Origin of the sequence: Mycobacterium sp. (assembly GCF_965229105.1) — a bacterium.
Lineage (GTDB): Bacteria > Actinomycetota > Actinomycetes > Mycobacteriales > Mycobacteriaceae > Mycobacterium.
In genome coordinates, this window is record NZ_OZ245858.1 from 5,480,652 (window position 1) to 5,537,918 (window position 57,267).

Below are 57,267 nucleotides of genomic sequence, written 5' to 3' on the forward strand. Positions count from 1 at the left end.
ACCAGCAGGTCGAACTCCAGCGGGGTCAGCGAAATCTGCTCACCCTGGCGGGTCACCTTGTGCGCGGGCACGTCGATCTCGACATCGGCGATCGACAGCATCTCGGCCGGCTCGTCCTCATTGCGACGCAGCCGGGCCCGGACGCGGGCCACCAGTTCCTTGGGCTTGAACGGCTTCATCACATAGTCATCGGCGCCGGACTCCAACCCGAGGACGACGTCCACGGTGTCGGTCTTGGCGGTCAGCATGACGATCGGCACACCGGAGTCCGCGCGCAGCACGCGGCACACGTCGATACCGTTCATGCCTGGCAACATCAAGTCCAGCAGCACCAGATCGGGCCGCAATTCACGAACAGCGGTGAGCGCTTGGGTGCCGTCACCGACAACCGCGGTGTCGAATCCCTCGCCGCGCAGCACGATGGTCAGCATCTCGGCCAGCGACGCATCATCGTCAATGACCAGAATCCTTTGCCTCATGGTGTCCATGGTGTCACCAGAACGCGACAAAACTCCGGTAGCACACGCGCGTTTCCTCGCAAAACCCACCCCCGATCGCCTCGGAGGGCTCAAACAGGGCCAAAACGGCGGAAATCGAGTCCTAGAAGCCGCTCCAGGGACGCGATCACGTCGCCGGCAGTGGCGGTCACGCCCGCGCGTATCCACGGTCCGCCCCAGTGGGCGTCGGCCAATCCGGAATACACCGCAGCGGTCCGCTGCTGCAGCCCGCCATCGCGTTCGTAGGCGTCGCGCGCCCGGTCCGCGTCCTGCTCTTCGCGGACACGGGCCCGCTCCCCCGCCAACTCAACCGAAACGTCAAGCAACAGTTGAAAATCCGGGCTGGGGAGCCGCAGCCGCTGATATTCGAGCCGATACACCCAATCCACCACGTCACCGTCGGCGGCCTGGCTGAGCCGCGCGGCACTGTAGGCGGCATTCGACGCCACATACCGATCGAGTAGCACGACGTCATAGTTGCACCGCAGGTCGACGAGCTGCTCGGCGGCACCGGCGCGGTCAAGGGCGAACAGCAGCGCCATCGCGTACACCGACTCGGCCAGGTCACCGTGGTCACCGTGCAACGCCTCGGCTGCCACGTCGGCGGGCACCGACTGCCCGTAGCGCGGGAAGGCCAGTGACGCGACCGTCTTCCCGTCAGCTTCGAACGCGTCCTGTAGGGCCGTGGACAACGTGCGCTTGCCTGCGCCGTCGACACCTTCTATCGCGATGAGCACGCGGCCAGCCTAGAACTTCACGCAGAACGCCGGGTACGACAGTGCGTCGGACCCGGCGTCCTACGTCGGAAAAATCAGTAGCGGTAGTGCTCAGGCTTGTACGGGCCGTCGACGTCGACGCCGATGTACTCCGCCTGCTCCTTGCTGAGGCGCGTCAACGAACCGCCGAGTGCCTCGACGTGAATCTTCGCGACCTTCTCGTCGAGGTGCTTGGCCAGGCGGTAGACCTCGTTGTCGTACTCGTCGTTCTTGGTCCACAGCTCGATCTGGGCGATGACCTGGTTGGAGAAGCTGTTGCTCATCACGAACGACGGATGGCCCGTGGCGTTGCCCAGGTTCAGTAGCCGGCCCTCGGACAGCACGATAATCGAATGGCCGTCCTCGAAGACGAACTCGTCGACCTGCGGCTTGATGTTGATCCGCCGGATCTTCGGGTCGCGCTCCAGGCGGGCCATCTCGATCTCGTCGTCGAAGTGACCGATGTTGCCGAGGATGGCCTGGTGCTTCATCGCCTTCATGTGCTCGAGGGTGACGATGCCCTGGTTGCCGGTGGCGGTGATGACGATGTCCGCCCAGCCGATGGCTTCTTCGACGGTCTTGACCTCGAAACCGTCCATCAGTGCCTGCAGCGCGTTGATCGGGTCGATCTCGGTGACCGCGACGCGGGCGCCCTGGGCCTTGAGTGCCTCGGCGCAGCCCTTGCCGACGTCGCCGTAGCCGCAGACCAGCGCGGCCTTGCCGCCGATCAGGACGTCGGTGCCACGGTTGATGCCGTCGATCAGCGAGTGCCGGGTGCCGTACTTGTTGTCGAACTTGCTCTTGGTGACCGAGTCGTTGACGTTGATCGCCGGGAACGACAGCTCGCCTGCGGCGGCGAACTGGTAGAGGCGAAGCACACCGGTGGTGGTCTCCTCGGTGACGCCCTTGATGGACTCGGCGATCTTGGTCCACTTGGTCTTATCGGTCTCGAAGCGCGCACGAACCAGCGCCAGGAAGACCTTCCACTCGTCGGAATCGTCGTCCTCGGTGGGGGGCACGACGCCGGCCTTCTCGTACTGCGCGCCGCGCAGCACCAGCATCGTCGCGTCACCGCCGTCGTCGAGGATCATGTTGGCGGGCTCGCCCGGCCAGGTCAGCATCTGCTCGGCAGCCCACCAGTACTCCTCCAGCGTCTCGCCCTTCCAGGCGAAGACCGGGATGCCCTTGGGCTCCTCGGGTGTGCCGTGCGGGCCGACGACCGTCGCCGCGGCCGCGTGGTCCTGGGTGGAGAAGATGTTGCACGACGCCCAGCGCACTTCGGCACCGAGGCTCACCAGCGTCTCGATCAGGACGGCGGTCTGCACGGTCATGTGCAGCGAACCGGACACCCGTGCGCCTTTGAGCGGCAGGACGTCGGCGTACTCGCGACGCAGCGCCATCAGGCCGGGCATCTCGTGTTCGGCGAGCCGGATTTCCTTGCGGCCGAATTCAGCCAGTCCCAGGTCGGCTACCTTGTAATCGATGCCACCCCGGACATCAGCGGTTAATTCTGGTGCAGTCATATAGAGCCCCTTTTATTCGTTCGACTTCTTGTTTGGAAGTGCCTTTGAGCGCACAACGCGCCGACGACACCCTCGGCCTGCGGGCTCGCGGGACAGGCGCTTGAAGCGCACTGACAGCTAAGGGGTATCTACAACACCGTAGCGTTCGGCGAACGGCGTCATCAAACGGGCCAGGTCACGGGCCACGTCATGGTCGGCCTCCGGCGGCATCGACACGTAGCTCATCGCCAGCCGCACAATGGCCCTGGCCAGCACTCCGGAGTCCTCGTCACTGGCCTGTACCCAGCTGCTCATGAATGACGTCGTCAGCCGCGACGACGCCCTGGCGATGATCGGGGCACTGTCGGTGGTGATGATCTGCAGCAGGTCCGGCTTGGCCACACCGGTCAGCAGGGAGATCACCAGCGGATCGGATGCCGATTCGGCGAAGAAGGCGCGAAAACCCTCCAAGAAGGCGGCTTCGATATCGCCGACGTTCGATCCGATCGCGTCCTCGACCGCATCGACGAGGCGATCGGCCAACCGCAGCGCGTATCCCTGCGCCAATCCTTGGCGGGAGCCGAATTCGTTGTAGATGGTCTGTCGGCTGATCCCAGCCACCTTGGCGACATCAGCCAGGGTGATCGACGACCAGTCCTTGGTTACCAGCAGGTCTCGCATGGCGTCGAGGACCAGATCACGCAGCAGCACGCGAGACGCCTCGGCGTAGGGAACCCGTACGGGTTTCCCAAAGCTGTCTGTCCGGTCACTGCGGGGCCTAGCCACACGGGCGACACTGACACCAACCAGCGCGGGCGTCAACACGACGGGCCCGTCACGACCGGGCGACTTCGATCATCTCGAAATCGGATTTTGCTGCGCCGCAGTCCGGGCAACTCCAGTCGTCGGGGATGTCGTCCCAGCGGGTGCCCGCCGCGATGCCATCTTCGGGCCAGCCTTTGGCCTCGTCATATTCGAAGCCGCACTGGAAGCAGCGGAACAGTTTGTAGGCCTCGTCTGACGCGGTCATGCGCTCGCTCCTGTCATCTCGAAATCGATCTTCTCCCGCACCCCGCAGTCGGGGCAGCACCACTCATCGGGGATGTTCTCCCATTGGGTTCCCGGCGGAAACCCCTCCCGCGGTGCACCTTTGGCTTCGTCGTAGATGTAGTCGCAGACCGGACACCGATAGGAGGCCATCAGCTCGCCGCCCCGTAACGAGCGAGGATCTTCTCCCGCCTGCGGGGGTCGATATTGACCCGGGTGATGTCGCCGTCGTAGTGGTCCAGGACGCGGTGGTCCATCACCTTGCGCCACAGCGGCGGGAAGTAGGTCAGGCCGATCATCGATGCATATCCGCTGGGCAGGTTGGGCGCGCCGTCCATGCTGCGCAGCGTCTGGTAGCGCCGCGTCGGGTTGGCGTGGTGGTCACTGTGCCGTTGCAGGTGATAAAGGAACAAGTTGGTGACGATATGGTCGGAGTTCCAGCTGTGCTGGGGTGAGCAGCGTTCGTAGCGGCCGCTTTCCATTTTCTGGCGCAGGAGCCCGTAGTGCTCGAGGTAGTTGACCGTCTCCAGCAGGCAGAACCCGTAGATCGCCGAAATGATCATGAACGGGATGACACCAGCGCCGAAGATGGCGATCAGCACGCCCCAGAAGACTGCCGACATCGCCCATGCGTTGAGCACATCGTTGCTGGGATGCCACACCGATTTGCCCTGCCTGCGCAGCCGCGCCGCCTCCAGCTCCCACGACGATTTCAAGCTGCCAAACACGCTGCGGGGCAGGAATTCCCAGAACGTTTCGCCGAACCGTGCCGATGCCGGGTCCTCCGGGGTGGCGACGCGAACGTGGTGACCCCGGTTGTGCTCGATGTAGAAGTGGCCGTACCAGGTCTGGGCGAGGGTGATCTTGGACAGCCAACGCTCGAGTGAGTCCTTCTTGTGCCCAAGTTCGTGCGCGGTGTTGATACCGATCCCGCCGAGGGTCCCCACCGACAGCGCCAGTCCGATCTTCGCCACCCAGCTCAGCCCGCCGTCATAACCCAGCCAGCTCAGGTCGGATGCGGTGAACAGGTAGGCGCCGACGATCACGCTGGCGTATTGGAACGGGATGTAGATGTAGGTGCACCTGCGGTAGTACTTGTCGTTCTCCAACTGCTCCATCACCTCATCCGGCGGGTTCTGCCCGTCAGGGCCGAACCGCAGATCCAGGGCGGGCAGCAGCAGATAGACCAGGGCCGGTCCGATCCAGAAGAACACCTGCGACACCGCGGTCCAACCGAACTGGTTCAGCGCCCAGACGAAGGGCATCACGATAAACAGCGCCGTCGGGGCGATCAGCCCCATCAGCCATAGCCGCCGCTTCTTATCCCTCCACTGATCAGGGGATACCGGTCCGTTCTTGGCGTCCAACTGCGATGTCACGACAAGCCACCTCCTGAGAAATTCGTCACTGCGATGCGTTTGACTATAGATACTGTTTTGTCCGCTGTCTAGACATTGATGTACTTTTTGTAAAGCCCGCACGACGGCCCTCGCTCTCGGCGTCGGGGTCATACTCCGGTCATGTTTGCGGGGGCGAAAACCGGCAAAACGTGACCGGTACCGCAGGTACCGTCGCGGAGATGGCACGGATAGAGGATGGCTATCCCAAAGACGCGGTCGTCATCGGAGCGAGCATCGCCGGACTCTGTGCCGCGCGGGTGCTCTCCGAGCACTATCGCCACGTCACCGTCTTCGAGCGCGATGATCTGCCCGCCACCCCCGCGCAACGTCCCGCGGTGCCGCAAGGCCGGCACGTCCATCTCCTGATGGCCCGCGGCGCCGCCGAATTCGACGGCCTCTTCCCCGGCCTGCTCGACGATATGGTCGCCGCCGGGGTCCCGATGTTGGAGAACCGACCGGACTGCATCCACTTCGGGGCGGCCGGTCACCCCCTGGGCATAGACCACACGCTGCGCGATGAATTCACCGCCTACGTGCCGAGCCGACCCCATCTGGAATGGCAGATCCGCCGGCGGGTCGCGGCCATCCCCAATGTCGAGATCCGCCACCAAGCCGTGGCCGAACCGTTGTTCTCCCCCGCCGAGGATCGGGTCACCGGCGTTCTCCTGACATCCGGTGACCAAGACAGTGCCGTACTCGCGGATCTGGTGGTCGATGCCACCGGACGTGGTACCCGCCTCCCGGTCTGGTTGCAGCAATGGGGTTTCCCGCGCCCGCCTGAAGTGACGGTCGACGTCGGCATCGGCTATTCCAGCCAGCAGGTGCGCATCCCCCACGGTCTGATCGAGGAGAAGGTGGTGGTGGCGGGTGCGTGCCGCGATCAGCCGCTGGGTCTTGGCATGTTGTACTACGAGGACGGGATCTGGACCGTCACGACGTTCGGCATTGCCAAAGTTGACCCGCCACAGACTTTTTCGGGCATGTGCGCACTGGCCGACGAGATCCTGCCGCGCCACGTCAGTTCCGCACTGCGCGCCGGCGATCCGATCGGCGAGGTGGCGTTTCACAAGTATCCCGTCAGCAGGTGGCGGCGCTACGACAAACTGGACCGCTTCCCCACCGGGATCATCCCGTTCGGCGACGCCGTGGTCAGCTTCAATCCCACCTTCGGTCAGGGCATGACGATGTCATCGATCCAGGCGGGCAACCTGCGCACGGTGCTGCAATCCGGCGATCTGGATATCGCCGGCCGGCTGGCGAAGGCCACCGCCAAGACCACCTATCCCGTCTGGACGATGACGGCGGTCGGTGATCAGGTACTGCACCTGGCACCGGGACCGCGGCCGTGGTGGTACGGCGCGGTGGGCAGCCTGTTCGATCAGTTCCTGGGCGCAGCCGAGACGGATCCCGTTCTGGCCGAATGGTTTCTGCGCCGCTTCAGCCTGCTCGACAGCCTATGGATGGTTCCGTCGCCGGCCCTGGTCGGGCGGACCATCCGGCACAACATGGCGGCGTGGTGGGCCAGTCGCGCAACGCCCAGCCCTAGCCGGTGAGCGCTGTGCGGTCCAAATCCGGTTCCAGATAGATCACCCGCGCGGCCGGGACGGCAGCCCGCACGGCCGCCTCGGCGGCATCGATCGTCGCCGCCACCGTCACCAGGTCGGTCTTGGGCGCCAGCGCGATCTTCGCAGCGACCAATAGTTCTTCGGGCCCCAGGTACTGGGTGCGGATGTGAATCAGTCGGTCGACATGCGCGGTCTGCTCCAGCGCCGCACGGATGGCGTGCTCCTCCGCGCCGGTGGCGCCCTCGCCGATCAACAGACTGTGCATCTCGATCATCAAGATCACCGCGATGATGCCCAGCAGCACGCCGATGGCGGCCGTGCCGATACCGTCCCAGACCGGGTTACCCGTCACCACGGTCAGGCCGACACCCGCCAGCGCCAAGACAAGACCGATCAGTGCGCCGGTGTCCTCCAGCAGCACCACCGGCAGCTCGGGATTGCGCGAGGTGCGAATGAAATGCCACCAGCTGCCTTTGCCCTTCAACGGCCGGGATTCGACCATGGCGGTACGAAAACTGTAGGACTCCAACAGGATTGCCACCACCAGGATCACGACTGCGACCAGCGGCGACGTCAGCTCACTCGGATGGCTGATCTTGTGATAGCCCTCGTAGAGGGCGAACAGCGAACCCAAGCTGAACAGGACCAGTGCCACCACAAACGAGTAGAAGTACCGGCTGCGGCCGTAGCCGAACGGGTGCAGCGAGTCGGCTTCCTTGCGGGCTTGGCGCTGGCCGAACAACAGCAGAGCCTGATTGGACGTATCGGCCACCGAGTGCACGGCTTCGGCCAACATGGACGAGCTGCCGGTGATCAGGTAGCCGACAAACTTCGCCACCGCAATCCCGGCATTGGCCAATAGCGCGGCCAAAATGGCACGGGTGCTCCCGGCAGTCGACATGGATGCGCTCCTCGCTCAGATACCTACGGTGACCCGGAACAGTGTGGTCGGGGTATCCGCGACCAGCCGGATGGGGCCGTCATCGGCGGATACCCACACCGCGGATCCACGTTCGAGCGTCAGTGTGTCAGATTTCGCGCGGACCACGGCCCCGCCCTCCGCGCACACCAGGATCTGTGGGCCGTCGTGCTGAGACGGGGCGTCGACCTCATGGCCGAGATTGGCACCGTCGAGGCGCAGCACCGACACCGCGAATTCCGCCGCGGGGGTGCGGTAGGTCTGTTCGAACCCATCCTGATCGAGCCGTGGGTGCAGCGAATCCGCCGAAGCGGGCGTGAAGTCCAGCACCCGCAGCAGCTCGGGAACGTCAACGTGTTTGGGTGTCAGCCCTCCGCGTAACACGTTGTCGGAGTTGGCCATCACCTCGAAACCCATACCGCGTAGATAGCTGTGCAGATTGCCTGCGGGCATATAGAGCGCTTCGCCGGGAGCGAGCTGCAACCGGTTCAGCAGCAGGGCGGCAAGCACCCCCGCGTCGCCAGGGTAGCGCTCACCGAGTTCCAGTACCGTCCTGGCCACTTCAGCGAATTCGGTTGCACCAGTTCGCAAATAGTTCACTGCGCCGTCGAGCACCGCGGGCACCAGTACGTCCAGATGAGGCTGCGGCGCGGTGATCCAGGTGGTGAACAGCGCCCGCAGGCCCCCTGCACCGGACGGGTCTTCGGACTGTCCGGACAGCAACGCGACGAACGGGTCGAGTTCTTTGACGTCCAGCGCCTGCATCAGTTCGACGGTGCGCGCGACCGGCCGGAATCCCGCCAAGGCCTCGAACGGTTCGATGGCGACCAACAACTCGGGCTTATGGCTGCGGTCCCGGTAGTTGCGGACCGGCGAGGACAGTGGCACGCCCATCCGGTCTTCGTGCTGATATCCCTCGATCGCCTGCTCGGTGCTCGGATGTGCCTGTAGCGACAACGGTTCGTCGGCGGCGAGCACCTTCACCAGAAACGGCAGTACATCACCGAACCGGGCCCGCACAGCCGGACCCAGCTGACCTTCGGGATCAGCGCGAAGCACCTCCAGGAGCGAGCGTTCACCGCCCTCGGTCTCCACCCAGGCCGGATCGGCCGGATGCGCCCCCAGCCACAGTTCCGCTTCCGGATGTGGGGCGGGCGCCGGTCGGCCCGTGAATTCTGCGATGGCCGTGCGTGATCCCCAGGCATAGGTGCGGATTACTCCGCGTAACAACTCCACTAGCGATTCCCCGTCATCCCCGCGCCAGCCGCAGGTACACGGCTGCCATCTCCAGCCGGACCGCGAGCGTCGCCAACTGCTGCTCGGGCCGACCGGCGTCCACCGGAGCCGATGTCAGATCCGGTACATCTTCGACCCCGACCACGTCGATGTCACTGAATCCGGCGAGCCGGGCCGTGACCACCTGGCGCTCCGCGGCCAAGGTCAACGCCAACACCCGCATTCGTTCCGGCATCGGTCCGTCGAGTTCCTCGTCATGAAACAGTGCAGCCATCGCGCTGTCGTCACCCATATCACCGTACCCACCGGAGGTGTCGGACCGGAGCGCGACCAACGCGTCGGCGAGACCTGCGGCACCGACCACCTGACCGGCAATCCGTAACAACACCACGGCACCGTGGCGGGCCAGCGAAAGGGTAGCCGCACAGTCACCGGTCAGCACCACACCGCGACCGGCGATGCGCTCAGCGAGCGCCTTGGCCGCATTGGTGAACAATTCGCGACCAGCGCTGTTACGCAACGCTTCTGCATCCAGCTGGTCGGCCAGTGTCATCAGATCAAGCGGCGGCGCGCTGGCGGCCGAACTGGCCTGAACAGCCGCAACGGTGGCCAGCCCCGCCGCCAGGTAGCGGCACAGGCCGAAATCGTCGGGCACCCACAATCGGGGTGCCAGCACCGCGACCCGACCGGCCGTCACATCGCGTAGCGGTCCTTCATACGGCGCCGCGATGACCACCCTGGCTCCACGCCGGACGCCGGTGGCCGCCGCCGCGACCAGCGCCGGATCAGCGGAGTCATCCCCTGCGATGACGACGACGTCGAGTGGACCGACCCATGGCGGGGCCTCGGCGGCGACCACGATCGGTTCGGCCGCCGAGCCGCCCAGCGAGGCGGCGAGCATGGCACCTGCCGATGCGGCAGGCCCTCGGCCGGACACCCAGATCAACGAACGCGGGCGCTGATCGCTGTGCAGGGAATCGAGTGCACCTTCGGCAACCGCTGTGGCGGTGGCCCTTACCTGCGCGCCCGCAGAGGACGCCGCCCGCAACAGTCCGTCGCGGTCGGCGGCGATCAGACCCTCGGTGTCATCGAGGTCGATCGCGGCGCGCAGGGCGCTCACGGCTCCGCCTGAACCAGGGTGTTCGTCGCGGTGATCTGTGCCGCCACCTGCTCGACGATGGCGTCGACGTCCTCGACGGTGCGGGCCTCGACGTTGAGTCGCAGAAGCGGCTCGGTATTAGACGTCCGCAGGTTGAACCAGCTGCCGTCGCCGAGGTCGACGGTGACACCGTCCAGGTGATCAAGCGAATGAATCCGGTTGCCAAAGGTTTTCAGCACGGCTTCCACGCATGCCGGCGCATCTGACACGGTGTAGTTGATCTCACCGGACGGCTCGTAGCGCTGGTAATCGGCGGTGAGCTCTGACAGCGGCCGATCCTGGGCACCGAGTTCGGCCAGTACATACAACGCCGCCAGCATGCCGGAGTCCGCACCCCAGAAGTCGCGGAAATAGTAGTGCGCCGAGTGCTCGCCGCCGAAGATGGCGCCGGTATCGGCCATCAGGCCCTTGATATAGGAGTGCCCAACGCGCGAACGCACCGGCATCCCGCCGCGCTCGATCACCAATTCGGGCACGGCGCGCGAGGTGATCAGGTTGTGAATGACGGTCGCACCGATCTCACGCTGCAACTCACGGGCGGCCACCAGACCGGTCACCGCCGACGGCGACACCGGGCGGCCACGTTCGTCGACCACGAAACAGCGGTCGGCGTCGCCGTCGAAGGCCAGGCCGATATCGGCGCCCGTTTCGACGACGAACTTCTGCAGGTCGACCAGGTTCGCCGGGTCAAGGGGGTTGGCTTCGTGGTTGGGGAACGAGCCGTCCAATTCGAAGAACAGCGGCAACACTGTCAGTGCGGAGATGGCACCGAGCACCGCAGGCGCGGTGTGACCGGCCATGCCGTTACCCGCATCGACGGCCACCCGCAGGGGCCGGAGTTCGGTGACATCGACCAATGACCGCAGGAACTGGCCGTAATCGTCGAGGACGTCCTGATCGCTGATGGTGCCTGCGGGACCGTCGAATTCGGGCACACCCGCAACGATCTCCTCGCGGATGGTGGACAGGCCGGTATCGGCTCCGACAGGTTTGGCACCGGCCCGGCACAGTTTGATGCCGTTATAGGCGGCCGGATTGTGACTGGCGGTGAACATTGCCCCTGGGCAATCCAGCCGGCCCGACGCAAAGTACAGCTGGTCGGTCGATGCCAGGCCGATGCGGATGACATCGAGACCCTGGCCGGTGACCCCGGCGGCAAACGCCGCCGCGAGGCTCGGCGAGCTCTCTCGCATGTCGTAACCGATGACTACGCGACTGGCACCGTTTCGCTCATCGCGCACCAGCCGGGCGAACGCCGCTCCGACCTCGCAGACGAAAGCCTCGTCTATTTGTTCACCGACCAGGCCGCGCACGTCGTAAGCCTTGATCACACGGGCTACCGCGTCGGCGGACCTGGCGGACGGTGACATCAACAGCACTCCTGACAGACGGACTTCCCGTGTCAGCCTAGCGGTTCGGACCGTCGTGTCTCGCGGCTAACGCACTGGACGTCGGCTTTGGCCGGAACACCGCGACTGTGGCAAAACCGATCGAAGATCAGTCAGTGAGGTCGGGCAGTACCCGCAGATGGCCGCGTCTGCGGCCGGTATCGCCGGACAAGTGGGCCTGCGCTGCCATCACACCCGCGCCGGTAACCGACGCGCGTACCTGCGGGTGCCCGCCCGGATCGGAGAAACCGTTGACCGGTCGCTTGGGCAACCCGTCGCGACCTTCACGCACCGCATCGGCCAACGCCGAGAGGTCATCTTCGTCGGGAGGTGTGGGCAGAGGACCTGCGTGCCGCACCAGTTCCCATCCCCGAGGGGCGGTGATCCGGCCGGCGTGGGTGACACACAGATCCCAGGAGTGCGGTTCGCGGACGGTGGCCAACGGGCCGACGACAGCCGTCGAATCCGAATAGACGAACGTCAGCGTCGCCACGGCGTAATGCGGGCACCCGGGCCTGCAGCAGCGACGGGGAACATTCACGTTCGTGAGGCTATCGTGCGGAAACCCTCGTTGACCGTCGGACACGCGCACCTGTGATCGCGGCGATGTGGAACCGTTACGATCGGCCGGTGGCGGATTCCCCCAGCTCCCGACGCGGTCGCGCGGGCATCCGGTCGGCGTCGCGTCATGGCCGCGAAGTCCGCGGCCCACTGCTGCCCCCGACGGTGCCCGGTTGGCGCAGCCGCGCGGAGCGGTTCGACATGGCGGTGTTGGAATCCTACGAGCCCATCGAACGCCGGTGGCAGGACCGTGTTTCCACACTCGATGTGGCGGTGGACGAAATCCCGCGGATTGCGGCAAGGGATCCGGAGAACGTGCAGTTCCCACCAGAGGTGGTCGCCGACGGGCCGATCGCGCTGGCCAGGCTGATCCCGGCAGGGGTCGATATCAGGGGAAATGCGACGCGGGCGCGAATTGTATTGTTTCGCAAGCCGATTGAGCGGCGCGCCAAAGATTCGATCGAACTGACCGAACTGTTGCATGAAATTCTGGTGGCTCAGGTCGCCACATACCTTGGCGTCGAGCCATCCGTTATCGATCCGACGATCGACAACGACTGAGAGCTCAGGAGTAAGACCGAAGGATCAGATGATGCCGCGCTTGAGGCGACGACGCTCACGCTCGGACAGTCCGCCCCAAATGCCGAACCGCTCATCGTGGGCCAGCGCGTAATCCAGGCACCGGTCCTTCACCTCGCAGCCCAAGCAGATGCGCTTGGCCTCCCGAGTGGAGCCACCCTTTTCCGGGAAGAAGGCCTCGGGATCTGTTTGCGCGCACAATGCGCGGTCCTGCCATTGATTGTCTTCGGATTCCGCTTCCGGCTCAAAGGAATCGGACACCAAGCTCAAATGCGGCCGAGCGCCTAATACCGATGGCTCTGATGACAGCGGGATCAAATTGGCGTGCGGTGTACTCCCCATTGCGGAGCTTCCGATCGCGCCAACAAGGTGCTCATAGGACATGTTCCGCCTCCTCACCTTGGTTTCATCAATGCTGAATGTGCCCCACTATTTATAACTTTGGTCATCTCAATTCGAACATACGATCGAATCTCGGTCTCCGACACCGTAACCGGCAGCCCCAACCGGGAAATGACACTGATGTGATTAGACACGGGTTAGCTGCCGAGGTCAAGGGGAGGAACCGGAATTCATACCATTTGGGTCCGACATTTCCGCGCGTCGACGCCTGGGCGTGTCGGGACCGTGACCGCGTAGTGATCCTAGGGGCATCCCGGCCAGCGATTCAACCGACTCGTCCGACGGGTCCGTGGCGTCGTCCGACTAGTCTCGTTCGGTGTGAGGGTCACCGTTCTCGTCGGCGGCGTCGGCGGCGCGCGCTTCCTGCTGGGCGTCCAAAAGTTGCTGCGCCAGGGTCAGTTTGCTGACCCGGAAAGCCCAGAAAGCGCAGCCCACGAGCTGACCGCCGTCGTCAACATCGGTGACGACGCGTGGATGCACGGGGTTCGAATCTGCCCTGACCTGGACACGTGCATGTACACCCTGGGCGGCGGAATCGACCCCGAACGCGGCTGGGGTCACCGCAACGAGACCTGGCATGCCAAGGAAGAACTCGCCGCGTACGGCGTGCAACCCGATTGGTTCGGTCTCGGCGACCGCGACCTGGCCACCCATCTGGTGCGCAGCCAGATGCTGCGCGCGGGATATCCCCTCTCCCAGGTGACCGAGGCGCTGTGCGCGCGGTGGACACCTGGCGCCCGACTGCTACCGGCCAGCGATGACCGCAGCGAAACGCATGTGGTGATCACCGATCCCGACAGCGGCGAGCGCCGGGCCATCCACTTCCAGGAGTGGTGGGTGCGTTACCGCGCCGCCGTCCCCACCCACAGCTTCGCTTTCGTCGGTGCCGAAAAAGCCACGGCCGGGCCAGATGTCATCGACGCCATCGGGCAAGCCGATATCGTCTTCTTTGCCCCATCGAACCCGGTGGTCAGCGTCGGAGCCATCTTGGCGATCCCCGGCATCCGGGGTGCGCTGCGCTCCACTGCCGCTCCCGTGGTGGGTTTTTCGCCGATCATCGCAGGAAAACCATTGCGCGGCATGGCCGATGAATGCCTGACGGTGATCGGCGTCGAATCGACGTCGGAGGCGGTCGGCAGACACTACGGCGGCCGGTCTGGGACCGGGGTGTTGGACGGCTGGCTGATCTCCGAAGGAGACCATGCCGAGATCGATGGGGTGGCAGTTCGTTCCGTCCCCTTACTGATGACCGATCCGCAGGCCACTTCCGCCATGGTGCGGGCGGGCCTCGAGCTGGCCGGTATCGCGACGGAGGACCTGTGACAGAGGAATCCACAGGCGGTCCCGAACATGGCGCCGCGGCGGCCATCGAGATCCTGCCAGTGCCTGGGCTTCCCGAGTTCCGCCCCGGCGACGACCTGACCGAGGCCCTGGCCCAGGCCGCACCGTGGCTACGCGACGGCGACGTCGTCGTGGTGACCAGCAAGGTGCTGTCCAAATGTGAAGGCCGGATCGTAGCGGCACCCACAGACCCAGAGGCCCGAGACACGCTGCGGCGCAAGCTGATCGACGGCGAGGCGGTGCGGGTGCTGGCCCGCAAGGGGCGAACCCTCATCACCGAGAACAACCTTGGGCTGATCCAGGCCGCAGCCGGTGTCGACGGCTCGAATATCGGGAGCGCCGAATTGGCACTGCTACCAGTCGACCCCGACGGCAGTGCCGCACGCCTGCGGGCGGGCCTGCGTGAACGGCTCGGTGTCACCGTCGGCATCGTCATCACCGACACCATGGGCCGGGCGTGGCGCAACGGCCAGACCGATGCCGCGATCGGCGCCGCCGGTATCCCGGTGTTGCACGGCTACGCGGGCGCGGTCGATCGGCACGGCAACGAGCTGCTGGTCACCGAGGTCGCCGTCGCCGATGAGATCGCCGCGGCAGCCGACCTGGTCAAGGGCAAGCTGACAGGTATCCCGGTGGCGGTGGTGCGGGGACTGACGCTGGCCGACGACGGGTCCACCGGTCGCGATCTGCTCCGACCCGGTGAGGACGATCTGTTCTGGCTCGGCACTGCAGAGGCCATCGATCTTGGTCGCAGGCAGGCCCAGCTCCTGCGTCGCTCGGTGCGGCAGTTCGATCCGGCGCCGGTCGAGCCCGTCCTGATCGAAGAGGCTGTCGCGGAGGCCTTGACCGCGCCTGCACCTCATCACACCCGTCCGGTGCGGTTCGTCTGGCTGCAGTCCACACAGCGCCGAATCGCACTGTTGGATCGGATGAAACAGCAGTGGCAGGCCGACCTGCAGGCCGACGCCATCCCGGTCGCAGCCATCGACCGCAGGGTGGCCCGCGGTCAGATTCTCTATGACGCACCCGACGTCGTCATCCCGTTCATGGTTCCCGATGGCGCACATAGCTATCCCGACCCGGCCCGCACCGCTGCTGAGCACACCATGTTCACCGTCGCGGCGGGTGCCGCGGTGCAGGGGCTGCTGGTGGCGCTCGCGGTACGGGGGGTCGGCAGCTGCTGGATCGGGTCGACGATCTTCACCCCCGATCTGGTGCGCACCGAGCTCGACCTGCCGGCCGATTGGGAACCGTTGGGCGCCATCGCCATCGGCTATCCATCCGCGGACGCCGGACCACGCGACCCGGCCGCAGTCGACACTCTGCTGGTCCGTCGATGACCTTGCGCGACTCGGTGATCGATACCTTGGCGGGGTGGCGGGCGCCGGATTCCGAGCAGGATTCGGTGCGTCACGCTGTGACGGCTTTCGTACTCGCCAGGACGGATTCCTGCGCACGCGAATGCGAACCGGGCCACATCACCGCATCGGCGGCAGTTCTCGACGACAGCGGCACCCACGTTCTGCTGACACTTCATCCGAGGTTGGGCCGGTGGGTTCAACTCGGCGGGCACTGCGAGACCGGTGATCCCGATATCGGCGCCGCTGCACTGCGGGAGGCGACAGAAGAGTCCGGGATCACCGGCCTCACCTTGGGGCCGCTCGCAGCCATTCATGTACACCCGCTGACCTGCTCACTCGGCGTACCCACCCGGCATCTCGATCTGCAGTTCGTCGCCCACGCGCCGGCGGGGGCAGCGATCACCATCAGCGATGAGTCGCTGGATCTGCGGTGGTGGCCCGTGACCGGGTTACCACCGGGCACCGATCAGGCGCTGGAGTATCTGGTCGCCCGCGCAACCAGTCAGGGCCAGGTGTTCTGACCCGCTCAGCGGAATCAATGTCCTGATACAGAACTGTCACCGATGTCCTGAGACATCACAAGCCCGCGGTGTTGTGCGGTCTCTGATGGTGAGCTGATCGGGGCGATCCAGGGGTGGGCGCGGGCCTCGGCGGCAGCGGATGCCCGCCGGTTGGCGGCTATCGCCGAGCTCGCGTTACGGCGGTGCGGGGATGTCGATGATGAGCGGCACTCCTGGGTGTGTGATCCGACTGCGTCTGCGGCGGCGGAAGTGGCCGCGGCATTGAGTATCGGTCACGGTCGGGGGGTGGGGCAGCTCAAGCTCGCGGTGCTGTTGCGTGATCAGTTACCGAAGGTCAACGCCCTGTTTATGGCGGGATCGATCGACTACCGGATGGTGAACACGCTGCGGTGGCGCACCCTGCTCGTCGAGGACGATGCGGTACTGGCCGCCCTGGATGCTGCGCTGGCCGGCAGTGTGACCGGTTGGGGCCCGCTCTCGGATGTGAAGCTGGAACAGAAGATCGATGCGATCATCGAGGTTGTTGATCCTGAGGCGGTGCGCCGGTTGCAGACCGCGGCGCGCAGCCGCGATATCACCTTCGGTGATCCCAATGACGCCACCGGCACTACCTCTTTTTGGGGGCGGCTGCTCGCTACTGATGCCGCGATCGTCAAACAACGCCTCGATGCGATGGCCCACGGTGTGTGCAAAGACGATCCGCGCACACTGCGCCAACGACTCGCCGACGCCCTGGGGGCGTTAGGTGCGGGCTCGGATCATTTGGCGTGCCGGTGTGGTGCCCCGAGTTGCCCGGCGGCCGGCGATGACCGGCGGGGTACCAGTGTTGTGGTCCATATCGTCGGTGATCCCACCGTGCTGGATGCGGTGCCCGATCCGAAACTGCACGGTGATGCATCCACGGCCACCACATCCGCAACCCCACCCGCCCCTGGGCCGGTGCGGGCGCCGGCGCGGGTGCGTCGTCCGGGTCCGGGGATCATCTTGGGTGGGGCGATCGTGCCGGCCCCGCTGCTGGCGGAGTTGATCGGCTACGGCGCCACCGTCCGGTATGTCAGCACTCCGGGACCTGATGCCGAATCGCATTACCGGCCGTCGGCGAAACTGGCCGAGTTCATCTGGATGCGGGATATGACCTGTCGGCACCCGGGCTGTGATCGGCCCGCGGACCTCTCCGATATCGACCACACCCTGCCCTGGCCGCACGGTGCCACCCACCCCAGTGATCTGAAGTGTTACTGCCGGATCCATCAGCCAGTCATCCGCTTCATGTCGCACTTCCCGCGGTCAAGGCAGTGCCGTCCGTTGGCCCTCGGTGAGCGATTACCTTCCAAACCGCACGTCGAGGGCGCGTCAAGGAATGATGTTCACGCCCCGGGCGCAGTCCCAGATGTCCATGACCTACCGTCCCAGTACCGCTGGGATCTCGGGTCGTTCGGGTCGGGATACCAACCAGGCGCAAGCCCACCAGGTCTCTGGACCTGCTTCGACTGACTTCGCTGCACGGCTCTCACAATTGCAGAAATACCCACGCCTAATAATCCGATGAAGAAGAGCAAGGCAGGAGCGATGGCGATCCATGGAGTGCCACCGACGCCAACACCGAAAAACTGCGCCGCGAACCACAAGAAGCCGACCGCAGCTATTGCAGCAAAAACGATGAGCGCTACGTTCGATGGGCGGGGGGGTGGACGTTGCGGTGAGTTCGCCATCGCTCGGATGCTACTTGATCTCGTCTTCGGCGTGTCGGGAGTCCGGGCGCTCAAAGCCGCAACTGAGGGAGCCGGGGACCGTTTAGTTTACAGTGTTCTTTGCGCAGTCGTACTCATCATTTGCTCAAAACGCACTGGTCCGGTGATGGTGGCTGGTCAGACCGGCAGTTTCCCGATGGCAGGGTGGAAGTGACGACCCCGTCGGGGAGAACCTTCACCACCAAACCCGGCTCCACGCTGCTGTTCCCGGGCTGGGATATCACCACCACCGAAGCCACACCGACCGGGCATCCACCGAAGCCACCCGATCACAGCGGGTTGGGTGTGCCGAAACGAAAACGCACCCGCGCCCAAGACCACGCGTACCGCATCACAGCCGAACGCGAACGCAACGCCGCCATCATCGCCGCAACCCGAGCCCGGGCCGCGAAAGCCAAAGCCCAACGCGCCCAACGCAACACATCTGACGCGCGAAACGAACCTCACACCTGGAAACCCGCCCCGCCCATCACAGCCAACAACAACGACCCACCACCGTTCTAACGGTGATCAAACTCAGTGCTCGGCGCTCAGTTCAAATATCGCTGGAGTAGCGGATACCGCAATCCGGTATGCGCACCCCGGGCCATACGCGGGCACCGCGGAGCAGTTCGCATCGCGCACCGATATCGGCGCCGTCGCCGATCACCCCGTCGCGGATCAACGCCCGCGGCCCGATCCGGGCACCGAACCCGATGATCGAGCGCTCGACCACCGCGCCGGCATCGATTCGGGCCCCGTCGAAGATGACTGCGCCATCGAGGCGCACCCCTGGCCCGATCTCGGCGCCCCGGCCCACCACGGTGCCGCCGATCAGCAGCGCACCGGGGGCGACGGACGCACCGTCATGCACCAGAAACTCGCCGCGGGGCTGGGTCAGAGCGGGCGAGGGGGCGATCCCCCGCACCAGATCAGACGAGCCGCGCACGAAATCCTCCGGTGTGCCCATATCGCGCCAGTAGGAGGCATCGACGTAACCGCACACTTTGAGGCCGTCAGAGAGCAGCGCGGGGAACACCTCGCGTTCGACAGAGACCTCGCGGTCGCGCGGGATCCGATCGATGACCTCGCGGTTGAAGACATAACATCCGGCGTTGATCTGGTCAGTCGGCGGATCCTGCGTCTTCTCCAGAAAGGCGAGCACCCGGTTGTCACCGTCTGTCGGTACACAGCCGAACGCCCTCGGGTCACTGACCCGCACCAGATGCAGCGTGACATCGGCATGGTGGCTGCGGTGATGGTTGAGCAGCGAGCCCAGATCGGCACCGGAGAGCACGTCGCCGTTGAAGACGATGGCGGTGTCGTGGCGCAGTTTGGGGGCGACGTTGGCAATTCCGCCGCCAGTGCCCCTGGCCTCTTCTTCGAAGACGTACTCGATCTGCAGGCCCAATTTGGAACCATCGCCGAACTCGTCCTCGAAGACAGCGGCCTTATATGAGGTACCGAGGATGACGTGTTCGATACCCGCGGCCGCGATCCGGGCCAACAGATGTGTCATGAACGCCAACCCTGCGGTCGGCAACATCGGTTTGGGAGCCGACAGGGTGAGCGGGCGAAGCCGCGTCCCTTTACCGCCAACCAGGACGACGGCGTCGACCTTCTTGGGATCTATTGTGGCATCGACATCTGGCATCTAGCGCCCCCCGTTCATCCGTTCCCGCCGTGCTTTGCGGACCGCCAACCGGGCGCGACCGGCAAGTGCGATCTTCATCGCGGCCCGCAGCGGGGCCCTTTGCCAACCAGAATGCCGATCCGACAGGTAAGTGTAGGTACTGGTGTGATGCGCTGCCAGATTTCGGGCAGGGTCTTTGCCAGTGGAGTGGCCCTTGTCATGCAGGATCTCCGCGGCGGGCACATAAACGTTGAGCCACCCGGCTCTGCCGAACCGGTCACCGAGGTCGACGTCTTCCATATACATGAAGTACCGCTCGTCGAAACCGCTGACCTCGGTGAACGCTGCGCGACGCACCAGCAGGCACGATCCAGAAAGCCAGCCCACCGGTCGTTCGCTGGGTTCGAGACGTTCCTGGCGGTAGGCGGTCGTCCACGGATTGCGTTTCCAGAACGGCCCGACCACGGCATGCATACCGCCGCGGATCAGGCTGGGCAGATGTCGCGCCGACGGGTACACCGATCCGTCGGGGTCCCGGATCAGCGGACCGAAGGCCGCCGCGCGGGGCCAGCGCTCGGCCGCTTCAAGTAGTGCGTCGATGCTGCCGGGGCCCCACACCACATCCGGGTTCACGATGAGCAGGAATTCTGAGGTCTCGGGCAGCGACGCGACCGCGCGGTTGATCGCGCTGCCGTAGCCGAGATTGGCGCCCATAGGCAGGAGCGCGACGTTGTCGTACCGCTCGATGGCCGCCTCCGGGGCGCCGTCGGTGGAGCCGTTATCGGCTATCACGACATGCACGGGACGGTCGGTGGCCAGGGTCAGCGACGACAGGAACCGCTCAAGGTGCAGACCCGGCGAGTACGTCACCGTCACTACGGGCAGGTCCTCGGGTTGGGGCGGTCTCACGGCGTAGAGGTTAGCGGCCCGGCGGTGAGTGCCGCGCCGAGCGCGTCGCGCCAGGGCGGTAGCGGCGGCAGGCCCGCGGCCGTCGACAGCCTGCTCCCCAGCGCCGAGAACGCCGGTCTGGGGGCGGGCCGAGGGTTCTGCGCGCTGCTGACCGGACGAACCAGGTCCGGGTCGGCACCGACCGCCGCGTACACCGCGCGGGCCTGTTCGAAGCGACTTGCCGTGCCGTCATTGGCGGCATGCAGGACGGGTTCGTGGATATCGCCGTCAGCGATCCGCAGCAGCGCCGCCACCAGGTCCCCGACATAGGTGGGTGAGCCGATCTGGTCATCGACGAGTTCGACGACCTCACCACTCGCGGCACGGCGGCGCATATCGGCGACGAAATCGGTCCCGGTGCGACCGCCGGTGTACACCCACGAGGTCCGGACCACCGTTGCGTGCGGCGCGGCCGTCAGCACGGCGCGCTCGCCGGCCAGCTTGGTCCGCCCGTACACCGACAGCGGGCCGGTTTCGTCATCGATGTCGTAGGGCCGCGGCGAGGTGCCGGGAAACGAGCCGCTGAAGACGTAATCGGTGGAGATGTGGATCAGCCGGGCGCCGACCCTCGCACAGACGCGCGCGAGATTCTCGGGACCTGCGGCGTTCACGGCGTGCGCAGTGGCCTCATCGCGCTCGGCGGCGTCGACGTTGGTGTACGCGGCGCAGTTGATCACCACTGTGGCGCCCCCAGAACTGGCCCCGGCCGCGGGCTCGATGACCCGCTCGATCGCCCGCGGATCAGTGATATCGCACTCAGAGGACGTCAGCGCGCGGACAGTTGCGCCGCGGCGTGCCGCCTCAACCGCAAGGAACCTACCGACCTGGCCGCCGGCCCCGGTGATGACGATCGTGGCGGTGGTCGACGGGGGTTGGGGCACATCGCAGAGTCTGGCACGCCGCGTCCGGCTACCCGGTTACCGGCGGTGTCGCCAGTAGCCTGGTCTGATGCCAGCCCGGGTCCTTCGAATCCTCGCCACCGTGGTTGCACTGTCGATAGTGCTCGTCACGGGCGTGGCGTGGAGCAAGATCCGCTCCTTCGAGCAGGGCATCAACCACATCAGTGCCGCCGCGCTCGGCGGTGGCGGCGATGACGGCGCCATCGACATCCTGCTGGTGGGGATGGACAGCCGGACCGACGCGCACGGTAACCCGTTATCGGCCGACGAACTGGCCACGCTGCATGCCGGCGACGACGTCTCGACCAACACCGACACCATCATCTTGGTCCGCATCCCCAATAACGGGCAGTCGGCCACCGCCATCTCGATCCCGCGTGACTCCTATGTCGAGGCGCCGGGCGATCTCGGCAAGACGAAGATCAACGGCGTCTTCGGCCAGGTCAAACTCGAGAAAATGAAGCAGTACGTCGAAGAACAGGGTGAAGATCCCGCGATAGCCGAGCCCAAGGCAACGGAGGCGGGTCGCGAAGCTCTGATCAAAACCGTCGCCGATCTGACCGGGGTCACCGTCGACCATTACGCCGAAATCGGGCTGCTGGGCTTCTCGTTGATCACCGATGCCATCGGCGGTGTCGATGTCTGCCTCAAAGATGCCGTCTACGAACCTCTTTCGGGCGCGGACTTTCCGGCGGGCTGGCAGCGACTGAACGGGCCACAAGCCCTGAGCTTCGTCCGGCAGCGCCATGATCTGCCCCGCGGCGATCTCGATCGGGTGGTGCGCCAGCAAGTCGTGATGGCTTCCCTTGCCCACCAAGTGATCTCGGGGAAGACACTTTCGAGCCCGGCCACGCTGGATCGTTTGCAGCAGGCCGTACAGCGCTCAGTCGTGCTCAGCGACGGCTGGGACATCATGGGCTTCGTCGACCAGCTGCAGAAGCTGGCCGGCGGCAGCGTGGCCTTCGCAACCATTCCGGTACTCGATGAGGCCGGCTGGAGCGATGACGGTATGCAGAGCGTGGTTCGGGTCGATCCCGTCGCGGTCAAGGACTGGGTGACCGGTCTGCTGCACGACCAGGACGAGGGCAAGACCGAGGAATTGGCGTATTCGCCTGATAAGACCACCGTCGAGGTCGTCAACGACACCCAGATCAACGGACTGGCGGCCGCGGTGTCGGAGGTGTTGGCCGCCAAGGGTTTCAGTGGTGGAAACGTGGGCAATAACGAAAGCGGTTCCGTATCCAACAGTCAGGTGCAGGCCACCGCGTCCGATGATCTCGGCGCTGTGGCGGTCGCCAAGGAACTGGGCGGGCTGCCCGTCGTCACCGACGACTCCGTACCCCAGGGTTCGGTGCGGGTGGTGTTGGCAGGCGATTACACGGGCCCCGGATCCGGCCTCCAGGGCACCGACCCGACGATGGACACTGCCACCGTCGACCAGGCGGCCGCCTCCACAGACACCACCGCTCCCCCGCCATCGCCGATCATCACCGCCGGGTCCAACGACCCCCAGTGTGTCAGCTAGCGTGCCGGTCAACCTCTCCAGCGCGCTGCTGGACCCGCTGCTCCGCGACGACCCGATGGGACCGCGGATCACCTATTACGACGATGCAACCGGGGAACGGATCGAGCTCTCCGGGGTGACGCTGGCCAACTGGGCGGCCAAGACGGCCAACCTGTTGCGCGATGAATTGGGGGCCGGTCCCGGTAGTCGCGTGGCGGTACTGCTCCCGGCCCACTGGCAGACCGCGGCGGTGCTCTTCGGAATCTGGTGGATCGGCGCCGAGGTCGTGCTTCCGGGCGCCGGCACCGGCTCGGCAGACGGTTCGGCAGATCTGGCGTTGTGTACCGCCGGACGCCTCGATGAAGCCGATCAGGTGGCCGGGATGGGTGAGATCGCCGTCCTGTCGCTGGACCCGTTCGGAAAGCCGGTACCCGACCTGCCCGTCGGACTGACCGATTACGCGACGTCGGTGCGGGTGCACGGTGACCAGATCGTGCCGGAACGGTCCCCCGGGAATGCGCTGGCCGACCGGTCGACAGATGACATCCTCGCGTCGGCCCGCGCCGCAGCGGCGGACCTGGGACTGACCGCAGCGGACCGGGTGTGGTCGGCGGGTGACTGGGCGACCCCGGATCTGCTGGTGGCCAATCTGCTGGCGGTATACGCCGCTGGTGCGTCGTTGGTGCAGGTCGCCAACCCGGATCCGGCCGTCCAGGAACGTCGCCGCGACAGCGAGAAAGTTACTCGCACTTTCGCCTGACGTCGCCGATCCAGCAAATCAGCCCCCGGCGGTCTCACATCAAATCCACATAAAACCCGCAGCGCAGGCGTCAATTTCCTCGCCATCCGCAACAGAATGGGACAATCTCAGCGACATTTCAGGATTTCCCTTCCGGGCACCCAGGTAGGGCTGTTATTTTCGTTATCAGTAATGTCGGTGCGGTTGCCGGATCTGGGGCCCAATCGGGTGCACAGTAGAAGCAACAACACCGTCGACGAAGCCGGGAGTTCGCATGGACGTGACGTTCGCCGCGATCATCACGGTCACTGTCTTGTCGGTGTGGCACTTTCGCACCCGGCGCCACCCCAGTTGGTCGGTATGCGGCGACGGTCGGTTCTACATCGTCAGTGGCTACCCGATGGTCGCCCTCGCCGTGTATTGGTTGACCGCCTCGCCCACCTCGACCGGCTGGGAATGGGCACTGGGCAACGCATGGGCGTTGGCCGCCATGGTCTCGTTCGTCTTCGGTTTCAACTGCCTCAACGGGGCCGCTGTGCGCCGTCGTGCGGTTGCACGCGAAATGGAGTCGATCCCGCAGAACACCGTCAGCCCCGTGGAGGCGCGAAAAGCCCAACACTGATACGCGTGGGAATGTTGCGGCGACAGTAGCCCCGGCGCACAGTGGTACCAGGAAGTTGGCGACGACAGCCTGGGGGGCTAGTGACGGTCACGACCACGACAGTGGGCATCGTGATGGTCCTTGTGCTGGGCGCCTGGCATTTTCATACGCGTCGACACCCCAACTGGAGGACCAGTCCGGACGCCCGGTTCTACATCACCCTCGGGTATCCGTTGGTCGCCGTCGCCGTCTTCTTCCTGGCCAATGCCATTGACAACACCGACGTGGGTTGGGCGATCGGGATGGCGTGGGCGCTGGTCTCGACCTCATTGTTCGTCTACGGCTTTCAGGCACTCAACGGCCCGGCCGCCCAGGGTCCGACCACAACTACGGACAGGTCGCCGATACCACCGGTCCAGCGCGTGCCGCCGACGAGCGCCGTCAGCCGCCCGGACGTAGGTGCGTGACGTCGCCGGCAGCGACAGTCACGCTCTCTTCTGCGGTATCGATCAGCAATCGGCCCATCTCGTCCACATCCCGTGCCGTTCCGATGATCTGCCGGTCGCCCGGCAGGATGGCTCGGACATCGGTGCCGAGTGTCAGGCTGTGCCTGCGGTAGTCGGCGGAGAGCCCTTCATCGGCGCCGCTGGCCTCGTGCCATCTCGCGATACGGCTGGCGAGTTGTTCAAGAATCTTGGCTAACAACACGTTTCGATCCACGTCGGAGACGCCTAGCATCGCTAGCGACACTGCTGCCGGATCCGGCGCCTCCGCCGCGGTCAGCGACACATTCAGGCCGAATCCAACGACGATCACCGGCGCGGGTGCGGCCACCTCGGCCAGGATGCCTGCCAGCTTTCCACCAGGGACGAGCACATCGTTGGGCCACTTCAGCCCGGCCTGGATACCGGTCACCTCGGCCACTGCATCCACCAGCGCCACCCCGGTTGCCAGCGGCAACCACCCCCACCCCGACGACGGGACGTCGGCGGCGTCGACCGCGACCGAGACAGAGAGCTGAGACCGGGCCGGCGCTGACCACACGCGCCCATGCCGGCCGCGCCCGGCATCTTGAAACTCCGCGGCCAGCACGGCGCCTCGGATGTCTTCACCTCCGGCAGCCCGGGCCAGCAGATCGGCGTTGGTCGATCCCGTCTGGGAGACGACGTCTATCCGGCGCCAATGGCCTGCCGCGGTGATACCGCGCAGAACCGCAAGATCGAGGGCTGCTCGTGACTGATCGATTTCCACCGACTGAGGCTACTGCCGCCGCGTGGATCGGTCAGTAGGCTCCGTTGCGCTTCAGCACAGCCCGCGCCGTCCGCCACACGATGACCAGGTCCTGCACGCACGACCAGTTGTCGACATAAGAATGGTCGAGCCGGATCCGCTCTTCCTCGGAGACATCCGAACGGCCCGAGACCTGCCACAGCCCGGTGATACCGGGCTTGACGAGAGCGCGCCGCTGCACGAAATGCTCGACCGACTCCCCCTCACCGGGTACCAGCGGCCGTGGGCCCACCATGCTCATCGACCCGGCGAGAACGTTGAACAGCTGGGGCAACTCGTCGAGGCTGGTCGCCCGGATCAGCCGGCCGACCCGGGTCACCCGAGAGTCGGCAGCCGATTTGAAGAACACGCCCGCACTGCCCGCCGCAGCCTGCTCGGCGCCCTTACGGACCTCGGCGTCAACGGACATGCTGCGAAACTTGATGATCCTGAACAGCTTTCCGTGCTGGCCCACGCGACTCTGCCGGAAGAACACCGGCCCGCCATCGTCGAACTTGATCGCCAACGCGGTGATCAGCATCGCGGGCAGGATGACCGCCAGTGCGGCGCTGCCGAGGACCAGGTCAAAGATGCGCTTGCCGTACATCGACGGGCCGCCGTGTCGCGGTCGGGCGATATGAAAAAGCGGAAGGTTGTCGATCGGTCGGAGTTTGAGCCTGGGTCCCGCGATATCGGTCATACCGGGCACGACGATGATGTCCACGCCGAGGGAATCCAGCCGCCAGGCCAGCTTTCGCATCTTCTCATGGCCCAGATGCTCGACTGCGGTAACCGCCAGGGCATCCGCGCCGGTCAGCCGCAGCGCGACTTCGACCGAGTTCTCGTCACCAAGGATGGGCAACGAGCCGGTGGGGGTGATCAGCTGTTGACCGACCGCGCCGTCGTAATCCGGGATGCAGACCCCAGCCACCGCATACCCGACGTCCTTCGAGCGATCAAGGCTGGTACACAGCACCGCGGCCTGTTCCGGCTTCCCGAGAATCAGTACGCGGGTGACGAATTCACCGCGCAGCCGACGTCTCGCCAGATCGCGGCGGATGGCATGGCGTCCGGACAGCAGACCGACCAGGCCCAGCGGCAGGGCGATCATCAGATATCCGCGCGACAACTGGGTCTGCAGGATGAGGCTGGTGACGGCCGTCAATCCGAATACCCACGCGGTCGCCGACACCACCCGCCGGTACTCCTCGCTGCCGACACCGACGAGCGAGATATCCCGTGACTGGAGTACGCCGAGGGCGACCAGCCAGGTCAGCGCCAGACCGACCGAGAGTGCCGTGGCCCGTTGCCAGCTCACATAGCCGGATGCGTCGGTACCGAGGATCTGGAACCTGCCGACCTGAGCCAGTACTACCGCAGCGATAACGACGAAAGCGTCGACCGCCATGACCCGCCGACGGTATGACTGCTGCCACCGTCGGCCCTCCGCCGTGTAAGCCGTCGCATCGTCAAGTAACTGGGTGACGCGTTGGTCGTCAAAGCCCTTGAGGTCGCCGAAGCCCTTGAGATCGTCGATATCGCGGGCGGTTTGCTCGTCCAGAGCACCGCGCAGCGGTACCACGTTCGACGTCATCCCGGAGGGACTTGCGGAGTGCCGGTTTGGCTCGACGGCCGCTGCGCCGGAGCTCATGGACGGTATGGCGAAATCCGTTTCCGCCTCATCTGACGGATACGCAGCTGACATCGTCTCAGGGCAACTTTCATTAGCTGATGGCAATACCAGCTAATATTTTCACGTATCGACCCGACTGGCTACACCTGACGCAGATTGAGTGTCGTACATCACAAATGCATCGAGGACAAAGGTTTGCCGAAAAGTCGACCTATTCGACCTAAGTTCCTTTGAACTGGCGTTATCTACAGCATCGCATAGCCTGTGCTCCATATGAGATTTGCTGTAAAAAATGTAAATTCTTTTCGATCGACCGCCATTGTCCAGTGGCACTCTCGCTCTTCGGTGGCGACATGCAGTTTCAGCACTCTTTTCTACCGAAGCCATCGAGTGCGCGAGCGGCCCCCGGAGACGGCAGAAAAGAGTTAGCGAACCCACCACAGGGAACGACACCACAGGAAATGGGGCACGCCGCCCCGGGCGCAGCCCTAGGCCGTCAGGACGCCGTCGACCACGCCACGCATCTGGCTGCGGAAGTTCTCTCTGGAGAACCGCTGCGCCCACGTCCGGATCGTGCCGTCGTCGTAGTCGGCGGGCCGAAACGACTCCATCGCCGCTGCGAAACCGCCCACCACGTCCTGATCCGAACCCGCGGTCACCAGGGCGCCCGAAACCTCCGGCACCACCGTGTCCAGAGCACCGCCGGCACCGAGTGCGATCACCGGCGCACCGGTGGCCATCGCCTCGACCGGCACAATGCCAAAATCCTCGATACCAGGCATCAGAACCGCCCTGGCCCGGCGATAGAGGTCGAGTAACTCCTGATGTGACACCCGGCCCACAAATGTGGTGTCCGGACCCGCCAGCTCTCGACACGCGTTCATGGCCCTGCCATCGCCGACCACGATCAAGCGTTTGCCCGCTTCTTTCGCGGCTCTGATCGCCAGATCGGGCCGCTTGTACGGCACCAACCGGCCGGCCAGCAGGAAGAAATCCTCGCGCGCGACGGACGTGTCCGGGGTGAAGCCGTCGGTGTCCACCGGTGGATGTACGACGATCGCATCCCGCCCCCACCAACGCGCGATCCGGTCGGCAACAGCTGTCGAATTCGCAACTACCTGACGCACCCGGCCCACTGCGGCCAGTTCACCGTCTCGCGCCACCCGCGACAACGCGGACAGCACCGCCGCACCCACCGCGCCGCCGGCTTCCTGCGCGCGCAGCGCGGGATCCCACGCCCACCGCGCCGGACTGTGCACATAGGCGATCACCGGCGCGTCGGTGGCGAACACCACCTGAGTGGCGAACGCGTGATGGCTGGCGACGACGACGTCCACCGGTCCCAGCCGCATTCCCCGGAAGGACCGCGGTATCAGCGGCGTCAGTGGCGCATACGACCGCTGCCCGAGCAGTCGGTAGCCGCCGTCGAGCCAGGTGGTCACCGGCGGCGCCGACAATCCGGCAGGCACACCCGCGGCTCTGGCCAACGGGACGTGCACATCCGCATCAGGCCACTGCTGCGCCAGTTGTTCGACGACATGTTCGGAACCGGCGATCTCGGTGAACCGTTCGTGCACGATCGCGATACGGGTTGAGGACATGCCTAACACGTCCCCGACATCGCAGAGACCACTGAATAGGCCGGTTTCTCGGAGAAGTCGGCCCGCAACAGACCGAAGTGGTCTTCGACATCGTTGGGATTGTCGCCACGGTCGCGGCTCTGGTGGATGAACAAGGGCCCGAAGTAGGTTGCGTCACGCATCCGATCGATCCCCTCTCTGATGGCGGCGGCCTGCGCGTCTTCGGAGACGGCCTGGTCAGGTGCGCCACCGGTGGGCGCGCCGAACTCGGTGATCCAGATCTTCTTTCCGCCATCACCGTTGTCCACCATGGTGTTTCGCATCAGAGCGATGCGCTGGAAGGCGTTCCAATCACCGGTGTCGGCATCGTCGGGAAGCGCGGGATAGGTATAGGGATGAATACCAACCGCGTCCCACGCGCCTTTGTCAGCCACCTGATAGAGCTGATCGAGAAACGTTGTCGGAGCGATACTCACGCCATCGTCACCCGCGGGGGCAAGTCCGGCGGTGATGATCTGAACGCCGGGAACGCGAGCCCGAATCTGACTGGACGCGGCTTCGATCAAGGATCCATACGCCGCGACATCGGGACGCGGTTTGGCAAAGATGGGGTTATTCGGCTCGTTCCAGATCTCCCAGAAGGAGATCCGTCCCGCGTAGCGGGAGGCGGCGTCAGCGGCGAACCGCCCAAATTCTTTCGAATCCGCTGGGAAGGCGAATGTTTCGCCTGCGACGTCACCAGGGCGCGCCCACGGCGGGGTGGACAGCACGACCCCGAGAATGCGAAACCCGCGCGCCAGCGCGAAACTCACCACGCGGTCGGTCTGGCCCCACTCCTCCTGGCCCTGGGTTCCTTCAACCACCGCCCAATCGGCGCCGACCCGCAGCCAACGAACGCCGGCAGCACGCATGGAGTTCAACTCCCGGGCCAGGTCATCGTCGGACAGACCCATCAGTTCGGCGCCTCCGGCGATCCCGATATCCTCACCGGCTGCACAATTCACCGGTACTGCAGTCGATTCTGGCGACGGTCCCAGCGCCGCCACCAACGCGACTGCGGCGACCAGCAACACAACATGGCAGAACACCATGACGCGCCTGGTCCGCAATCGTCGAGGTGCCAGCGTCATCTCAGCGCTCCGACGGCCGGCTGCGCATCGAATTGTGGTTCGCTCCGAATAACTTTGTGAGACAGCGGTATAGAGCCGACGGCACCGAGCAGCAGCCAGGTGTAGTAGTCCATCGGGAAGATCTCCAAATACGTCGAGACCAGCGACGCGACCATCGCAGCAGCGAGCGCCGCGCCCACTCCGATCGCAAAACTGGAATCAATGCGGTCGGCAGCCTTGCGAGCAACGTTGAGTGTGGACATCAGTGCCGCAACCACGAACATCAGAAAGAACCACAGGCCCAACGGACCGAGCTCGATCAATATCTTCACGTAGTAGTTGTCCGGCTGATAAGGCACACCCATGGAATAGGCCATGGCGCCGTCGATGCGGTTGGCCAGGTTCTCCGGCAGTTGGATTGGGTCGGTCACCAACTTATCGGCAGCCGACCCCGCTCGGCCGAGGCCCGCGCCGAATGGCTTGTCGAGGATCAGCAACGATGACACCCGCCAGCCTTCGGCGCGCGTACCGAAGCTGTCGGGCGAGAAGACAGTCGCGATGGCACTGCTTGGTACTACCAGCAGAATTACGGGCACCGCTACGGCACCCGCAATGATCAAACCGGCCAGCATCTTTCGGTATCGGAAAACGCCAATCCATAAGATCCCGACGGCCAGGCCGACGTAGCTGGCTCGAACCACCGAGAGCACCATCCCCGCCACCAGCACAGGAAGGAGGCAAAAGAAGACCCGATTGCGCAACCGACGCGGGTCGCCGAGCGCGACGGTCAAACCGATCAGGATGGTCAACATCAGGAAAAGTCCGTAGCCGAAGGGCTGATTGAACGTACCGAAACTGCGCAACATGTCGCCGGCGGTCCGGACCTGTTCGCCGAACTTATAGCCCAGGTCAACCAGGAACTGTTCGCCGAGGAACTGTTGCGCGATCCCCCAACAGGCGTTGAGGGTACCGACCGCCAGAACTATTGTGACCAGCTTGTCACGGTCGGCCGCGGTGAACGGCGCCAGCCAGAGCACAACCACGACGAGCAGATAGAAAAAAGTAATCTTGATCGGTATCAAGCTCAGTGCGCCCAATGTGACAACGGCTGAGCCACAACCGAATACGGCAAACGCCGCCATCGCGGGCCACCACGGAACGTTCAGGCGCCGCGGCACTCTTCCTCCGGTGGCATACGCCGCGGACAGCAGCGTCATCAGCACCATGGCCTCTTTCCACCACGGTGGGACGCCAAACGGAAGAATCGGCAGGAGGCCATTGAGCGGGGTGAGCGCGGCCAGCAGGAGCAATCCCCGCTGCGCGCGTTGGAAGATGAAGTACGCCGCCACACCGAGCGCGCCCAGAGCGATCAACACCGCAACGCCAGCTGTTCGAGATAGACATCGATATAGTCGGCGCTCATCCGGTCCACCGAGAAACGCTCGGTACCCTGCCTCGACTTTTCGGCGAGATCTCTTCTCAGCTCAGGCGAGAGCAACACGCGGCGGATCAAACTGGCCAGTTCCGCGCTGTCACCGACGGGGAAGAGTAAGCCAGAGTCACCACCGTCAAGAGCTTCGGGAATACCGTCGACGGCAGACGCGATGATCGGGACCCCGGCTTCCCGGGCCTCCGAAACCACGAGCGGGTATGGGTCGCGCCGCGACGCCAGAACCATGACGGTGGCCGCATTGAGGTACTTCGCGGGTTCACGTTCGAGGCCAACAAAATGGATTCGGTCACCGCAGGACAGCTCCGTTGCCCTGGTCACCACTTCCTGCCAATCCTGATTTCCCACGAACCACACAGACAGATCGGGAAACTCGGACGCGAGCCGTTCGAAGGCCGCGACGACGACATCGGCACCCTTGCGCTCCGATACCGCACCGAGTACGACGATTGATCTCTCACCAAGGCTGATCGCGGGGACCTCAACTGCAGGGCGCCTGCGCGGTGTGCCAATGGTGCCGTTATGCACCATTTTTCGGCGCGGCTCGGGAATCCCACGCCTGGCCATGGCTTCACTGACCGCATCGCTCACGCTGACGGTCGCATCGCTGAGCCCCATCAGCACTGCGCCACGCTGGTATTCGTTGTGCACGGTCGTCACCAGGCGATAGTCAGCAGCACGCCGCCTGACGATCTTTTCGAGTCGGACGAGATAGGACAACAACGCCGGCGTCAGGGTGTGCGAATGGACGATATCGGGCTCGAACTCAGCGAGAAGAGTGTTCAGGCGGCGCCGGGCGGTTCGAAGTGAGCCTGGCCGACGGTCGAAGCGCACGATGCGATGCTGAACGCCGAACGCCTCAACCAGCTCGACGTAGCCGCCGCCGGACGAGATCACCATGACCTCGTGCCCATCGGTAGCCTGTGCGCACGCCAGGTCCACCGCCACATTGACAATGCCGTTCCCGGTGTCGCACAACTCGCTCAGCAGGTGCGCGATCCTCACGAATCGACGTCCACATCGTGGGTCTGAAGACCGCTTTCGGCGGGCTCAGCAGCAGCATCATCGACGAGCTCTTCTGTTTCGGAGTCCATCGTGGGTAACGCGCCCGGAACCGGAATCAACACCATCCGACTCGGAATGCCAAGGCTGGACAACGTTTTCGCGGTCTGCCCGACAGCTCGGCGCGCGTTCTCACCGACGCACGCCATGACGATGACCAACCCGATCTGATCACCAAGTTTCGCAGCCCAATTCGACGTCATGAGTTCGACCTCAATGAGCTCGGGGTGCAACTCTTCGGCCAGCCAGGTCCGCAGTCTGCTTTCCGCGCGAATGGTGACGATCACCATCGTCCGCTGATTTCGGCTGGCTCTGCGCGCGATCAACCCTGCAGTCACCGGGGGGAACCCGATCGACGTCGATTCCCTGGTCTCGATTGTCATCGAGTTCGCGCCGGTGATCCGTTCCGCACTGGGCATGGTCAGGCGGCGCCCGAATCTACCGCGAGTGAACGCCAGCGTTTCGGCCGTCACGATGAACGCCAGCAAGGCTGCGAACAGCGCGACAGATTTGGACACGGGTGCGGTGGGGGTGATGCTCGCCGCGTCAGGGGCGGCGAGCACCGACAGGCCGTTCACCCCGCCTTCACGAATGCGGTTGATCTGATTGGTCAGATCCTGGATGCGCAGGACCAGATCGGCGCGTACCGGATCGCCGTCCGCGGTCGGATCGGAGTAACCGTAGGTATTCGTGAATGCCTCGTCGATCGCCGCGACCTGTTGTTGCAGCGGTGCGAGTTCTGCACTGGGCACTGCCACGGCGCGATCCAGCTCCTGGAGACGCTGCGCGCGGGACTCCTTATCGAGGGCTTCTACCGTCACCGTCGCCAATTTCAAGGCTTGCTGTCGGTCCGGCGCGGTGCCCGAAACATCCAATAGGAGCGGGGATTTCGAGACCGTGACAACAGCGTCTTTACCCACCCGTTCGGCATCCCAATCGATGCCCATCTCGTGGGCCGTAGCCTGACGAACCGCCTGGGATTGCGCCAACGCCAGATACGGCGCGGTCATTTGGTACAGGTAGGCATCGCCGCTGACCACCGGTATCTGAGCGTCGATCTGGGCGGTAACGGTGGCCGTGTAGGAGGGCTTGACCTGGGTCAACACAAACTGGGCCGCCAAGCCAACGAGTAGCGCCACCGCCGCCGACGGAATTGACACCTTGACCAGCCGCCTGAGATGGCCCATGACGTCAGGGGTCCTGCCGTCCTCTAGTGGGTTGATAAGCACGTCAGGTATTCACTTTCTCGCGGGTCACCCAGGCTGGACTGCACAACGATGTTAATTCAGCGACTTCACAACGGTTCAGTTTTTTACGTGCCGTGCAGATTTGGCAAATTGAAACGATGTCGAACTCCCCGCCATGTCCCGACGGCGGCCGCCGGGGCCGAACATGAGCTCTTCGTCGGCATCGACAGCGAACTCAAAACCCACCCACCTGCTGATCCGACGACCATATCGCGGTGCGGCCACAGTTCGATCCTCGGATTTATCAACCATGACCAAAGCCGGGACCTGGTCCTTTCGCTTAGCCACGGGCAAAGTCTAGCGTATTGCTAGACGCAAAGCATGACTGCTCGCCAGCGAAGAGTTAAGATCGACCAGCGCCAACGGTGGCACCAGAGAGATCAGCTATGTGAGACAGGAGTGCGGCCACGTGACGACTTCCGCCGGCGCGATCGCATTCGGAGCGCTCGCCCTGCAGCCAGGAAGTGGCGGCGTCAGCACGTATGCACGGGAGTTCTTGCGGGCAGTCAGTCCCGGGCTCCCCGCAACCAGCGACGTATCTGCCCTGGTCCAGCGATCGGCGCTGGCTGAACTCCCGGCCGGAATCAAGGCTGTGACAATGCGGAACAGCCACGGCGCGCTGCGGGCATTACAGGCAAAACTGCCGACGGGGAAGACCGATATCTTCCACAGCCTCGATGTCGATCTGCCGGTGTCCGGACCGCGCATGTCGGTCGCGACCGTGCACGATCTCTCGGTCTTCGACGTGCCGTGGGCCTTTGGCAAGGTGCGGGCGCTCGGAGAACAGGCCTTGGTCTCTGACTCGTTGCGGCGAGCCGACGTCATCATCGCCGTCTCGACGTTCACCGCCGAACGAATCCGCGATATCAGTGGACGACAGTCCGTGGTGACACCCCTGGCACCTGGCCCATGGGCGACCCCTCCGCTGCCGGGTGCGGTGGAGGCCGTCCGCGCGAAGTATCAGTTACCGGAAAAGTTCATCCTCCAGGTGGCCACCGTTGAACCGCGGAAGCGACCGCACCTGGTCGCCGAGGCGGCCCGCACACTCGGTATTCCGTGTGTGCTCGCCGGCCAGGGGTCGACGGGCCGGTTCGCGCCTGCCTCGGCCATCGGCCTTGGCTACGTACCGATCGAAGATCTTCCCGCGATGTACTGCGCTGCCACAGTGGTCGCCTACGCGTCGGTCTATGAAGGATTCGGACTGCCCCCTGTCGAAGCGATGGCGTGCGGTGCCGCGGTGGTCGCGAGCAAGGTCGGCGGTCTACCCGATGTGGTCGACGACGGCGCGGTTCTGGTGGCGACGAACCGGCTGGCTGATTGGACCGACGCTTTTCGCTTGCTGGTCAACGACTCCGAGGCCAGGGCGGAACTGAGCGTGCGCGGACAACTCGCGGCGCAGAGGCTGACCTGGACTCGGACCGCCGAGCTCACGATGGACGCCTACGGCCTGTCCGGAGCACATTTGTGACAAATCAGGCCGAACGAGAGGCCGAACGTTCACCGTCCGAACGTGCCGTTCGCAACACTTTCTCGCTGCTCGCCAGCCGCGTGGCGATTGCCGCGATGGGTTGGGCCGGAACGGTGATCATCGCCCGGATGATGTCCCCCGACGAGTGGGGCAAGTTCTCGTTCATCTTCGGCGTGCTCGGCCTGATGTCGATCGTCACCGATCTCGGCGTCGGACGCGTCGTGCTGGCCAAGCTCGTCGATGGCGATGAGGACGAACGCGCCCGAGTCGCTACGTCTTTCATCCTGCTGCGGGTGGCCCTGGGGTGCATCGGTTACGTCGTCGCGATCCTGTTCGTCCTTATCTCCGGCTACTCCGCACACGTCGTATGGGCGACGGCGGTCGCGGGGATCGTCGTCGTGATCGCGACACCCAGTCACGCGCTGACGGTGTTGTACCAGAGTCGGCTGCGGCTGACCTACGTTGCCGCCGCCGAGATGCTCGGCCAGCTGGCACAACTCATCTTCACGATCCTGGCAGCACTTCTCGCACCGATCCTCATCGTGTTCGTGATCCCGGCGATCGTCAACGAAGTGGTCAGTATCGTCGGCAAGATCCGCGGGGTGCGCCGCGGACATGTGGGCACTGCCACCATGTCTCGACCGGAGATATGGCGATGGAAAGAGATGCTCATCGAAGCTGTGCCGCTGAGCATCGGCTTCGCCTTCATCGAAATGACCTCGAAGATCGACCTGGTCATGCTGGCGCGCTTGGACAGTTTCGATGCGGTCGGGTTGTACTCGGTCGGGTACAAGTTCGCCGATTTCGTACTCGTCGCCGCGGTCGCCGTGGTCACCCCGTTCACCACCTTGATGGTGTCGGCGTGGCCCAACGATCCTGCCGCGTTTCGCCGGGCCATCCATCGGGCGGCGTCCATCATCGCCGTCCTCGGCGCGGCAGGGCTGGCCGCCTTCTGGCCCGCCGCCAACCACCTATTGGCTCTGCTCTACGGAGCACGGTTCGAGGCTGCGGCCTTCTCGACCAACCTGCTGGTGACCGGCGCTTGCCTCTCGGCGCTATCCCAGCTCGGGCTGATGGTGTTGGTCTCAGCAGGCAAGCACAAGGTGTATCCCTGGGTGTCATTGCTGGTATTGCTACTCAATGTCGGCCTGAATCTTGTTTTGATTCCCCGCTTCTCCTATCACGGCGCGGCGTGGGCCACGCTCGTCAGTGAGGCCACGCTACTGGCGGTGGTCTGCGTGGTCGTCGCGTTCAGCGTCAAGATTTCCGGGATGCTGCCGGTAGGCGCTGTCGTTGGGCCGGCCCTCCTTGCCGCCGCGGTCATTGCCATCACCACACTGGTGCCAGGCGTGCGTTCGGCGCCGTGGGTCCTACTTGCCTGTGTCAACCCCGCGGTCACCCTGCTCGCGGCTCACCTGCTCGGCCTGACCGGCGGTCTAAGCCTGCGGCGCACCTTCAGCCGCTCAGCGACCAAGGGTTAGGCCGTGGGCTATCCCGCGAAAACCGGGCGGCGAATCGTCTTCGTGTCGCATACCGATGCCGTATCCGGCGCTGAACGGGTACTGATCGCGTTGGCGATGGCGGCCTTGGCCGACGGCAACCAGGTGGTGGTCGCATGCCCCGCGGGGGTGTTGAGCGCACAGCTGCCCGTGGATATCGACCACGTACCGATACCGAAGCTCGGGTTCTCCGCCGCGAGCGGGATCGACCGATACTTCGCGATGGTCCGGTTGGTGATGAGCTGGATACGCGCCGCCATCATCCTGCGTCCGCTGACCACCGACGACAACACCCGAATCATCGTGAACTCACTGTTCGCACTGCCCGCCCTGCGGTTGACGCTGCGCAAGCGGTGCTGCGCATGGTTGGTGCACGACACCGTGACGATGCGCAAACAGCGGATGGTCGTACGGTTCAGCCGCAACGCCATCCGGCGCGCCGTTGCCGTTTCACGCACCACCGCAAGGCAATTGGAGCATTTCGGCTTTCCTGTTGTGGTGTCGTTCAACGGCGTGCAGCTGCAGACCGAGCCGGCCCACATCGCCACGGCGGAGCGTCCTGTGGTGGGGATACTGGCCAAACTCACTCCATGGAAAGGTCACCGCGTCGCCCTGGAAGCGATGAAGCTCGTACCCGGTGTCGACCTGGAGTTGGCTGGTGACCATTTTCCCGGCGAGGACGTCTACGTCGACGAACTTCGTTGCACCGCAGACGACCCCGAGCTGATCGGCCGCGTCCGATTCCTCGGGCACGTCGACTCCACCCAGTGCCTGAGCAGGTGGACTGCCCTGATATCACCGAGTGTGGGGCCCGAAGCCGGACCGTTGGGGATCCTCGAAGCGATGTCGGCTGGGGTGCCTGTGATCGCCACCGACCATGGCGGGTCCGCGGAATACCTCGATGGGGACGTAGGCCTCCTGGTCACCCCGGGTGATCCAACGGCGCTCGCCGACGCCATCACATCGCTGATCTCCGAACCCGGACTCCGCGCAGAGATGGCACAGCGCGGCCGGGAGAAGGTGGCCCGACTACACGACGTCACAGTCACCACTCCACGGATGCTGCGGCTGCTTACCGAAGACTGATCGGGGCTCGGGCTACTTCACCGATGTCGACATGCGCCGGTGCCCTCTGGCGATATCGGCTGTTTTGATGCCAAGGCGACGCAACGCTGCGCGCGCCACCCGCAGATCGCCCGTGGCGACATCAAGCAGTCGGATTCTATCCGAAAGCTCCTGCCCCATAGCGTGATTGAATCGAATGATGTCGACGAACTTGCTCATCGAGCTGGTCCGGCTCGACAGGTTATAGGTCGACGCGCGGTTGGACGCCAGCGATACCGACTGTCCGTAGAACGCACCCTTGGCACACAGCCTGACCCAGAGATCGATATCCAGCGCGTACATGAAGTTGGCCCGGAACCCCGCCGTCTGGGCGATGTCGGCGCTTCGGAACAGAAAAGCACCGGTGGGTCCCACCTCATCGGGAAGCTTGCGAACCAATGTCCGCACGGCCTGTTCCGATGTTCGATAACCCTGGAGTTCGTGAGCCCCGAGCTGGCGGGCAATCACTGCACCGTCGTCGTCAACGACGTCGAATAACGATGAGGTGGCTGCGATACCGGGGTCGGCCATCGTGTCGACTTGGATCGACAGGCACTGCGGCGCGATGAGGTCGTCGGCACAGACCAGTTTGAACAACTCGCCCCGAGCGTGGCGAACCGCAGTATTCCAATTGTCAGCCATCGGGAGGGTGGTCTCGTTGTGGTAAAGCCGGATACGCGAATCCTGGATCGAGTTCACGATGGACCGGGTGCCATCGCTGCTGTTGTTGTCGATCACGACGATCTCGAAATCCTCGAAATCCTGGGCGAGAATGGAGTCCAGCGTCGCAGCGATGGTCCGCTCGGCGTTCAGCGCCGGAACGCAGACAGAAACCCGCGGTTTCACGACATCTCCCACATCGTCACGACAGATCATTGACTGATGATTCTCTGCATCACTTCAGCCCAGCGGCGCTTGGCCAAGGGTTGGGCGAGGACTGTTGCGGGTGGACTTCTGCGTAGGCGCATGTATGGACTATCGACACCTCCGCGACATCCCCTCTATTCGCCTATCCAACCTCAGCTAATAACCGTGTCGACCTTACCACTGTCGTGGACAGGTCGGCGGCTATCCGGGAGCCAACATTCGCACCCGACGCAGGCGTCAGCGAGCTAGCGCGCCTTTATCGTCATTGAGCTGGGAATATGTGCACGGGCGGCGCATAGTGGCAAGCTTGCATCGCCCGACAAATGGCCAGAAGAACAGCTTTGACCTGTGGCGTACTTCCGCACTGACGCGCACTTCCAGCACTCTTATTGATAGGTGCCAGAAATCGTTCAGCAATTCCGTCTTTGCTACCGGCGACACCGCCGCCCGGCGACGCGACTACTCGTCTCCGACATCGGCCGGACTATCTCGAACGCATTGGAACCGGTCGCGGCGTTCTGCATCACCGCGAGCGGTCGGCGGAAACCACCGAAGATCAGAAAGCCCGTTTACCAACCAAATCAGCTACCTGCCTTTCGCGTGAAGTTAAGGCCGCTACGCTGGGGAACTTCCCAGTATCGATATTCCTAGCGAATTTCACCATTGTTGCGACAATATGTCCGAATCGGACGGACACCCAAACCCATTGCCGCAGTGTGTGATTAGTGGATCCATCACCGATGACCGGCCCGCGCAATGCATCGTTACCAAAGTGATAGGCGTTTCCATTGCATTTAAAGTGACAGAAGTGAAAAGTGTGCTCGTAGATTCCCTCCGTTTTAGGAGCGCACCCGATGCGGAAGATCCGTATAGGCATTGCCCTGTTCGCGCTTCTATCCGCGATGCTCTATTTGGTCGCCTTTCAGCGCGCGCCCCAGGCCTCCGCCGCCGACGTCGTGCTGCAAGCCAATTCGATGGCGGTCACGCCCTCCTACGGCGGAACCGTCCACCGCGACAGCACTGCCACCGGCGGCTCATCGCTTCTTCTGCTGTCTAATTCCACTGCCGCCAAGACGATTTCACTTGCTGCTTCAAGCGCGGTCACGGTACGAGCCAAGGGACAGCAGTGCTTCGGTGCGCCGACCATGACCGTGGCCGTCGACGGAAAGGCCGTGATTTCTACCGCGGTCAGTGCGACCGCCTGGACGACATTCACCACGCCAGTCACCATTTCGGCCGGCTCGCACAGCCTTTCCGTCGCCTTCTCCAATGACTTTGGAATCATCTTGTGCGACCGAAATCTCTTGGTCGACACCGTCACTGTCACACCTGCAGTGGTCTCGTCCCCACCCTCAACGTCCCCACCCACAACGACACCACCTGTGCAAGTGAACTATCACGGTTTGGTCGGGGGCAACCAAAGCGGTGCGTTATTCCAGATGTCGGACGCCGACTTGGGGCGTGAGTTGGATATGGCCGCCGCGGCCGGTGTGCGCCTCATGCGCCTTGGGGTGGACTGGTCGTCCATCGAATACAACAAGGGTGTGCGCGACTGGTCGGGCACGGACCGCGTCGTCAATGCCATTGTCGCCAGAGGGATGAGTCCGCTGGGGCTCGTCACGTACGCGCCACCGTGGGCCACTGGCTCATCAGACAGTCACACTCCCCCGACGGACCCGAACACCTTTGCCGCCTTCGCCAAGGACGCAGCGACCCGATACCTGGGCAAGATCCCGGCGTGGGAAGTGTGGAACGAGCCCAATATCGTCGCGTTCTTCAAACCCAAACCCAATATCGCCACCTACAACAAACTGTTGACCGCCAGCTATACCGCCATCAAATCGGTCAGCGCCGATCTGACCGTGGTCTCCGCTGGGCTCTCGCCCGCAGGCGACAACGGCACCGATATCGCACCGTTGACATTCATCAAGGGGATCTATTCAGCGGGGGCCAACAAGTACCTGGACGCGGTCGGGATGCACCCCTACACCTATCCGGCGTTGCCCAACGATCCAACCACGGCGTCCTGGAGTGCATTTCAGCTGATGACGCCGATGCGCGCCGTGATGGTCGCAGGCGGTGACACCTCGAAATTGATGTGGCTCACCGAGTATGGCGCCCCCACCGGATCGGATCCGAATGCCGTCACCGAAAGTGTGCAGGCGCAGACCATTTCGATCGTGCTCCAGACAGCCCGCGACACCGCCTGGCTGGGGCCGGCATTCATCTACGCCATCCGCGATGCGGGCACCAACCTCGCAGACCGCGAGGACAACTTTGGTGTCATTCGCCGAGATTTCACCACCAAGGCCGGCTACGCCGCGCTGAAGGCGTTCGCTACCGCATCGCAGTGAATCTCTGCGCTACCGAGGGGTCAGCGCAACAGCGCGCGGCTCATCACCACTCGTTGGATCTGATTGGTTCCCTCATAGATCTGGGTGATCTTGGCATCGCGCATCATTCGCTCCACCGGGAAATCGGTGGTGTAACCGGCGCCACCGAAAAGCTGCACCGCATCGGTGGTGACTTCCATCGCCACATCCGAGGCGAAACACTTCGACGCCGCCGAGATGAAGCCGAGATTGCCCTCACCGCGCTCGGCGCGGGCAGCGGCCGAATAGACCATCAGCCGGGCCGCCTCGACCTTCATCGCCATATCGGCGAGCATGAACTGCACGCCCTGGAAATCAGAGATCGACTGCCCGAACTGCTTGCGGTCCTTGGTATAGGCGATCGCAGCATCCACCGCACCTTGGGCGATGCCCACCGCCTGCGCACCGATCGTCGGGCGCGTGTGATCCAGCGTGGCCAGCGCAGTCTTGAAACCGGTGCCCGGCTCGCCGATGATCCGGTCGCCGGGAATGCGGCAATTCTCGAAGTACAACTCGGTGGTCGGGCTGCCCTTGATCCCGAGCTTGCGTTCCTTGGGGCCGACAGCGAAACCCTCGTCGTCCTTGTGCACCATGAACGACGAAATGCCGTTGGCGCCCTTATCCGGGTCGGTCACGGCCATCACCGTGTACCAGGTCGACTTGCCGCCGTTGGTGATCCAGCACTTGGCGCCGTTGAGAATCCAGTCATCCCCGTCGGCCTTGGCCCGCGTCCGCATCGAGGCGGCATCGCTGCCGGCCTCACGCTCGGAGAGCGCATAGGACGCCATCGCCTCGCCAGAGGCCAGGGACGGCAACACCTGCTTCTTCAGCTCATCGCTGCCCCGCAGGATCAAGCCCATGGTGCCCAGTTTGTTCACCGCGGGGATCAGTGAGGCTGAGGCATCGACGCGCGCGACCTCTTCGATGACGATGCATGCTGCCACCGAATCGGCGCCTTGCCCGTCGTACTCCTCGGGCACGTGCACCGCGTTGAAACCCGAGGCATTCAGGGCCGCCAAGGCCTCTTCCGGGAATCGTGCGTGCTCATCGACATCCGCGGCGTGCGGCGCAATCTCTTTCTCCGACAGCGCTCGAATCGCGGCCCGGAGCTCGACGTGCTCCTCTGGCAGCTGAAATAGATCGAACGACGAATTACCGGCCCAACCAGCCATCATGGTCTCCTTGCTACTCGCCGGTAACTTTACCCGGCTGTGTCGTTTCCGAGAAGTCGGTCCCGCAACGCGCGGTCTTTCTCCAGCACCAGCGCTTCCAGATCAGCTTGGAACTGGATCATCCGGTCGCGCAGCGAAGGATCAGAGGCGCCCAGGATCCGCGCCGCCAACAGGCCCGCGTTGCGGGCCCCACCGATGGACACGGTCGCCACGGGTACACCGGCAGGCATCTGCACGATCGACAGCAGGGAATCCAGCCCATCGAGGCGGGCCAGCGGGACCGGTACGCCGATCACCGGTAGCGGCGTGGCCGATGCCACCATCCCGGGTAGGTGGGCGGCTCCCCCGGCACCGGCGATGATGACCTGGATGCCCCGCGCGACGGCGCCTTGGGCGTAGTCGAGCATTCGGCCCGGTGTGCGGTGCGCGGAGACCACCCCGACCTCGAAAGGAATCTCGAATTCGGCAAGCGCTTCGGCGGCGTCGGACATCACCGACCAGTCGCTATCGCTACCCATGATGAGCCCGACCAGCGGTGTGCTCATGAGTGTTCGTCCCATCCGTCGGTCCATTCGGCGTGCGATAACCAGTGCGCGGCCCTCATGGCACGCTCCCGAAGGGCAGCCACGTCGGGGCTTCTGCCGCCGTTTGGCGGCGCGACAATATTGACATGCCCGAGCTTGCGTCCCGCGCGCTCGCCCTTGCCATACAGATGCACCTTCGCGTCGGGCATGCGGGCGAACAGGTGGTGTAGCCGTTCGTCGACCGACATCGCAGGCGTCTGCGGTGCGCCGAGCACATTGCCCATCACCGTCACCGGCCCCGTGGCCGACGTATCGCCAAGCGGGTAATCCAGTACCGCCCGCAGATGTTGTTCGAACTGGCTGGTCACCGATCCATCCATCGTCCAATGACCGGAATTGTGCGGCCGCATCGCGAGCTCATTGACCAAGAGCGTGCCGTCGGTGGTCTCGAACAGTTCGACGGCCAGCACGCCGACAACGCCGAGTTCGTGGGCCAGTCGCAGGCCCAGTTCCTGCGCGGCCGCGGCCAGGTCGTCGGAAAGATCCTGCGCCGGGGCGATCACCTCGACACAGATCCCGTCCCGCTGCACGGTTTCGACCACGGGCCACGCCGCGCCCTGCCCAAACGGCGAACGCGCCACCAGGGCCGAGAGTTCGCGGCGCATCGCCACCTTCTCTTCGACCAGCACCGGCACGCCGCGATCGAGGTAGTCACTGGTGATCGCCCTGGCCGCTATCGCGTCATCGGCCATGCTCACGCCGCGGCCGTCGTAGCCGCCGCGAATCGTCTTGATCACCACCGGGCCACCGATCTGCTCGGCGAACGCCACCACATCGTCGGCGGTCTCCACTGCCGAGTAGCGCGGCACGGGCGCGCCCAGCGCGGCGAGTCGCCGACGCATGACCAGCTTGTCCTGGGCGTGGATCAGCGCCTCAGGTGGCGGCGCGACGTTGAACCCCTCGGCGACGAGGGTGTCGAGCATCTCGGTCGGCACGTGTTCATGATCGAACGTCACGGCATCGGCGCCGGCGGCGACCTTGCGCAGGGCGTCCAGATCGGTATGCGAGCCAATGACCACGTCAGGGCTGACCTGCGCGGCAGGGTCGGCGGGGTCGGCGGCCAGGACTCGTAGAGTCTGACCCAAGGCGATCGCGGCCTGGTGGGTCATCCTGGCGAGCTGACCGCCACCGATCATCGCGACGACGGGGTTTGCCCTTGGGGGCCGAATGGGTGAAGTGGGTGCCACGGCCATCATGGTGTCATGACCGTGATGCGACGGGTTGACCTGCGGCGCAACAGCGCTTTCGCGGCGGGACCGGTGCATACGTACACTAATCAGTTGTGTCCTTCGCTGATGCCACGATCGCGCGTTTACCGCGACCGGTCCGTCCATTCGCCGAACGGCACCATGAACTCATCAAGTTCGCCATCGTCGGTGGCACCACATTCATCATCGATTCGGCGATTTTCTACACGCTGAAGCTGACGATTCTCGAGCCCAAACCGGTGACGGCGAAGATCATCGCCGGTGTCGTCGCGGTCATCGCGTCGTACATCCTCAACCGTGAGTGGAGCTTCCGGGACCGCGGCGGCAGGGAACGTCATCACGAAGCACTGTTGTTCTTCGGTTTCAGCGCAGTCGGTGTGCTTCTGAGCATGGCGCCACTGTGGTTCTCCAGCTATGTCCTGCAGCTGCGGGTGCCCAATGTGACGTTGACCATGGAGAACATCGCGGACTTCGTCTCGGCCTACGTCATCGGCAATCTGCTGCAGATGGGCTTCCGATTCTGGGCGTTCAAGCGGTGGGTATTCCCCGACGCTCTCGCAGGCGACTCGGAGAAGGCCCTGGAATCCACGCTCACCGGCGGCGGTATCGCCGAGGTGTTCGAGGACGAGTTCGAGGCCCACCACCCCAAGGTCACCCCGTTACGCAGGCCCAGCCGGCGTCCGTCGCCCGATCAGCTGGGCGATTCCTCTGACCCCAAGGTGTCGAAGACTTCGTGATAGAGCAGTGCATGCACCTGCTCGACACGGGGAATATCGTAAAAATCCAGCGGGTCCTGCGACGCTGATTCGATGATCAGGGTTCCGGTGCGCAGCATCCGGTCGAATAGTCCGTGCCGAAACTCCACGCTGTTGATCCTGGCCAACGGTATGTCGATTCCGGTACGGGTCAGCAAGCCGTGCCGAAACATCACTCTGCGGTCGGTGATCACGAAATGTGTTGTCCACCACGTGAAAAACGGCCAGAGCGTCAGCCAGCCGATCAGCACCAACCAGATCGCCAGAATCACCAACGACACCACCGTCTTGGCGGTCTGTTCCCAGCCCAACGAGTTGACGTAGGCCGCGACGAACGATGCGGCGGCGGTGGCAAGGATGAGAACCAGCACCGGCCCGATGAGCCGCTTCCAGTGCGGATGGCGATGCAGGACCACCTGCTCGTCCTTGGCCAGGACATTTTCCGGGTAACTCACGATGGCACTGTACGCAGCTGTGGGGCTCGCCAGTGGGCCAACCGATGGCATCGCCACTCTCCTGCTCGGCCGCCGCGCACGGTCAGCGGCGCAGTGTCTTCACCACGATGCGCAGATCGGCCATCATCGACCAGTTCTCCACGTAGAAGAGGTCGAGGCGAACCGAGTCTTCGAACGACAATTTGGTGCGGCCACTGACCTGCCACAGCCCCGTGATGCCCGGTCGCACCAGCAAACGCCGCTCAACGTACTGGTCGTAGGTGACGACTTCAGCCGCCAGCGACGGGCGTGGGCCCACCACGCTCATATCGCGTTTGAGGACGTTGATGAACTGCGGTAGTTCGTCCACGTTGTACTTGCGCAGAAGCCGCCCCAGGGGCGTGACCCGCGGATCCCCGCGCAGCTCACCCAGCAGGTCGCTGTCGCCGAGCGCCGCGAGGGAACCGAGCAGCCGATGCACGTCGACGACCATCGTGCGGAACTTGATCATCTGGAACGGTTTACCGTCGCGGCCTATCCGCTCTGAGCGATAGAACACCGGACCCTTGCTGGTGAGTTTCACTGCGGCGGCGACAGCCAGTAGCAACGGGAGGGTGCCGAGCAGAACCAGGCCCGCGAAGACCACGTCGAACGCCCGCTTCTCGAACCGCTTGGCGCCGTTGTATTGAGGTTTCTCCACGTGTATCAGCGGAAATCCAGCGACCGGTCGCATCGTCAGTCGCGGACCTGCCACATCGACCACACCGGGAGCGACCATCAAGTCGATCCCACGATGCTCCAATTCCCATGACAGATCGTGGATTCCGCGCCCGTCGAAGGTCTCCGTCGTGGTCAGCGCGACCGCCTCGCAGCGCGTCTCGGTCAGTGCCCTGACCACCTCGTCTTCGGCGCCCCAGACCGGGATCGGACCGACTCCGGCGATATCGATCTCGGTGCGCGGGATCGATCCCTGCACACAGGCCCCGACCACCTCGAATCCATTGGCCACGTCGCGGCTGAGGCAGTGCACCAGATCGCGTACGGCTGGAGCGGTGCCCACCACGAGCACTCTGGTCATGCAGTTTCCCGCTGTCTTGCGCCGTTGTTTGACCACGCTGCGCGCCGCATGCCGACCGGCCAGCAGAAGAACCGTGCCCACCGGCAGGGCGATCATCAGATAGCCCCTGGCAATCTCCAACTTGAACAACATCGACACGATCGCCACACCGCCGAACACCGAGATCGTGGCCAGCCATACCCGCCGATACTCTTCGGCACCATCGCCGATGACGCGCGGCGACCGCGCCCGGTAGATCGACAACAGGATCAGCCAGGCGCCCGCGATGGCGACCGAGACGACATAGTCCATCACCCGCTGGGACGGCGCCGAAGCAGCGCCGGGCAAACGGCCAAAGCGCAGCCATTGAGCGACTGCCACCGCTGTGAGCACCCCGAACACATCAATGACTGCCAACGCCTGTGCATACTTCGTGCGCCATGGCACGAGCCGCGTGTGCTTGGCTACCTCGTTTGCTACCAGAGCGTCAGTTTCTAGGACACTCACAAGTTCTCCACTTTGCTATCCTCCGAACCTCGACACTAGCCCCATGGCGGGCGACTGTGGACCGGTTCGACGATCTTTACGCCGCCAAGCAGCAAGATGAGCTATCGAATTGATCTTGTTCGCGTCTGGAGGAGCGACTCGAGACCGCCTTCCAAAGAACGGCCTGGGCCTTCGCGGATGACCTCAGGCGGCGGCCTTACGCGCGGCCACCTCGACGTAGCTGGCGGCAGTCAGCGCCACAGGGCCAGAACGGCGACGCCGAATACCGGCACGCCGTTGCCCAGGAACAGGTTGCCCAGGAACAGATCGCCATCAGGAAGGGGTCATAGGTCGCGCCAGGCCATACCGCCGATACCATCGACGCCATGACCAGTGTCACCGAACCTTCCGCGGCGAATGAGATCGACATCCACACCACCGCCGGCAAGCTGGCCGACCTGCGTAAGCGCGCCGAAGAGGCGCTGCATCCGGTCGGCGAAGCGGCCGTGGAGAAGGTGCACGCCAAGGGCAAGCTGACCGCCCGCGAACGCATCTACGCCCTGCTCGACGAGGGCACGTTCGTCGAGCTCGATGCGCTGGCCAAGCACCGCAGCACCAACTTCGGCCTCGCCGAGAACCGACCGGTCGGAGACGGCGTGGTGACCGGCTACGGCACCATCGACGGCCGCGATGTCTGCATCTTCAGCCAGGACGCCACGGTGTTCGGCGGCAGCCTCGGTGAGGTCTACGGCGAGAAGATCGTCAAGGTGCAGGAACTCGCCATCAAAACCGGCCGCCCGCTGATCGGCATCAACGACGGTGCCGGCGCCCGCATCCAAGAGGGTGTGGTCTCACTTGGCTTGTACAGCAAGATCTTCCGCAACAACATCCTGGCTTCGGGTGTCATCCCCCAGATCTCGCTGATCATGGGTGCCGCCGCAGGCGGTCACGTCTACTCTCCCGCGCTGACCGACTTCGTCATCATGGTCGACCAGACCAGCCAGATGTTCATCACCGGGCCCGACGTCATCAAGACCGTGACCGGCGAAGAAGTCACGATGGAAGAACTCGGTGGCGCCCATACCCACATGGCGAAATCCGGCACCGCGCACTACGTCGCCTCCGGTGAGCAGGATGCATTCGAGTACGTCCGCGATCTGCTGTCGTTCCTGCCGCCCAACAGCGCGGCCGAGCCGCCGCGGTACCCCGCGCCGCCGCACCCCGGTGCCATCGAGGACAACCTCACCGAGGAAGACCTCGAACTGGACACACTGATTCCGGACTCCCCCAATCAGCCCTACGACATGCACGAGGTGATCACCCGGATCCTCGACGATGACGAATTCCTCGAAGTGCAGCAGGGCTACGCCACGAACATCCTCGTCGGGTTCGGTCGGATCGAGGGTCGCCCGGTAGGCATCGTCGCCAACCAGCCCACCCAGTTCGCCGGCTGCCTGGACATCAACGCCTCCGAAAAAGCGGCCCGGTTCGTCCGCACCTGCGACTGCTTCAATATCCCGATCATCATGCTGGTCGACGTACCCGGCTTCCTGCCTGGCACCGATCAGGAGTTCAACGGCATCATCCGGCGCGGCGCCAAGCTGCTCTACGCCTACGGTGAGGCCACCGTCGCGAAGATCACCGTCATCACCCGCAAGTCCTACGGTGGCGCGTACTGCGTGATGGGCTCCAAGGACATGGGCTGCGACGTCAACCTCGCCTGGCCGACCGCTCAGATCGCCGTGATGGGTGCCTCCGGTGCCGTCGGCTTCGTGTATCGCGGCCAGCTCAAGGAAGCGGCCAAGAACGGCGAAGACGTTGACGCGCTGCGGTTGGAGTTGCAGCAGGATTACGAAGACACCCTGGTCAATCCCTACGTTGCCGCCGAGCGCGGATATGTCGACGCCGTCATCCCGCCGTCGCACACCCGCGGATACATCGCCACGTCGCTGCGGCTCCTGGAACGCAAGATCAGCCAGATCCCGCCGAAGAAGCACGGCAATATCCCGCTGTGATATGACCCTGTGCCGACCTAGAAGGACTGCCGCATGAACCACGACGCCGATATCACCGAGGTCAGTGACCCACGCGATATGACGATCGACAATCCGGCGCCGACGTCGATGCCGGAGATTCGGATCGTCAAGGGCAAGCCGACCGACGACGACGTGGCCGCCCTGGTCGCCGTGCTCAGCGCAGCAGGCGGGGGCAGTCCCGAACCGGGTCCGCAGGAACTCAACCCGTGGGGCCACCCCGTCGACAAGCTCCGCTACGGCGTCGCCAGCTGGCAGACCGTCACGCTGTTGGAACGGACCCACATGCGCCGATGACTCGGCTGGTGCTGGCCTCAGCATCCACCGGTCGTCGCAGAGTGCTCCGCGGCGCCGGGGTCGAGCCGTTCGTCATCGTCTCCGAGGTGGATGAGGACGCCATCATCGCCGCGCAGGCCGGCTCCCCGCCAGAGGCGATCGTCACCGCACTTGCCATCGCCAAGGCCGAGGACGTCGTTGATCGCCTGCCTGCCGATATCGCGTCCGATTGCGTTGTGGTGGGCGGTGATTCGATGCTGTTCGTCGACGGTGAGCTGCGCGGGAAGCCAGGCACCGTCGCGGCAGCCAAGGCCCAGTGGGAGTCGATGGCGGGCCAGGCCGGTGCGCTGCAAACCGGTCACTGCGTGCTCCGCCTGCGCAACGGCGGTGTTATCGCAAAGGTATCCGAATGTGGCACCACCACAGTCCATTTCGGCGTGCCAACAGCACAGGAACTCGATGCCTATCTCGCCAGCGGCGAACCCCTAGGGGTGGCGGGTGCGTTCACACTCGACGGGCTCGGCGGATGGTTCATCACGCGGATCGATGGCGATCCGTCCAACGTGGTCGGGCTGAGCCTGCCGTTGCTTCGACGGCTGGCCGCTGACTGTGGACTGTCCGTCGCCGATTTCTGGGCAGCGGGACAACCGGCGACGTAACCCAGCACCGGTAGGCTCTCCTCGTGCCCATCCCCGCAGATCCCAGCCCCGCTTTGGCGGCCTACGCCCATCCCGAACGCCTGGTGACCGCCGACTGGTTATCGGCCCACCTGGGCACCAAGGGCCTGGCCATTGTGGAGTCCAACGAGGACGTCCTGCTCTACGACGTCGGCCACATCCCCGGTGCGATCAAGATCGACTGGCACACCGACCTCAACGACCCCGAGGTGCGCGATTACATCGACGGCGAGCAGTTCGCCGACCTGATGAACCGCAAGGGCATCTCCCGCTCCGACACCGTGGTGATCTACGGCGATAAGAGCAACTGGTGGGCCGCCTACGCGCTGTGGGTTTTCACCCTGTTCGGGCACGAGGATGTCCGGCTGCTCGACGGCGGACGCGATCTGTGGGTCTCCAACGGCCGCGACACCACCTTGGACGTACCGTCCAGGACCACCAAGGGCTACCCCGTCGTCCAGCGCGAGGACGCCCCGATCCGAGCGTTCAAAGACGATGTCCTTTCCACATTGGGCTCTCAGACCCTGATCGACGTGCGGTCCCCGCTGGAGTACACCGGCGAACGCACCCATATGCCGGATTACCCCGAGGAAGGGGCGCTGCGCGGCGGTCATATCCCGACCGCGGTATCGGTGCCGTGGGCCAAAGCCGCCGAGGACAGTGGCCGGTTCCGCAGCCGCGCCGAACTCGACGCGGTCTACGCGTTCGCGACGGCGGACCCGGACAAGCCGATCATCGCCTACTGCCGGATCGGCGAACGGTCCAGTCACACCTGGTTTGTGCTGACCCATCTCCTCGGCGTCCCGGGCGTCCGCAACTACGACGGTTCCTGGACGGAATGGGGTAACACCGTGCGGGTGCCGATCACCACCGGTACCGAACCAGGTGAAGTCCCGGCAGGCCTGGCCTAGCCATGTCTGATTCCAGCCGCCTGCCCGCGCCGCTGGCCGAGGTGGTCGCCGAATTCGCCGAGATGGCCGGCCAGGACAAGTTGGCGCTGCTCCTCGAATTCTCCGGGGAGCTGCCCGATCTGCCCGCGGAGCTCGAAGAAGCGTCGATGGAACCGGTGCCCGAATGCCAGTCGCCGTTGTTCCTGCACGTTGACGCGAGCGATCCGGCCAAGGTTCGGCTGTACTTCAGTGCCCCGCCCGAGGCACCAACGACACGCGGGTTCGCGTCGATTCTGGCGACCGGCCTCGACGGTCAATCAGCCGCGGACATTCTGGCCGTGCCCGACGATTTCTACTCCGCTCTGGGCCTTGCCGCGCTGATCAGCCCGCTACGCCTGCGCGGAATGTCGGCGATGCTGACCCGGATCAAGCGGCGGTTACAGCAAGCGTGACCAAACCTACCGAGCAGTAACCCAGACCGCCTGGCTCGGGTCCTAGGCGCGACGCTTAAACTGCCCCGGAACGATTCTTAAAGTGATTTCTTAGAGACATGCCATCAGGAGGCGCAGTGCCTAGTCATGCCAGTTCGAGCATCTCCAAGGTTCTCGTCGCCAACCGCGGCGAGATCGCGGTCCGGGTGATCCGCGCGGCCAAGGATGCCGGCCTGGCCAGCGTTGCGGTGTACGCCGAACCCGACGCTGATGCCCCCCACGTACGGCTTGCCGATGAGGCGTTCGCCCTTGGCGGCCAGACCTCGGCCGAGTCGTACCTGGTCTTCGACAAGATCCTCGACGCGGCGGCCAAGTCCGGCGCCAACGCGATCCACCCCGGTTACGGGTTCCTCTCCGAGAACGCCGATTTTGCTCAGGCCGTGCTCGACGCCGGCCTGATCTGGATCGGGCCCAGCCCGCAGTCGATCCGCGATCTCGGCGATAAGGTCACCGCGCGCCACATCGCGGCCCGCGCGCAGGCGCCGCTGGTCCCGGGCACCCCCGAACCCGTGAAGGATGCCGACGAGATCGTCGCGTTCGCCAAGGAGTACGGCGTACCGATCGCGATCAAGGCCGCCTTCGGCGGCGGCGGTCGTGGCATGAAGGTCGCCCGCACCATCGAAGAGATCCCCGAGCTGTTCGATTCCGCCACCCGTGAAGCCATTTCGGCCTTCGGTCGCGGCGAATGCTTCGTCGAGCGCTACCTGGACAAGCCGCGCCACGTCGAGGCTCAGGTGATCGCCGATACCCACGGCAACGTCGTCGTCGCGGGCACCCGCGACTGCTCACTGCAGCGCCGCTTCCAGAAACTGGTGGAGGAAGCTCCTGCTCCGTTCCTCACCGACGCCCAGCGCAAAGAGATCCACGAGTCGGCCAAGCGCATCTGCAAGGAAGCCGGTTACTACGGGGCGGGCACCGTCGAATACCTGGTCGGCCAGGACGGTCTGATCAGCTTCCTCGAGGTGAACACCCGCCTGCAGGTGGAACATCCGGTCACCGAGGAGACCTCGGGCATCGACCTGGTCCGCCAGCAGTTCCGGATCGCCAATGGCGAGGCACTGGACATCACCGAGGATCCGACTCCCCGCGGTCACTCCTTCGAGTTCCGCATCAACGGCGAGGACGCCGGCCGTGGCTTCCTTCCCGCGCCGGGACCCGTCACCCTGTTCGACCCGCCGACCGGCCCCGGTGTCCGCCTGGACTCCGGTGTCGAGACCGGTTCGGTGATCGGCGGACAGTTCGACTCGATGCTGGCCAAGCTGATCGTCACCGGCGCCACCCGCGAAGAAGCACTGGACCGTTCGCGTCGCGCACTGGCCGAATTCAATGTCGAGGGCCTGGCCACGGTCATCCCGTTCCACCGCGCGGTCGTATCGGACCCGGCGTTCATCGGCGACGAGAACGGTTTCACCGTGCACACCCGCTGGATCGAGACCGAGTGGGACAACACCGTCGAACCCTTCACCTCCGGCGCACCCCTCGATGATGAAGACACCGCGCCGCGGCAGTCGATCGTCGTCGAGGTCGGCGGTCGCCGCCTTGAGGTGTCACTCCCCGGTGACCTTGCGATCGGTGGCGGCGGAGTCGCCAGTGCCAGCGGTGCCATTCGCAAGAAGCCCAAGGCCCGCAAGCGTGGTGCACACGCAGGTGCCGCAGCTTCCGGTGACGCGGTGACCGCACCCATGCAGGGCACCGTGGTCAAGGTGGCCGTCGAAGAGGGTCAGCAGGTCGTCACCGGCGATCTCATCGTGGTGCTGGAAGCGATGAAGATGGAGAACCCGGTGGTGGCGCACAAGGATGGCACCATCACGGGGCTCGCGGTGGAGGCCGGCGCGGCTGTCACTCAGGGCACCGTCGTCGCCGAGATCAAGGACTGACCTAGCCGCCGGTCACCAGGCTGTGGTCGTCGACCGGCGTACCGAAGTAGGTGGCCGACGGGTCGATGACGACGGGTGTGTTCGCGCCTTGGGCGGCGAGCACACCGCGGGCCATCTCGGCGAAGCTGATCTTGGCCGGTCCACCGATGTCGACGATGCGATTCAACGCCGGGCCTTCGGCGACACGGGCCACCTCGGCGGCAACGTCGTCGGCGGCGATCGGTTGGATACGCGCATCGGGCACCCGAACCTCGGAGCCGACGGTCAGCGACGCGGTGATGGCGGCGGCGAATTCCTGGAACTGCGTGGCCCGCACGATCGTGTATGGCAGCCCCGAGTCGATGATCAGCGTCTCCTGGGCGAGCTTGGCACGCATGTAACCACTTTCGGGCAGGCGGTCCACCCCGACGATCGACAGCGCCACGTAGTGCCCCACCCCCGCGGCCCGGGACAGCTCAACCAGATTCGTGGTGGACACGGTGAAGAACCGCAGCACGTCGTCGTCGTCGAACGATGGCGAGTTGGCGACGTCGACCACGACTTCTGCGCCCCCCAGGGCCTTACCGAGACCTTCGGCCGTCAGTACATCCACCCCGGTGCGGCGCGACGCTCCGATGACCTGATGGCCCGCCGCCGTGAGTATTTCGACGACTTTGGTACCGATGAGCCCGCTGGCCCCGATCACAGTGATCTTCATGGGGATGAGTCTAGGAAGACGTGAGACGCTGAGACCATGGATCCTGTCGAGATCAACAACGGCCAGTGGTATCTGCGCGCACTGCGCTACGACGACCGGGTCGATGACCGCCCAGCACTAGCCGACCTCGGCGAGTCCGACCTCGATTACATCGATGACGCCAGCGACGCATGGGCCGATGACACCCGCTACACCTGGGCGGTGTGTGAACCGAGCACCGGAGAGCTGCTCGCCGAGATCACGCTGAACCCGGTGTCGGCCTACATGCACAGCAGGGCACGACCGGGCCACGAAGACGCAGCGGCCATGGCCGAAGACACCGTGCGCCGCTACGCCTCAGAAGTGCTGAATATCCGGGTGCACACCTAGCACTGCGGCACGTCGATATCGGCACCCGTCGCCAGATCGCCACATTCGACGACGACGACGTCGTGGCTGTGCACCGCGAGGAATTGCCGGGCACCCTGGTCACCGTGCAACGAGGCCACCAGCTCCGGCCAGTACGACGCAGCGATCACCACCGGATGACCGGGCCGACCCCCGTAGGACGACCGAACCAACCCGGTCGCGCTGTCATCGGCCGCAGCCAGCACGCGCCGCACCACGTCGGGCCCGATATCGGGGGTGTCCACCAGATGCAGGACCACCCGGCGTGCATCGTGGGCCGCTGCCAAACCAGCCCGCAGTGACGCGCCCATCCCGTCGGCCCACCGTTCAGCGATGACAGCGCGGGCCGGTGCAGGCACGTCGACGACGGCAGCACCCAGCACCACCACCACCTCGTCGCAACCGCCCTCCCGCAGCGCAGCGACCGCAATGTTCAGCCATTCTCCCTGCGCTGCAAGTACTTTCGGCATTCCGTAACGAGTTCCAGCACCGGCGGCCAGCAGGACCCCGACGGTGGCATCCGGCTTCGACATGCGAACATTGTGAACCTGGTCGATTCTTGAGCTGTGTCTACCCCAGCGGACGGCTCGGTCACCGATACCCAGAAGAAGCGCATCCACCCGGTCGACGAGGTGCTTGCGCTACCCAAACTGGCGACCTACGGCTTCCAGCATGTGGTGGCGTTCTACGCCGGCGCGGTCCTGGTACCGATCATCATCGCCAGCGCGATCAAGCTCCCGCAGGCGGACCTCGTCAAGCTGATCACCGCGGACCTGTTCACCTGTGGCATCGCGTCGATCATCCAAGCGGTCGGGTTCTGGAAGGTCGGCGTCCGGTTACCGCTGTTGCAGGGCGTGACGTTCGCGGGGGTCTCCCCCATCATCGCGATCAGCCTGGCCCACGGCGGCGGTGCGTCGAGCCTGCTGTACGTCTACGGCGCGGTGATCGTCGCGGGCATCTTCACCTTCCTGATCGCACCCATCTTCGTGCGACTGCTGCGGTTCTTTCCGCCCGTGGTGACAGGCACGTTGATCACCATCATCGGACTGTGCCTGGTACCGGTCGGCGCCGGCGACGCCGTCACCAATCCGCATACCGGCGAACACGATCCGACCAATATTCGCTGGCTGCTCTACGCGCTGGGCACCATTGCGGTGATCGTCGCGATCCAGCGGCTCTTCCGCGGCTTTATGGCCACCATCGCGGTGCTGCTCGGCTTGGTCATCGGTTGCGCGGTGGCGTTCGCCCTCGGCGATATGAATTTCGACAAGGTCGGGGCGGCAGCGCCGATCGGCTTCACCCAGCCGTTCCTGTTCGGGATGCCCAAATTCGACATCGTCGCCTGCATCACGATGATCATCATTCTGCTGATCACCGCCGTCGAGTCCACCGGAAGCACGATGGCCACCGGCGAGATCGTCGGCAAGCGCATCAAGGCCTCCGATATCGGCAACGTGCTGCGGGCAGACGGTTTGGCCACCGTGATCGGCGGCATCTTCAACTCGTTTCCCTACACGGCGTTTTCGGAAAACGTCGGCCTGGTCCGCCTGACCGGGGTCAAGAGTCGGTGGGTGGTGGCCGCCGCCGGCGTCATCATGATCATCTTGGGCTTCCTCCCCAAGGTGGCCGCCATCGTGTCGTCGATCCCGAACCCCGTGCTCGGCGGCGCTGCGCTGACGCTGTTCGCCACCGTCGCCGTCGTCGGCATCCAGACGCTGGGCAAGGTGGATTTCACCGATCACCGCAACCTGATCATCGTCACCACCAGCCTGGCGCTGGCGCTGTGGGTGACGTCCTATCCGGATGTCGCCAAGGCCCTGCCGCCGGGTGTCGACCTGCTGTTCGGCAGTGGGATCAGCATCGGTGCCATCGCCGCGATCCTGCTCAACGTGGTCTTCTTTCACCTCGGCATCAGTAAGGGTCCGCGGGTGGCCGGCGGCGGCACCATTACCCTTGACGAGGTGAACTCGATGACCGAGGAACGTTTCTCCGAGGTGTTCGGACATGTGGTGCAGGACATTCCGTGGGCGATCGAGCGGGCCTTCCAACAGCGCCCCTACGCCGACGCCCAGGCGCTGCGCGAGGCATTCCAGGACGCGGTACTGACCGGCTCATCGGAACAGCAACTCGCGTTGATCAACACGTTCCCCGATCTGGGCGCCGAAGATGAAACCGGCCACACCCTTGCCGTCGACCACGTCGCGTTGAGCAACCTGGCCGAGGAAGACCACAATGACGTCGTCGAGCTGGCCGGCGCCTACCGGGAGCACTTCGGCTTCCCGCTGGTGATCTGCGCCCGCGAGACCGAGCACTTCGACCGGGTGCTCAAAAACGGTTGGTCCCGGATGGACAACTCGGCTCCCGCCGAGAAGGCGTTCGCCCTGATCGAGATCGCCAAGATCGCCAACTACCGATTCGACGATCTGGTGGCCGATGCCAACCCGATCGCCGCGGCCCGCTTCAGTCGACTCAACGAACTGCAGTAGATGACCAACCCAGGGCTGCACCGAGAGCCGTTGGGCCTCAACGGTTTCAACCGGCTGACCGATCGCCAGCGGATGAACCTGCTGTTCGGCGTGTGCTCGTCGACGATCTGGGCCCGACGGGTGCTCGCCGGTGGTGAGTTCCGCAGTGTGGACGCGCTGCTTGACCGTGCCGACCGGGTACTGGCCGAACTCCCCGACGCCGAAATCGATGCGGCACTGGACGGCCATCCACGCATCGGGGCCAATGTCGACAATGCGTCCTCGGCACGCGAGCAGGCCGCCGTCACCTCTGCCGGCGACGCGGTCAAAGCTGCACTGGCCGTGAAGAATCGCGAGTACGACGATACGTTCGGTTACGTGTATCTGGTGTGCGCCAGCGGCCGCTCGGCCGAGGAGCTGCTCGATATTCTCACCGAGCGTCTGGACAACGATGCCGACACCGAGCGCCGGGTGATGCGTAGCGAGCTGGCCAAGATCAACCGGTTGCGGCTGATGCGATTACTCAGCGAGCCGCCCACCCAGGCACAAGGATCCCCATCATGACCCATGTCAGCACGCACGTCCTCAACGCCGTGACCGGCCAGCCCGCCGTGGCGGTGCCGGTCACCCTGACCGATTCCACGGGCGCGTTGATCACCCAGTCCGTCACCGATCAGGACGGTCGCATCGGGAGCCTCACCGCCGAGGAACTGTCGGGGGTGTACCGCCTCACCTTCGATACGGCGGCATATTTCGTCGCCCAGGGCATCGTCGGCTTCTACCCGGAGATCGTGATCGCCTTCGAGATCTCCGATCCCGCAGGGAAATACC

Annotated in this window: 58 protein-coding genes and 1 pseudogene (2 of these 59 running past the window's edge); 27 read left to right on the forward strand and 32 right to left on the reverse strand. The window is 64.6% G+C overall.

Going from position 1 to position 57,267, the window contains the following annotated elements:
* The 7 genes from mtrA to ADBZ9O_RS25795 all read right to left on the reverse strand — a co-directional run.
* Positions 1-488, reverse strand: the 5' portion of a protein-coding gene (gene mtrA, locus ADBZ9O_RS25765; protein ID WP_526525915.1) for a two-component system response regulator MtrA. 199 nt of this gene lie to the left of the window's left edge; the window shows 488 of its 687 coding nt (coding positions 1-488); the start codon lies at positions 486-488; its stop codon lies beyond the left edge, outside the window.
* 80 nt (positions 489-568) lie between these two features.
* The gene (locus ADBZ9O_RS25770; RefSeq protein WP_526525916.1) at positions 569-1,234 is read right to left on the reverse strand and encodes a dTMP kinase; all 666 of its coding nucleotides are present in this window, start codon (positions 1,232-1,234) and stop codon (positions 569-571) included.
* 74 nt (positions 1,235-1,308) lie between these two features.
* Entirely contained in the window at positions 1,309-2,775 is a 1,467-nt protein-coding gene (ahcY, locus tag ADBZ9O_RS25775) for an adenosylhomocysteinase (protein ID WP_526525917.1), read from the reverse strand.
* A gap of 117 nt (positions 2,776-2,892) precedes the next feature.
* Positions 2,893-3,540, reverse strand: a complete 648-nt coding sequence (alkX, locus tag ADBZ9O_RS25780) for a TetR family transcriptional regulator AlkX (protein WP_526525919.1) — start codon at positions 3,538-3,540, stop codon at positions 2,893-2,895.
* Between the two features lie 49 nt (positions 3,541-3,589).
* Complete coding sequence (locus tag ADBZ9O_RS25785) at positions 3,590-3,784, reverse strand: rubredoxin (protein ID WP_526525920.1); 195 nt, start codon at positions 3,782-3,784, stop codon at positions 3,590-3,592.
* Positions 3,781-3,954: a rubredoxin gene (locus tag ADBZ9O_RS25790; RefSeq protein ID WP_526525921.1), complete on the reverse strand. Its 174-nt coding sequence runs from the start codon at positions 3,952-3,954 to the stop codon at positions 3,781-3,783. Before ADBZ9O_RS25790 ends, ADBZ9O_RS25785 begins: the two co-directional genes overlap by 4 nt.
* Positions 3,954-5,180, reverse strand: coding sequence for an alkane 1-monooxygenase (locus ADBZ9O_RS25795; protein ID WP_526525922.1), 1,227 nt, complete (start codon positions 5,178-5,180; stop codon positions 3,954-3,956). Before ADBZ9O_RS25795 ends, ADBZ9O_RS25790 begins: the two co-directional genes overlap by 1 nt.
* Positions 5,181-5,380: 200 nt before the next feature.
* On the opposite strand from ADBZ9O_RS25795, the gene ADBZ9O_RS25800 reads away from it, so the two are divergent.
* Entirely contained in the window at positions 5,381-6,754 is a 1,374-nt protein-coding gene (locus tag ADBZ9O_RS25800; protein ID WP_526525923.1) for an FAD-dependent oxidoreductase, read from the forward strand.
* Here ADBZ9O_RS25800 and ADBZ9O_RS25805 read toward each other — a convergent pair.
* The 5 genes from ADBZ9O_RS25805 to ADBZ9O_RS25825 form a co-directional block, all read right to left on the reverse strand.
* On the reverse strand, positions 6,744-7,667 hold the full coding sequence (locus ADBZ9O_RS25805; RefSeq protein WP_526525924.1) for a cation diffusion facilitator family transporter: 924 nt from the start codon (positions 7,665-7,667) through the stop codon (positions 6,744-6,746). The genes ADBZ9O_RS25800 and ADBZ9O_RS25805 overlap by 11 nt on opposite strands.
* Positions 7,668-7,682: 15 nt before the next feature.
* Complete coding sequence (gene manA / locus ADBZ9O_RS25810; protein WP_526525926.1) at positions 7,683-8,921, reverse strand: mannose-6-phosphate isomerase, class I; 1,239 nt, start codon at positions 8,919-8,921, stop codon at positions 7,683-7,685.
* Between the two features lie 13 nt (positions 8,922-8,934).
* Positions 8,935-10,041 (reverse strand): TobH protein, encoded by a 1,107-nt coding sequence (locus ADBZ9O_RS25815; RefSeq protein ID WP_526525928.1) that lies wholly within the window; start codon positions 10,039-10,041, stop codon positions 8,935-8,937.
* Positions 10,038-11,450 carry a phosphomannomutase/phosphoglucomutase gene (locus ADBZ9O_RS25820; RefSeq protein WP_526533500.1) on the reverse strand — a complete coding sequence of 471 codons (1,413 nt, stop codon included), beginning with the start codon at positions 11,448-11,450 and terminating at the stop codon, positions 10,038-10,040. Before ADBZ9O_RS25820 ends, ADBZ9O_RS25815 begins: the two co-directional genes overlap by 4 nt.
* 127 nt (positions 11,451-11,577) lie before the next feature.
* On the reverse strand, positions 11,578-12,009 hold the full coding sequence (locus tag ADBZ9O_RS25825; RefSeq protein WP_526525929.1) for a DUF3499 family protein: 432 nt from the start codon (positions 12,007-12,009) through the stop codon (positions 11,578-11,580).
* Between the two features lie 89 nt (positions 12,010-12,098).
* On the opposite strand from ADBZ9O_RS25825, the gene ADBZ9O_RS25830 reads away from it, so the two are divergent.
* Entirely contained in the window at positions 12,099-12,590 is a 492-nt protein-coding gene (locus ADBZ9O_RS25830) for a metallopeptidase family protein (protein WP_526525930.1), read from the forward strand.
* Between the two features lie 24 nt (positions 12,591-12,614).
* Here the strand turns inward: ADBZ9O_RS25830 and ADBZ9O_RS25835 are convergent, their stop codons facing one another.
* Positions 12,615-12,950 carry a WhiB family transcriptional regulator gene (locus ADBZ9O_RS25835; RefSeq protein ID WP_526533502.1) on the reverse strand — a complete coding sequence of 112 codons (336 nt, stop codon included), beginning with the start codon at positions 12,948-12,950 and terminating at the stop codon, positions 12,615-12,617.
* 378 nt (positions 12,951-13,328) lie between these two features.
* Here ADBZ9O_RS25835 and cofD point away from each other — a divergent pair, with 378 nt between their 5' ends.
* From cofD to ADBZ9O_RS25855, 4 genes and pseudogenes are all read left to right on the forward strand, one after another.
* A complete protein-coding gene (cofD, locus tag ADBZ9O_RS25840) occupies positions 13,329-14,333 on the forward strand; it encodes a 2-phospho-L-lactate transferase (protein ID WP_526525931.1) in 1,005 nt (334 codons plus the stop codon).
* Positions 14,330-15,691: a coenzyme F420-0:L-glutamate ligase gene (locus ADBZ9O_RS25845; RefSeq protein WP_526525933.1), complete on the forward strand. Its 1,362-nt coding sequence runs from the start codon at positions 14,330-14,332 to the stop codon at positions 15,689-15,691. The genes cofD and ADBZ9O_RS25845 overlap by 4 nt, the downstream gene beginning before the upstream one ends.
* Positions 15,688-16,233: an NUDIX hydrolase gene (locus tag ADBZ9O_RS25850; protein ID WP_526525934.1), complete on the forward strand. Its 546-nt coding sequence runs from the start codon at positions 15,688-15,690 to the stop codon at positions 16,231-16,233. The genes ADBZ9O_RS25845 and ADBZ9O_RS25850 overlap by 4 nt, the downstream gene beginning before the upstream one ends.
* 150 nt (positions 16,234-16,383) lie before the next feature.
* Positions 16,384-17,304, forward strand: a pseudogene (locus ADBZ9O_RS25855) (DUF222 domain-containing protein); the annotation flags it as partial.
* 296 nt (positions 17,305-17,600) lie between these two features.
* On the opposite strand, the gene ADBZ9O_RS25860 reads toward ADBZ9O_RS25855, so the two are convergent.
* Positions 17,601-17,765: a DUF2510 domain-containing protein gene (locus ADBZ9O_RS25860; protein ID WP_526533504.1), complete on the reverse strand. Its 165-nt coding sequence runs from the start codon at positions 17,763-17,765 to the stop codon at positions 17,601-17,603.
* A 13-nt stretch (positions 17,766-17,778) separates the two neighbouring features.
* Between ADBZ9O_RS25860 and ADBZ9O_RS25865 the strand changes: the two genes are divergently transcribed.
* Positions 17,779-18,138: a hypothetical protein gene (locus ADBZ9O_RS25865; RefSeq protein ID WP_526533808.1), complete on the forward strand. Its 360-nt coding sequence runs from the start codon at positions 17,779-17,781 to the stop codon at positions 18,136-18,138.
* On the forward strand, positions 18,135-18,488 hold the full coding sequence (locus ADBZ9O_RS25870; RefSeq protein WP_526525935.1) for a hypothetical protein: 354 nt from the start codon (positions 18,135-18,137) through the stop codon (positions 18,486-18,488). The genes ADBZ9O_RS25865 and ADBZ9O_RS25870 overlap by 4 nt, the downstream gene beginning before the upstream one ends.
* 31 nt (positions 18,489-18,519) lie before the next feature.
* On the opposite strand, the gene manB is transcribed toward ADBZ9O_RS25870, so the two are convergent.
* Genes manB through rfbD form a run of 3 tightly spaced genes read right to left on the reverse strand, consistent with a single transcriptional unit; the run spans position 18,520 to position 21,425 of the window.
* On the reverse strand, positions 18,520-19,617 hold the full coding sequence (manB, locus tag ADBZ9O_RS25875) for a mannose-1-phosphate guanylyltransferase ManB (RefSeq protein ID WP_526525936.1): 1,098 nt from the start codon (positions 19,615-19,617) through the stop codon (positions 18,520-18,522).
* Positions 19,618-20,505 carry a glycosyltransferase family 2 protein gene (locus tag ADBZ9O_RS25880; RefSeq protein ID WP_526525937.1) on the reverse strand — a complete coding sequence of 296 codons (888 nt, stop codon included), beginning with the start codon at positions 20,503-20,505 and terminating at the stop codon, positions 19,618-19,620. It lies immediately after the preceding gene.
* Positions 20,502-21,425 (reverse strand): dTDP-4-dehydrorhamnose reductase, encoded by a 924-nt coding sequence (gene rfbD / locus ADBZ9O_RS25885; protein WP_526525939.1) that lies wholly within the window; start codon positions 21,423-21,425, stop codon positions 20,502-20,504. Before rfbD ends, ADBZ9O_RS25880 begins: the two co-directional genes overlap by 4 nt.
* A gap of 67 nt (positions 21,426-21,492) precedes the next feature.
* On the opposite strand from rfbD, the gene ADBZ9O_RS25890 reads away from it, so the two are divergent.
* From ADBZ9O_RS25890 to ADBZ9O_RS25905, 4 genes are all read left to right on the forward strand, one after another.
* Entirely contained in the window at positions 21,493-22,968 is a 1,476-nt protein-coding gene (locus tag ADBZ9O_RS25890; RefSeq protein ID WP_526525940.1) for an LCP family protein, read from the forward strand.
* 55 nt (positions 22,969-23,023) lie between these two features.
* The gene (locus ADBZ9O_RS25895; protein ID WP_526533506.1) at positions 23,024-23,707 is read left to right on the forward strand and encodes a TIGR03089 family protein; all 684 of its coding nucleotides are present in this window, start codon (positions 23,024-23,026) and stop codon (positions 23,705-23,707) included.
* Between the two features lie 253 nt (positions 23,708-23,960).
* The gene (locus ADBZ9O_RS25900; RefSeq protein ID WP_526525941.1) at positions 23,961-24,308 is read left to right on the forward strand and encodes a hypothetical protein; all 348 of its coding nucleotides are present in this window, start codon (positions 23,961-23,963) and stop codon (positions 24,306-24,308) included.
* 80 nt (positions 24,309-24,388) lie between these two features.
* Positions 24,389-24,754, forward strand: coding sequence for a hypothetical protein (locus ADBZ9O_RS25905; RefSeq protein ID WP_526525942.1), 366 nt, complete (start codon positions 24,389-24,391; stop codon positions 24,752-24,754).
* Here the strand turns inward: ADBZ9O_RS25905 and ADBZ9O_RS25910 are convergent.
* From ADBZ9O_RS25910 to ADBZ9O_RS25940, 7 genes are all read right to left on the reverse strand, one after another.
* A complete protein-coding gene (locus ADBZ9O_RS25910; protein ID WP_526525944.1) occupies positions 24,729-25,538 on the reverse strand; it encodes a biotin--[acetyl-CoA-carboxylase] ligase in 810 nt (269 codons plus the stop codon). The two genes, ADBZ9O_RS25905 and ADBZ9O_RS25910, sit on opposite strands and share 26 nt — an antisense overlap.
* Before the next feature lie 31 nt (positions 25,539-25,569).
* The gene (locus ADBZ9O_RS25915) at positions 25,570-27,207 is read right to left on the reverse strand and encodes a sugar transferase (RefSeq protein ID WP_526525946.1); all 1,638 of its coding nucleotides are present in this window, start codon (positions 27,205-27,207) and stop codon (positions 25,570-25,572) included.
* Positions 27,208-27,677: 470 nt separating this feature from the next.
* Positions 27,678-28,790 carry a glycosyltransferase gene (locus ADBZ9O_RS25920; RefSeq protein WP_526525948.1) on the reverse strand — a complete coding sequence of 371 codons (1,113 nt, stop codon included), beginning with the start codon at positions 28,788-28,790 and terminating at the stop codon, positions 27,678-27,680.
* Between the two features lie 2 nt (positions 28,791-28,792).
* On the reverse strand, positions 28,793-29,899 hold the full coding sequence (locus tag ADBZ9O_RS25925) for a beta-xylosidase (protein ID WP_526525949.1): 1,107 nt from the start codon (positions 29,897-29,899) through the stop codon (positions 28,793-28,795).
* Entirely contained in the window at positions 29,896-31,254 is a 1,359-nt protein-coding gene (locus tag ADBZ9O_RS25930) for an O-antigen ligase family protein (RefSeq protein ID WP_526525950.1), read from the reverse strand. The genes ADBZ9O_RS25925 and ADBZ9O_RS25930 overlap by 4 nt, the downstream gene beginning before the upstream one ends.
* Positions 31,248-32,333, reverse strand: a complete 1,086-nt coding sequence (locus tag ADBZ9O_RS25935) for a glycosyltransferase family 4 protein (RefSeq protein WP_526525951.1) — start codon at positions 32,331-32,333, stop codon at positions 31,248-31,250. Before ADBZ9O_RS25935 ends, ADBZ9O_RS25930 begins: the two co-directional genes overlap by 7 nt.
* Positions 32,330-33,577: a hypothetical protein gene (locus tag ADBZ9O_RS25940; RefSeq protein WP_526525952.1), complete on the reverse strand. Its 1,248-nt coding sequence runs from the start codon at positions 33,575-33,577 to the stop codon at positions 32,330-32,332. Before ADBZ9O_RS25940 ends, ADBZ9O_RS25935 begins: the two co-directional genes overlap by 4 nt.
* A gap of 469 nt (positions 33,578-34,046) precedes the next feature.
* Here ADBZ9O_RS25940 and ADBZ9O_RS25945 point away from each other — a divergent pair, with 469 nt between their 5' ends.
* The 3 genes from ADBZ9O_RS25945 to ADBZ9O_RS25955 are packed head-to-tail and all read left to right on the forward strand — an operon-like array spanning position 34,047 to position 37,690.
* Complete coding sequence (locus ADBZ9O_RS25945) at positions 34,047-35,105, forward strand: glycosyltransferase family 4 protein (RefSeq protein ID WP_526525953.1); 1,059 nt, start codon at positions 34,047-34,049, stop codon at positions 35,103-35,105.
* The gene (locus ADBZ9O_RS25950; RefSeq protein ID WP_526525954.1) at positions 35,102-36,586 is read left to right on the forward strand and encodes an oligosaccharide flippase family protein; all 1,485 of its coding nucleotides are present in this window, start codon (positions 35,102-35,104) and stop codon (positions 36,584-36,586) included. Before ADBZ9O_RS25945 ends, ADBZ9O_RS25950 begins: the two co-directional genes overlap by 4 nt.
* A 3-nt stretch (positions 36,587-36,589) precedes the next feature.
* On the forward strand, positions 36,590-37,690 hold the full coding sequence (locus tag ADBZ9O_RS25955) for a glycosyltransferase family 4 protein (protein WP_526525956.1): 1,101 nt from the start codon (positions 36,590-36,592) through the stop codon (positions 37,688-37,690).
* Between the two features lie 12 nt (positions 37,691-37,702).
* Here ADBZ9O_RS25955 and ADBZ9O_RS25960 read toward each other — a convergent pair whose 3' ends face one another.
* Positions 37,703-38,554 carry a glycosyltransferase family 2 protein gene (locus ADBZ9O_RS25960; RefSeq protein ID WP_526525957.1) on the reverse strand — a complete coding sequence of 284 codons (852 nt, stop codon included), beginning with the start codon at positions 38,552-38,554 and terminating at the stop codon, positions 37,703-37,705.
* 875 nt (positions 38,555-39,429) lie between these two features.
* Between ADBZ9O_RS25960 and ADBZ9O_RS25965 the strand changes: the two genes are divergently transcribed.
* The gene (locus ADBZ9O_RS25965; protein WP_526525959.1) at positions 39,430-40,929 is read left to right on the forward strand and encodes a carbohydrate-binding domain-containing protein; all 1,500 of its coding nucleotides are present in this window, start codon (positions 39,430-39,432) and stop codon (positions 40,927-40,929) included.
* Positions 40,930-40,949: 20 nt separating this feature from the next.
* On the opposite strand, the gene ADBZ9O_RS25970 is transcribed toward ADBZ9O_RS25965, so the two are convergent.
* The 3 genes from ADBZ9O_RS25970 to ADBZ9O_RS25980 are packed head-to-tail and all read right to left on the reverse strand — an operon-like array spanning position 40,950 to position 43,899.
* Positions 40,950-42,119 carry an acyl-CoA dehydrogenase gene (locus ADBZ9O_RS25970; RefSeq protein WP_526533508.1) on the reverse strand — a complete coding sequence of 390 codons (1,170 nt, stop codon included), beginning with the start codon at positions 42,117-42,119 and terminating at the stop codon, positions 40,950-40,952.
* Positions 42,120-42,148: 29 nt separating this feature from the next.
* Positions 42,149-42,664 carry a 5-(carboxyamino)imidazole ribonucleotide mutase gene (gene purE, locus ADBZ9O_RS25975; RefSeq protein WP_526525960.1) on the reverse strand — a complete coding sequence of 172 codons (516 nt, stop codon included), beginning with the start codon at positions 42,662-42,664 and terminating at the stop codon, positions 42,149-42,151.
* Entirely contained in the window at positions 42,661-43,899 is a 1,239-nt protein-coding gene (locus tag ADBZ9O_RS25980; protein WP_526533510.1) for a 5-(carboxyamino)imidazole ribonucleotide synthase, read from the reverse strand. Before ADBZ9O_RS25980 ends, purE begins: the two co-directional genes overlap by 4 nt.
* Positions 43,900-43,985: 86 nt before the next feature.
* Here ADBZ9O_RS25980 and ADBZ9O_RS25985 point away from each other — a divergent pair, with 86 nt between their 5' ends.
* Entirely contained in the window at positions 43,986-44,648 is a 663-nt protein-coding gene (locus ADBZ9O_RS25985) for a GtrA family protein (protein WP_526525961.1), read from the forward strand.
* On the opposite strand, the gene ADBZ9O_RS25990 is transcribed toward ADBZ9O_RS25985, so the two are convergent.
* The gene (locus ADBZ9O_RS25990; protein ID WP_526525962.1) at positions 44,603-45,121 is read right to left on the reverse strand and encodes a PH domain-containing protein; all 519 of its coding nucleotides are present in this window, start codon (positions 45,119-45,121) and stop codon (positions 44,603-44,605) included. The genes ADBZ9O_RS25985 and ADBZ9O_RS25990 overlap by 46 nt on opposite strands.
* 82 nt (positions 45,122-45,203) lie before the next feature.
* Positions 45,204-46,664: a sugar transferase gene (locus ADBZ9O_RS25995; RefSeq protein ID WP_526525964.1), complete on the reverse strand. Its 1,461-nt coding sequence runs from the start codon at positions 46,662-46,664 to the stop codon at positions 45,204-45,206.
* A gap of 365 nt (positions 46,665-47,029) precedes the next feature.
* Between ADBZ9O_RS25995 and ADBZ9O_RS26000 the strand changes: the two genes are divergently transcribed.
* From ADBZ9O_RS26000 to ADBZ9O_RS26025, 6 genes are all read left to right on the forward strand, one after another.
* Positions 47,030-48,658: an acyl-CoA carboxylase subunit beta gene (locus tag ADBZ9O_RS26000; protein ID WP_526525966.1), complete on the forward strand. Its 1,629-nt coding sequence runs from the start codon at positions 47,030-47,032 to the stop codon at positions 48,656-48,658.
* Positions 48,659-48,691: 33 nt separating this feature from the next.
* Positions 48,692-48,973, forward strand: coding sequence for an acyl-CoA carboxylase epsilon subunit (locus tag ADBZ9O_RS26005; protein WP_526525968.1), 282 nt, complete (start codon positions 48,692-48,694; stop codon positions 48,971-48,973).
* Positions 48,970-49,611: a Maf family protein gene (locus ADBZ9O_RS26010; protein ID WP_526525969.1), complete on the forward strand. Its 642-nt coding sequence runs from the start codon at positions 48,970-48,972 to the stop codon at positions 49,609-49,611. The genes ADBZ9O_RS26005 and ADBZ9O_RS26010 overlap by 4 nt, the downstream gene beginning before the upstream one ends.
* 23 nt (positions 49,612-49,634) lie before the next feature.
* A complete protein-coding gene (locus ADBZ9O_RS26015; RefSeq protein ID WP_526525971.1) occupies positions 49,635-50,540 on the forward strand; it encodes a sulfurtransferase in 906 nt (301 codons plus the stop codon).
* Between the two features lie 2 nt (positions 50,541-50,542).
* Complete coding sequence (locus ADBZ9O_RS26020; protein ID WP_526525972.1) at positions 50,543-50,971, forward strand: SufE family protein; 429 nt, start codon at positions 50,543-50,545, stop codon at positions 50,969-50,971.
* Positions 50,972-51,087: 116 nt separating this feature from the next.
* On the forward strand, positions 51,088-52,887 hold the full coding sequence (locus ADBZ9O_RS26025; protein WP_526525974.1) for an acetyl/propionyl/methylcrotonyl-CoA carboxylase subunit alpha: 1,800 nt from the start codon (positions 51,088-51,090) through the stop codon (positions 52,885-52,887).
* Position 52,888: 1 nt separating this feature from the next.
* On the opposite strand, the gene ADBZ9O_RS26030 is transcribed toward ADBZ9O_RS26025, so the two are convergent.
* The gene (locus tag ADBZ9O_RS26030) at positions 52,889-53,584 is read right to left on the reverse strand and encodes an SDR family oxidoreductase (RefSeq protein WP_526525975.1); all 696 of its coding nucleotides are present in this window, start codon (positions 53,582-53,584) and stop codon (positions 52,889-52,891) included.
* A 36-nt stretch (positions 53,585-53,620) separates the two neighbouring features.
* On the opposite strand from ADBZ9O_RS26030, the gene ADBZ9O_RS26035 reads away from it, so the two are divergent.
* Positions 53,621-53,953, forward strand: coding sequence for a hypothetical protein (locus tag ADBZ9O_RS26035; protein WP_526525976.1), 333 nt, complete (start codon positions 53,621-53,623; stop codon positions 53,951-53,953).
* Here the strand turns inward: ADBZ9O_RS26035 and ADBZ9O_RS26040 are convergent.
* The gene (locus tag ADBZ9O_RS26040) at positions 53,950-54,504 is read right to left on the reverse strand and encodes a nucleotidyltransferase family protein (RefSeq protein WP_526525977.1); all 555 of its coding nucleotides are present in this window, start codon (positions 54,502-54,504) and stop codon (positions 53,950-53,952) included. The genes ADBZ9O_RS26035 and ADBZ9O_RS26040 overlap by 4 nt on opposite strands.
* A 33-nt stretch (positions 54,505-54,537) precedes the next feature.
* Here ADBZ9O_RS26040 and pbuX point away from each other — a divergent pair, with 33 nt between their 5' ends.
* From pbuX to uraH, 3 genes are all read left to right on the forward strand, one after another.
* Positions 54,538-56,457: a PbuX/PucJ/PucK family nucleobase permease gene (gene pbuX, locus ADBZ9O_RS26045; protein ID WP_526525978.1), complete on the forward strand. Its 1,920-nt coding sequence runs from the start codon at positions 54,538-54,540 to the stop codon at positions 56,455-56,457.
* Positions 56,458-56,529: 72 nt separating this feature from the next.
* The gene (gene uraD, locus ADBZ9O_RS26050; RefSeq protein ID WP_526533512.1) at positions 56,530-57,000 is read left to right on the forward strand and encodes a 2-oxo-4-hydroxy-4-carboxy-5-ureidoimidazoline decarboxylase; all 471 of its coding nucleotides are present in this window, start codon (positions 56,530-56,532) and stop codon (positions 56,998-57,000) included.
* Positions 56,997-57,267, forward strand: the 5' portion of a protein-coding gene (uraH, locus tag ADBZ9O_RS26055) for a hydroxyisourate hydrolase (protein ID WP_526525980.1). Its footprint extends 53 nt past the window's final position; only the first 271 of its 324 coding nucleotides appear in the window; it begins with the start codon at positions 56,997-56,999; the stop codon falls past the right edge of the window. Before uraD ends, uraH begins: the two co-directional genes overlap by 4 nt.

Bases quoted from the DNA above. Each gene is read 5' to 3' on its own strand.
- ADBZ9O_RS25980 (WP_526533510.1), bottom strand. From the start codon at position 43,899: ATGATGGCCGTGGCACCCACTTCACCCATTCGGCCCCCAAGGGCAAAC.
- ADBZ9O_RS25805 (WP_526525924.1), bottom strand. From the start codon at position 7,667: ATGTCGACTGCCGGGAGCACCCGTGCCATTTTGGCCGCGCTATTGGCC.
- ADBZ9O_RS26030 (WP_526525975.1), bottom strand. From the start codon at position 53,584: ATGAAGATCACTGTGATCGGGGCCAGCGGGCTCATCGGTACCAAAGTC.
- ADBZ9O_RS26010 (WP_526525969.1), top strand. From the start codon at position 48,970: ATGACTCGGCTGGTGCTGGCCTCAGCATCCACCGGTCGTCGCAGAGTG.
- ADBZ9O_RS25865 (WP_526533808.1), top strand. From the start codon at position 17,779: ATGAAGAAGAGCAAGGCAGGAGCGATGGCGATCCATGGAGTGCCACCG.
- ADBZ9O_RS25785 (WP_526525920.1), bottom strand. From the start codon at position 3,784: ATGACCGCGTCAGACGAGGCCTACAAACTGTTCCGCTGCTTCCAGTGC.
- ADBZ9O_RS25915 (WP_526525946.1), bottom strand. From the start codon at position 27,207: ATGAGCTCCGGCGCAGCGGCCGTCGAGCCAAACCGGCACTCCGCAAGT.
- ADBZ9O_RS25895 (WP_526533506.1), top strand. From the start codon at position 23,024: ATGGGACCGCGGATCACCTATTACGACGATGCAACCGGGGAACGGATC.
- ahcY (WP_526525917.1), bottom strand. From the start codon at position 2,775: ATGACTGCACCAGAATTAACCGCTGATGTCCGGGGTGGCATCGATTAC.
- ADBZ9O_RS25965 (WP_526525959.1), top strand. From the start codon at position 39,430: ATGCGGAAGATCCGTATAGGCATTGCCCTGTTCGCGCTTCTATCCGCG.
- ADBZ9O_RS25850 (WP_526525934.1), top strand. From the start codon at position 15,688: ATGACCTTGCGCGACTCGGTGATCGATACCTTGGCGGGGTGGCGGGCG.
- ADBZ9O_RS26040 (WP_526525977.1), bottom strand. From the start codon at position 54,504: ATGTCGAAGCCGGATGCCACCGTCGGGGTCCTGCTGGCCGCCGGTGCT.
- ADBZ9O_RS26035 (WP_526525976.1), top strand. From the start codon at position 53,621: ATGGATCCTGTCGAGATCAACAACGGCCAGTGGTATCTGCGCGCACTG.
- ADBZ9O_RS25835 (WP_526533502.1), bottom strand. From the start codon at position 12,950: ATGGGGAGTACACCGCACGCCAATTTGATCCCGCTGTCATCAGAGCCA.
- ADBZ9O_RS25970 (WP_526533508.1), bottom strand. From the start codon at position 42,119: ATGGCTGGTTGGGCCGGTAATTCGTCGTTCGATCTATTTCAGCTGCCA.
- purE (WP_526525960.1), bottom strand. From the start codon at position 42,664: ATGAGCACACCGCTGGTCGGGCTCATCATGGGTAGCGATAGCGACTGG.
- manB (WP_526525936.1), bottom strand. From the start codon at position 19,617: ATGCCAGATGTCGATGCCACAATAGATCCCAAGAAGGTCGACGCCGTC.
- ADBZ9O_RS25890 (WP_526525940.1), top strand. From the start codon at position 21,493: ATGCCAGCCCGGGTCCTTCGAATCCTCGCCACCGTGGTTGCACTGTCG.
- ADBZ9O_RS25790 (WP_526525921.1), bottom strand. From the start codon at position 3,954: ATGGCCTCCTATCGGTGTCCGGTCTGCGACTACATCTACGACGAAGCC.
- ADBZ9O_RS25820 (WP_526533500.1), bottom strand. From the start codon at position 11,450: ATGTCACCGTCCGCCAGGTCCGCCGACGCGGTAGCCCGTGTGATCAAG.
- ADBZ9O_RS25800 (WP_526525923.1), top strand. From the start codon at position 5,381: ATGGCACGGATAGAGGATGGCTATCCCAAAGACGCGGTCGTCATCGGA.
- ADBZ9O_RS25925 (WP_526525949.1), bottom strand. From the start codon at position 29,899: ATGACGCTGGCACCTCGACGATTGCGGACCAGGCGCGTCATGGTGTTC.
- ADBZ9O_RS26000 (WP_526525966.1), top strand. From the start codon at position 47,030: ATGACCAGTGTCACCGAACCTTCCGCGGCGAATGAGATCGACATCCAC.
- ADBZ9O_RS25900 (WP_526525941.1), top strand. From the start codon at position 23,961: ATGGACGTGACGTTCGCCGCGATCATCACGGTCACTGTCTTGTCGGTG.
- ADBZ9O_RS25920 (WP_526525948.1), bottom strand. From the start codon at position 28,790: ATGTCCTCAACCCGTATCGCGATCGTGCACGAACGGTTCACCGAGATC.
- ADBZ9O_RS26020 (WP_526525972.1), top strand. From the start codon at position 50,543: ATGTCTGATTCCAGCCGCCTGCCCGCGCCGCTGGCCGAGGTGGTCGCC.
- ADBZ9O_RS25940 (WP_526525952.1), bottom strand. From the start codon at position 33,577: ATGGGCCATCTCAGGCGGCTGGTCAAGGTGTCAATTCCGTCGGCGGCG.
- uraD (WP_526533512.1), top strand. From the start codon at position 56,530: ATGAACCTGCTGTTCGGCGTGTGCTCGTCGACGATCTGGGCCCGACGG.
- ADBZ9O_RS26005 (WP_526525968.1), top strand. From the start codon at position 48,692: ATGAACCACGACGCCGATATCACCGAGGTCAGTGACCCACGCGATATG.